Here is a 50,631-nt window from a genome sequence, read left to right on the forward strand (position 1 = left end):
CCGCGCCTCCCGTCCGTCCGTCCGCGCTCACAGGGCGCGCCGCGCGTGCGGGGGTCCGGCGGTTTCCCGCACGCACCCCCAACCCGGGTCACATTCCGGTGAATCGTCACAGCCCGGCAACGTCATCCCGCTACGATCCGAGAACGCCGACATTCTCGGCAAATTCACATGATCTGGGCGATGAGCCCGGACCGAATCCCTGGGGGATCCCGTGCACCGCAGCACCTCCACCGTCCGTCGCGCCTGCGCCGTCGGCACCACCGTCGCCCTGGTCGGCCTGACCACCGGCCTCGGCATCATGACCGCGACGGCCGCCAACGCCGAGACGCTCGACACCACGCAGCCGATCGTGGCCGCCGAGACGCCCGCTCCGGTCGTCTCCGACGAGACGCCGACGCCGACGGACCCGCCCGTCGAGACCGCGCCCGAGACCCCGGCTCCGGTCGAGGAAGCCCCGGCGCCCACCCCCGAGGCCACCGAGCCCGCCGCGCCGGAGACCACCGCGCCGGCCGCCACCGAGGCTCCGAAGCCGACCGAGACCTCGAAGCCGGACGTCACGGCCAAGGCCGCCGACGCCACCGTCACCATCGAGGGCACGGCCAAGGTCGGCACCCGACTCGTCGCCGTCGTCACCGGCTTCGACGACGAGGCGGGGTACAAGTACTCCTGGACCGACCAGGACGGCAACGTCCTGTCGAAGGCCGCGAGCTACGTCGTCGACCCGACCGACGTCCGCAAGACCATCACGGTCGCCGTGACGGGCACGCTGCCCGGCGCGACCGAGACCTCCACGGTCGAGTCCGAGGCCACCGCCGCCGTGACGCAGACCCCGGCGTTCCTCGGTGAGGACGGCCAGCCCACCAAGGCCGGTGCCACGCAGGACAGCCCGCTCGAGCTGAGCACCGCCGCCGGTGACGCCTTCTCGCACACCTTCCGTGCGCAGGGCTTCCCGGAGCCGAAGTACAGCCTCGCCTGGTTCGACGACGAGGAGCTCGAGGACACCACGTACTTCGACGAGAACGGCGACGAGTACATCCCCGAGCCTGACGAGCAGCTGCCCTACGGCGTCTCCTTCGACGCCTCGACCGGTGAACTCAGCGGCGTCGCCACCGACGCGTGGGAGTACACCTTCGCTGTCACCGCGACGAGCGGCACCGAGTCGGTCACCCAGTACGTGTCGCTGAACGTCGAGGCCGGCGCACCGCTCGGGGTGCAGGTCTACACGATCGACCGCGCACAGCTGACCGCTGACAAGCAGCGCACGTGGATCATCGCGCCCGACGGCTCGGTCTACACGGTCGACTCCGAGTCCACCGACGACTCCTTCTCGGTCGAGCTCACCGAGGGTGGCCGTCCGACGGTCAAGCAGGGCGGCACGCTCGTCGTCCAGGGCGGGCTCGTCGACCGGTTCGGCAACGACGTCCTGGCCGACGAGGACGAGGTGGTGCTGCCGACCGTCACGTCGGACATCGCCAGCGACGTGATCGCTCCGGACCCCGAGCTCGGTGACTTCGGCGTCGTCGGCGTCACCTTCCCGCACGCCTCGGTGCACAACCTGTCCGTCGCGTTCGGCTCGTTCAGCACGTCCTTCGCCGTCGAGGTCCAGCCCACCGTCACCGGCATCGTCGCGCCCGTCCCGGCCCCGCCGGTAGCAGCAGCCCCGGTCGCCCCGGTCAACACCGGCGGCCAGCTCGCCTACACCGGTTCGGACACCACCGACGCACTGCCGTGGGCCCTGGGCCTGCTCGTCGCCGGTGCCGGCCTCATCGGCGCCCGCTTCGCGCGTCGTCGTCGCGCCCAGCGCTGACACCCTGAGACGTCTCCCGTCCGTCGCGTGCCCGCGCGGTGGACGGGAGGCCCGTGACGGCCCCGCCTGCTCCTCCACCGGAGCAGGCGGGGCCGTTTCGCATCCGCGCCCGGCCGGGTCCGCGCCGGTAGCGTTGGCGACATGCCCACGCTGCTGCACATCGACTCCTCGGCCGACCTGTCCCACTCCCGCTCGCGCGCACTGACCGCGGCCTTCGCCGACGCCTGGCGCGCCCGCGGCCCGGAGTACACGGTCGTCCGGCGGGACCTGCACGTCGACCAGCTCCCCCACCTGGAGAGCTCGGCGCTGCACTGGGCGGCCGCCGACCGCACCGCCGAGGAGACCGTCGCACCCGAGGCCGAGGCCCTGCGTCAAGCGGTCATCGACGAGCTCCTGGCCGCCGACGTCGTCGTGGTGGGTGCGCCGCTGTACAACTACACGGTGCCGTCGACCCTGAAGGCCTGGATCGACCGCATCCACGTGCCCGGCATCCTGACCGGCGGCGTGCAGCCCCTGGCCGGACGCCCCGTCGTGACCGTGGTGAGCCGCGGCGCGACCTACGACGCCGGCACCCCGACCGAGGGTTGGGACCACGGCTCCCCCGTCCTGCACATCGTGCTCGGCACCGCGCTCGGCATGAAGCTGTACCCGATCACCGTCAGCGCGACCCTGGCCGACCGGCTGCCGGACCTCGCACCGCTGGCCGACCACGCCGCCGCGGAGTTCGCCGACGCGAAGACGACGATCGAGCGCCTGGCGACGACGCTCGGCTGACCCCTGCGGCCGCGGCGTTCGTCAGGCGGGCCGCACCTCGTCGGCCCGCCCGAGCAGCTCCGCGTGGAAGGCCGTCTGCGTCAGGGCGCTCGCGAGCAGGAACCCGGTCATCGACTCGATCCCGCCACTGAAGGGCACCCGGGCGGCGACCTCGAACAGCGTCGGACGGTCCAGTACGTCGAGGGCCGCGGCGACGTGACGCGAGCGTTCCTCCCGGTGCCGAGCCAGGGTCTGCGCGCGGGTGACGACGTCGCGGAACCGGTACTCGTGCCCCGGGCAGACCTCGAGGTCGGCGTACGGGTCGAGCCGCGCGAGGGACGCGAGGTAGTCGCCGAGCGGGTTCGTCCCGGTCCGGCCGCCGAGCCCGATGCCGGAGTTGATCCGCGGCAGCACGTGGTCGCCGGAGAACAGCAGCCCGTCGGCCTCGTCGAGGAAGCACACGTGCCCGCTCGTGTGCCCCGGGGTCCACAGCGTGCGGATCGTCCGACCGGAGATCGGCAGCAGGTCGCCGTCCTCGAGCAGCACGTCGGCGTACGGCGACTCGATCCGGCCCATCCCGATCCGGCGTCCGCTGCCCCAGGCCTCGACGACCCCGGCCCGCAGGTGTTCCGGCAGCCCCCACGTCGCGATGTCCGCGTCGTTCCGCTCGGCGTCGACGCGTTCCCGGTCGAGCGCGCGGACCTCGAGGCCGTGCATCGCCACACGCGCTCCCGTCGCCCGCCGGATGGCCGCCGCGGCACCCAGGTGGTCGGCATGCAGGTGCGTCACGGCCACGAGCGACACGTCGTCCAGGTTCCGTCCGATCCTGGCGAGCCCGTCCCGCAGCTCGGCGAGCCCGCCGTCGGCAGACCACCCGGGGTCGATCACCGCGAGCGAGCCGTCCGCCGCCTCGACGACGTACACGAGGGTCGCGTCGGGCACCCCGAACCGGAACGGCACCGCGAGGGTCCAGATGCCCGGCCGGACCTGCTCGACGGGTGGCAGGACGCCGTCGCGGAGCGCGGCGGCCTGGACGGGGCTGATCGGTTCCGGGGTCGGCGCTGCCGGTGGGGGCACGGTCGTCACGCCGGCCACCCTACCGACGCTGGCCGACCTGCCCGGGGTGATCCGGGCCTCCCGGCCGCGCATCGTGAGCAGAAGATGTCGGGTCGTCGAGCCGGACCCGACCATTCCTGCTCACGAAGTGCGCAGCCCCGCCACCGCGCGCGAGTAGACAGGACCCATGGAGATCGCACCGATGCTCGCCAAGGCCGTCGCCACCGTCCCCGACCCGGACAGCACGAAGGGCGGGCTGCGGTACGAACCGAAGTGGGACGGCTTCCGGGGCATCGTGACCATCGACGGTGACGACGTCGAGATCGGGAGCCGCGGCGCCAAGCCGCTCACCCGGTACTTCCCCGAGCTCGTCGAGGCCTTCCGCGCCCAGTTCGGCGGCCGCGACCACCCGGTCGTCCTGGACGGCGAGGTGATCCTGCGTTCCGGTGAGCCCGGTGCCGAGCGCCTCGACTGGGAGGCCCTGTCACAGCGCATCCACCCGGCGGCCTCGCGGATCGCCAAGCTCAGCGTCGAGACGCCGGCGCAGTTCGTGGCCTTCGACCTGCTGGCGGTGGACGGCGAGGAGCTGGTGGACCGCCCCTTCGACGAGCGCCGCGAGCGCCTGGAGCAGCTCGGCGACGCGATGACCGACCCGCTCTTCGTCACCCGCACCACCCTCGACGTCGAGCAGGCGCGCGAGTGGCTCACCACCTTCGAGGGCGCCGGGCTCGACGGCGTCGTCGCGAAGCCGCGAGCGCGGCCGTACGAACCGAACAAGCGCTCGATGCTCAAGATCAAGCACCACCGCACCGCCGACGTCGTCGCGATCGGCTACCGCGTGCACAAGAGCGGCTCCGGCGTCGGGTCCCTGCTGGTCGGCCTGTACGACGCGGACGGCGAGCTCCGCCAGGTCGGCGGCGTCTCCGCTTTCTCGGACAAGCGCCGGGCCGCGTTGATCGACGAGCTCGAGCCCGTCGTGCTCCGCGATGCGGACGGGAGGCCCGTCACCGGTGACGGAGAACGGTCGCGGTTCTCGTCGGGTCGCGACACGTCGTTCGTCCGGCTGGCGCCGGAGCTGGTGCTCGAGGTCCGGTACGACCAGATGGAGGGCGACCGGTTCCGGCACACGGTGCAGTTCGAGCGGTGGCGGCCCGACCGTGACGCGACGTCGTGCGGGTTCGAGCAGCTCGAGGTGCCGAGTGCGTACGACCTGAACGACGTGCTGTCCTGACGACGGAACGCACTGCGGTGTCCGTTTGTCGCTGTTCTGTCACGTTCGGGGAAAAGTAGTTAGCCGAACTAGCGAAGCCGTGCCAGGATGATCTCAGCAGCACGAGGCGTCCAGTTCGGACGCCCGGATCGGAGCGGATCGACATGAGCACCAGCACGCTTGTCCGCCACCCTCGGCGGAGCCCCTTCACAGAAGTCCGAGAGGCACGGCGCCAGCGCGTCCTGCAGCTCAGCGCGGTCATCAGCGCCATTGCCGGCGTGACCGCCACGGCGCTCGCACTCGTCACGGTCGGACTCGGCTCGTGATCGTGGACGGCATCACCGACGTGCACCGCGGCACCTGGTCGCGGCTCACCCGCCTGCACACCGCCAGCATCGGGCTGCCGACGCACACCACGCGCGTCGAGGACCCGGACCGTCAGCGGGACGTCTCCTCCGCAGCCTGACGCTCTGCCGCTGGGCCTCAGCTCGGCTTCTTCGCTCGTGAGGGCTGCACGCGCGGCGGCTCCCCCGGCATCTTCGGGAAGTCCGGCGGGAACGGCAGCTCACCCTCTCCGTTCGCGAGGTCCCGCTCCCACCACTCGAGCAGCGGCGCGATGCTGCCCGGCTGCGCCCCCATCGACTCCCACGGGTCGCCGGTGGTGCGCAGCCGCTCCGGCACCGTGCGGATCGTGAAGGTCGTCGGGTCCGCGGTGCGCAGTTCCTCCCACGCGATCGGCGTCGACACCGAGGCGTGCGCCAGGGCCCGGGGGCTGTAAGCACCGGCCATCGTGCGGTCGCGGTTCGCCTGGTTGAAGTCGACGAAGATCCGCTGCCCCCGCTCCTCCTTCCACCACGCCGTCGTGACCCGGTCGGGCATCCGTCGTTCGAGTTCGCGCGCCGCAGCGATCACTGCATGCCGCACCTCGAGGAACTCGTGCTCGGGGCGGATCGGTGCGAACACGTGGAGGCCGCGGTTGCCGCTCGTCTTGATCCAGGTGGTGAGACCGACCTCGTCGAGGACCTTCCGCAGTTCCTCGGCCACCGGCACCGTGTCGCCGAAGTCGGTGCCGGGCTGCGGGTCGAGGTCGATGCGGAGCTGGTCCGGGTGGTCGCTGTCCTCGGCACGAGAAGCCCACGGGTGGAACACCACCGTGTTCATCTGTGCGGCCCACACCGCCACGGCCGGCTCGTCGATCACGAGCTGCGGGTGCGACCGCGCACTCGGGTAGGTCACCGTCACCGAGCGGACGTAGTCGGGCGCCCCCTTCGGCGGGTTCTTCGAGAAGAACTGCTCGCCGTCGACGCCGCCGGGGAACCGCTGCAGGGAGATCGGCCGGTCGCCGTTCGCCCGGACGAAGGCGTCGCCCACCGTGACGAGGTACTCCGCCAGGTCGAGCTTCGTGATGCCCGCCTCGGGCCAGAGCACCCGCGAGGGGCTGCTGATCCGGACCTCGCGGTCACCGTCGGGCCCGGGCACCCGCACCGTCGTCGCTTCGCTCGCCATGCAGCGGACCGTACACGCGTGCCGGCCGCCCGCCCGCAGCCGGGACCGCTCTTGTTCCCGCAAGACACCGGTGTTCCCTGGTCGAACACGCGCACGCCGGTGTTCAGCCCGCGGACACCGGTGTCTTGCGGCCAGGGTCGGCAGGATGGGCGGGTGAACGCGTACCTCGGCATCGACCTGGCGTGGGGGCTCGGCTCCGAGCGGAAGGCCGCGAACGAGACCGGGCTGGTGGCGATGGGCCACGACGGCACGATCACCGACGCCGGGTGGGCCCGCGGGGTCGACGCCGTCACGGACTGGATCGCCGAGCACCTCGGGCCACGATCCCTGATCGCCGTGGACGCCTCGCTCGTCGTGACGAACCCGACGGGCATCCGCGAGTCCGAGCGGCAGGTCGGGCAGCGGTACGGCCGGTGGAAGGTCGCGGCGAACCCGACGAACCAGGCATCTGCGGCGAGCGCCGGCTCAGCGCTGCTCGACCGGCTGACCGCACTCGGCGTCGGGTACGTCTCCGACACGGACGCCATGCGGGCACGCACCGGTCCGGCGATGTTCGAGTGCTACCCGTACACGACGCTGGTCGGCGTGGAGGAGCTCGGCTACGACGAGGAACGACCCCGGTACAAGCGGCTCGACCTCCGGATCCCCGCCGCCGAGGCACGTGCCCGTCGTGCCGAGGCCTTCGACGAGCTGGTCCGGCGGCTGCGCGAGACCCCGCTCGACCCGCCGCTGCTGCTCGACTCCCACCCGCTGACGCAGCGGCTCGCCGACCCGTCGGTGCTGCACGGTCCGACGCACAAGCACCGCGAGGACCTGCTCGACGGGGCGCTGTGCGCGTGGACGGCGGCGTTCTGGGAGCGACACGGCGACCAGCGCGTGCAGATCCTGGGAGGTGATCCGGCCCTCCTGTGCGACCCGCTGGACGAGGCGGGCCGCCGGCCCGTCGTGGTGGCACCCGCACGCCCGTCGCAGCGGAGGCCGCGCGGCTAGGGTTGAGCGGTGAGCGCGACGACCGAACCCCTGCACATCGGGCTGGTGTCGCTGCACACCTCCCCCGGAGACGAACCCGGTTCGGGCGAGGTCGGCGGCATGAACGTCGTCGTCCGGCACCAGGCCGAGGCACTGGCCGACCTGGGCCACCACGTGGACATCATCACGCGCCGGTCAGCCCCGACGCAGCCGGACTCGGTGTCGCTCGTGCCGGGCGTGTGCCTGCGGTTCCTGTCCGCGGGGCCGGCCGAGCCGGTGCCGAAGGGCGAGCACGACGCGTTCATCGAACCGTTCCGCCACGAGCTGGAGCAGCTCGGGCCGTTCGACGTCCTGCACTCGCACCACTGGTTCTCCGGCGCCGCCGCGCTGCCCGTCGCCCGCGAGCGCGGCATCCCCCACGTGCAGTCGTTCCACTCCATCGCCGCCGACCCGGCCACGCCGCTGTCCGAGGGCGAACGTCCCGAGTCCGCCGGCCGCATCGGCGGCGAGGAACTGCTCGCCCGCGAGTCGGACGCCGTCGTCGTGGTGTCCGAGGCCGAAGCGTCGACCGTGCGCATTCGGCTCGGCGGTGACGACGCCCGCATCTGGATCGTGCCGCCGGGGGTCGACGGGTCCGTCTTCCGCCCCGCCGCCGTCGGTGCGCGCCGCGCCGCCACCCCCTACGTGGTGGCAGCGGCGCGCGTGCAGCCACTCAAGGGCCTGGACCTGGCGATCGAGGCGATCGCGGACATCAGCCTGGAGGCCCGCCCTACCCTGGTCATCGCCGGCGACGTCTCGAGTGAGGCGGGCGACTACGTGGACGAACTGCGTCGGCTCGCCGACGAGCGGGGCATCGCCGACCACGTCACCTTCATCGGGCCGCAGTCGCGTGCCGACCTGGCGTTCCTGTTCCGCGGCGCGGCAGCCGTGCTCGTGCCGTCACACTCCGAGACGTACGGGCTCGTCGCGCTCGAGGGTTCCGCTTCCGGGGTGCCGGTCGTGGCCGCCGCTGCCGGGGGCCTGCGTGAGGCCGTGGTCGACGGGGAGACGGGCGTCGTGCTCGAGTCCCGTGACCCGCAGGAGTGGGCGGCCGAGATCGAGCGGATCCTGACGGATGCGCCGTACGCCGCCGGGCTCGCCGCTGCGGGCCGGGAGCACGCGGAGCGCCTCAGCTGGGAGCGGTCGGCCGCGGGACTCGAGGACGTCTACCGCCGGGTGCTCGGGCGCTCGTGAGCGGGACGGGTGGCCGGTTCGCCGCGTTCTGGGCGGCGCTCGACGCCGTGCCCGTCGAGTCGGACGCCGAGACGCTCTACGACGTCGGATCGCCCGAGGGACGACTCCGGCGAGCGAACCTGACGCGGTACCTGGAGCAGTCCGGGCCGGGCGCCGACACGTTGCTCGTGGCCGAGGCACCGGGGTGGCGCGGCATGACGAACACGGGTGTGCCGTTCACGAGCATGCGCGAGCTCGGACCCGAATACGGCGTCCCGCCGGAGCCGACGGCACCGTGGGAGGCCTCGTCGCGCGTCGTGCACGCTGCGCTGGAGGGCTGGCGCGGTGCCCTCCCCGTCGCGTGGGCGATCTTCCCGCACCACCCCTTCGTGGCACCGGACCGGCTGACGAACCGGACGCCCAGACCCGCGGAGGTCCACTCGGGAGCGCCCGTCGCCCTCGCGCTGCTGGAGGCCCTCGGCGGCGTGGACCGGGTCCGGGTGGTCGCCGTCGGTCGGAAGGCGCAGGGAGCACTCGCCCTGGCCGGCATCGAGGCGACCGCAGTGCGGCACCCGGCGCAGGGCGGCGCGAAGCAGTTCACCGAACAGCTGCGGGCGCTGGACCGCTAGCCGTCCGTCCGCCCCGGTGCGTCCAGGTCGCGTCCCGGTCGCGTCCCGCTCAGGCGGAGCGGACCTCGACGCCCTTGGCCGCGAGCCGCTCGGCGACGTGGGCGGGCAGTGGTGCGGCGGCGTACACGGTGCGGAGCTCCGGCAGGTCGAGCAGGTCGTCCCAGTTCTGCGGGTCGAAGCGGTCGTCCGAGCCGTCCCAGCCGGGGTGGACGTCCTGCAGGACCTCGAGGTCGGAGTCCACGGTGATCTCGGTGACGAGCGACAGGTGCGACGGCAGCAGGTCGAGGTCGTCGTAGTACTCGCGCGCTCGGTCGTCCTGCCCGTCGACGTCGAGGTCCTCGTCGGTCTCGTCCTCCGCGTCCGAGTCGTAGGGGTCCAGGACGTCGAGGTCGTAGCAGAGGACGTCGAGCACCAGGAGCTTCGCGTTGAAGTCCGCGAACTCGATGGGCTCCTCGGTGGTGTTCGACTGCTGGTCCATGGCCGGAGCGTATCCGTCGCCGAGCGACCGTGTTGCGATCGCGAGAAACCTTCCTGTGGGACTGGACAGGAAGGCATCTCGCGCGCAAGGGTGACGCATGGCCACCACCAAGACGGACCGCCCACAGCAGGAGCAGCACGAGCTCCGCCGGGTCATCGGTCCCAAGCTCCTGCTGCTCTTCATCGTCGGCGACATCCTCGGCACGGGTGTCTACGCGCTCACCGGCCAGGTCGCGGCCGAGGTCGGCGGGGCAGCGTGGCTCCCCTTCCTCATCGCGTTCGCGGTCGCGCTGCTGACGGCGTTCTCGTACCTCGAACTCGTGACGAAGTACCCGCAGACCGCCGGTGCCGCGCTCTACGTGCACAAGGCGTTCGGCATCCACTTCGTCACCTTCATCGTGACGTTCATCGTGATGTGTTCCGGGATCACATCGGCGTCGACGGCATCGCGGGCGTTCGCAGCGAACCTCGGCGCCGGGTTCGGCATCGAGCTGCCGAACGGCGTGGTGATGCTCATCGCGATGGGCTTCATGCTCGCGGTGATGTTCATCAACTTCCGCGGGGTGAGCGAGAGCGTCAAGACGAACGTCGTGCTGACGCTCGTCGAGCTGTCCGGTCTCGTCATGGTGATCCTGATCGGGTTCTGGGCGATCGCGGGCGGCAACGCGGACTTCTCGCGGGTCGTGATGTTCGAGACGCCGGAGGACAAGTCCCTGCTGCTGTCGATCAGCACCGCGACGTCGCTGGCGTTCTTCGCGATGGTCGGGTTCGAGGACTCGGTCAACATGGCCGAGGAGACCAAGGACCCCTCGCGCATCTTCCCGAAGATCATGCTCACCGGCCTCGGCATCACCGCCGTGATCTACGTCCTCGTGTCGATCTGCGCCGTGGCCGTCGTACCGATCGGTGAACTGGCCGGCAACGAGACCCCGCTCGTCACCGTCGTGCAGACCGCCGCACCGGACTTCCCGATCGCCGACCTGCTGCCCTTCATCTCGATGTTCGCCGTCGCCAACACGGCCCTGATCAACATGATGATGGCGTCGCGCCTGCTCTACGGCATGAGCAAGCAGGGTGTCCTGCCGGGCTTCCTGTCCCGCATCTCCCCCGCCCGTCGCACCCCGTCGACCGCGATCGTCTTCACCACGCTCATCTCGCTGCTGCTGATCGGGTGGGTCTCGCTCGACCCGGACTCCCCCATCGTCGTCGTCCTCGGTGGCACCACCTCGCTGTTGCTGCTGACGGTGTTCGCCGTCGTGAACGTGACCGTCCTCGTGCTGCGCCGCGACAAGGTCGACCACAAGCACTTCCGCGCGGGCGTCATCATCCCGGTCATCGGCATCATCACGTGCCTCTGGCTCGTCCTGCCGTTCTCGTCCGGTCGTGACCCGCAGCAGTACCAGATCGCCGGCGCACTGCTGGCCCTGGGCGTGCTGCTCTGGATCCTGACCTGGTTCACCCACGGACGGAAGCAGGCCGAGAAGGCCCCGACCGGACTCGTGACGGAGCCGACGAAGGTGCAGCGCCCGCCGCACGACCACCGCGACGTCTGATGGACGCGACCAGTGTCATCTGGACCGTCGTCATCGCGGTGATCGCCGCGCTGTCGCTGTCCGCCGGAGGCTGGCGCCTGCGTCGGGGTCGGCAGGACGGTCGACGCAGGCGGTGACCGACGTGCACGAGTGACCCGTGACGGTTCTGGTTCGCGAAGCCCCCGCTTCGTGAACCAGAACCGTCACTCGTTGCCGGGGAGGCATCTTCCCCGCGGCGAGCAACCCGCGGCGAACCCCGAACGCCGAACGCTGAACGCCGAACCCCCGAACGGGCGATCACGGCGGGCCGCCGCAGGCTTCCCAGGAGGCGCCCGTACGCTCGTGCTGCTCTTCCCGCTCCGCCCGCCCAGCACCCGCCCAGCCCCTCGAGAGGTCCCGTCATGCGCCGTGTCGGCATCACCCTCGCCTCGGTGTTCGGCGCCGGGATCGTGGCGGTCGGCATCGGCGTGGTCGTCCTCGTGGTGATCGCGGTCAACTCGCTCGCCGGCATCGCGAAGTCGAGCGCCGCCACGCCGACTCCCGCGTGCCCGGCCGTCGCCTCGAAGACGATCGGCGGGATGGTCGTGCCGGCCGGACCCGTCGGCGGCTTCTGCCAGGACCGCCTGGTGAACGCCGCCCACGTGATCGAAGCCGCCCAGGCGCTCGGCATCGGCCCCCACACGCAGGCCGTCGGGGTGATGACCGCGATCGGCGAGTCGAGCCTGGTGAACCTGGACCACGGCGACGCCGCGGGCCCGGACAGCCGCGGCCTGTTCCAGCAGCGCGACAACGGCGCCTGGGGCACGTACGAGCAGCGGATGGACCCGTACACGGCCGCGACGATGTTCTACACGAAGCTCGTGAAGGTCCCCGGCTGGAAGACGATGAGCCCGACGCAGATGGCGCACGCGGTGCAGATCAACTCCGATCCGGACCACTACGCGAAGTCGTGGCCGCAGGCGAAGGCGATCGTCGAGGAGCTCACCGGCCAGGACGTGCCGGACGCCGCTCCCCAGGGCTGACCGCTCACGAGGCCACCGCCTGCGTCTCCTCGTCGAACTCGACGATCGCGGCTCCCCCGGAGTGCACGACGACCTGGGCGCGGAGCCGGACCGACTGCTCGTCGAGGGCGCAGGCACAGGCGTCGACCCACTCCCAGTCCACCGGGTAGAGCCGGTCGGCGTCGGGGCGTTCCCACACGAGCACGACGTCGACGGCCCCGAGCTGCGCCACGATGTCGGCGATCAGGGCCGCGAAGTCGTCGACGTGTTCGTCCGGGGAGTACGGCAGGTCGGCGATCGGCAACAGGAACGGGATCGACATCCCGCGGTCGTCGAGGAACAGCACCCAGCACTGCCGGCGCAGCGGTCGTTCGACGACGGCTTCGACGAGTCGGACGACGTCGTCGTCGGTGCGGACGGGTTCACGGATCAGGCGGTCGAGCATCTCGGTGTCAGGCATGGCTCCAGCGTGGCGAACCGGAAGCCCCCACCCGAGGCGCGATCCGGGTTCTGTGGAGAGCCGCTCCACGAACTCAGCCTGTGAGGGAAGAGTCCCTCAGATGCCGTGCGTGACCGAGCTGTCGACGAGCAGCAGCGAGGCGAAGAACACCGCGACGATCGCCGCCATGCCGACGAGCACCACCGGCCAGGTCAGCCGACGCCGCACGAGCCGCAGCACGCAGACGGCGATGGTGGCGACCAGCACCGCCGCCACGATGATCGGTCCCACGACGACGACCGAGTCCCCCAGCGTCTCGTTGCAGGTGTTCCCCGGCGCCGCGCACGACACGAACGCCAGCGACATGAGCCTGATCCCCCACCCCGCTGCCAACGCACCGACCGTGAGCACGACGAGCAGCGCGGTGGAGGCGACCACGTCCGCGACGCGAGCGCGTCCTGCCAGGGGGTGCCGGGCCTCCCGACCGAAGCGCGCCGGGCCGGACCCGAGCGGATCGGGACCCGACGCAGGACTCGCCCCAGGACCCGTCCCGGGGGCGGGGCCGGTCTGCCGCGCGGGCGCGCCCATCAGGAGCGCCGGCCGCGCGTCGACCAGAGGGCGAGCGCGATGAGGACGGGCTGACCGAACAGGCGGACGAAGCGCTTCTCGTCGCTGTCCAGGCCGAAGGCGTCGCGTCGGTTGACCCACTGCGACAGGTTGCCGGGGAAGATCACCGTGAAGAACAGGGCCGCGACCGAGCCGACGAAGCGGCGGGCCGGCTTCGGGGCGAGCACCAGGGCCGAGCCGAGCGTGATCTCCGCGACCCCCGATGCGAGCACCGTCGTGTCGTCGTCCAGCGGGACGAACTCGGGCACCTGCGCCGTGAACTCCTTGCGCGCGAAGGTGAGGTGGCTCGTGCCCGCGACGACGAGGGCCAGGCCGAGCAGGACGCGGAAGAAGGAACGCATGCCTCCATGGTGCCCGTTCCCGCGACCGGGTGCCCGCGCTGCGCGACTCGGACGTGTTCGAAGCGAGGTTCACTCGCTAACATGCGGTCCATGGGAGCAGTCGCTCGAGACCACGAACCGCCGGCAGCCCCGGCGACCTTCGCGGTGGTGCTCGGACCGGTCGCGTTCTACCTCGGCATCATCGTGCCCGCGCAGTCGACCGTGCAGCACGTGCTGCTCGGTGCGGTGTTCGGGCTGGTGTGCGTGCTCAGTGGCTGGCGGGCGATCCGGATCGCCGGTCGTCGCCGGGCCGTGCAGGTGTGGGCGTGGATCGGCATCGTGATCGGGACGGCTGGGCTCGTCATGCTCGTCTGGCAGGTGCTCGTGATCGTGACCGGGGGCGCGTTCCCGCCGCCGTTCTGGTCGCCGTACGCCAACCGCTGACGCGGTCCGGCCGGGAGGCCCGGGTCGCGTCCGCCCCGTCGCTCGCGAAACGGGTCGGCCCGGGTCAGGGCCGCCCCGCCTGACGACGCCGGGTCACCAGCCGAACGTGCCGGGCGCGCCCTTGAACGGCCCGACGATGTCCGCCGTGATCCAGCCGCCGTAGAAGTCGCCGTCCTGCGCCTGGACCCGTTCGCCGCCGACCTCGCACGAGTCCATCGCCGACGGATAGATCGCGACGCGCTCCCGCAGCGACTCGTAGCCGGGGACCGGTGTCGGGTAGTTCCAGGCGGCACGGCTCGCGACCGTCCCGTCACCACCGACGACGTCGAAGTAGCGCGCCAGGCCCTTGAACTCGCACATGCTCGAACCCGGTGCCTTGACCAGCGCACCCTCGGCCAGGTCGGCCATGGGCAGGTAGTAGACCGGCGGGTGCGAGGTCTCGAGCACGCGGACGGCGTCGGTCGTGTCGGCGACGACCGTGCCGCCGAGACGGACGACGACGCGTGCGGTGACCCGCTCGACGGCGGGTGGGCGGGGGTAGTCCCAGACGGACTCCTGGCCGGGGCCGGGCTCGGTCCTCTTCGGGTGGCGCATGCTCCAGGTCTACGCCCGGTGCCTGCGGTGCAGCCGCGTGCGCGCGCGGGGGGGGGGGGTCGGGCCGTTCTTTCGCGCTGAGCGACAGTTCACGGGCTCGGCGGCGCGAGAAGTGTCGCCCAGCGCGAAACCCCGCCCGTGCGCACGACCGACTCCGGGTGCACCATGGGCGGGTGACGACGACGACACGCACCCTGTTCCGACGGAAGCCCATCGACACGATCGATGACGAGGCCGGGGGTGAGGGCGGCCTGAAACGGCACCTCGGTCTGTGGCAGCTCACCGCGATCGGCATCGGCGGCATCATCGGCGCCGGCATCTTCACCCTCGCCGGCACCGTCGCGAACGGCGTCGCCGGGCCCGCGGTGCTGATCAGCTTCCTGGTCGCCGGGGTCGCGAGCGCCGCCGCCGCGTTGTCGTACGCCGAGTTCGCCGGGCTCATCCCGAAGGCCGGCAGCGCGTACACGTACGGCTACGCGGTGCTCGGCGAGATCGTCGGGTGGTTCATCGGCTGGGACCTGCTGCTCGAGTACACGGCGATCGTGGCGGTGGTCGCGATCGGCATCTCCGGCTACGTCGGGTTCCTGGTCGGCCAGTTCGGCATCGACCTGCCCGCCTGGATGCTCGGCGCCCCGGGCACCGGTGACGGCCACGTGATCGACGTCTTCGCGATCGCGCTGTGCCTGCTCACCGCGTTCGTCCTCACACGCGGCATCCGGAGCGCCGCCCGGTTCGAGTTCGTCGCTGTCGGCATCAAGGTGGCGCTCGTCGTGCTCATCGTCGTGCTCGGCGTGTTCCACATCAACAGCGCGAACTACTCCCCGTACTTCCCGTTCGGCTTCGGCGGCGTGATGACCGGTGCCGCGACCGTGTTCTTCGCCGTGTTCGGCTACGACGCCATGTCCACCGCCGCCGAGGAGTCCACCGATGCCCGCAAGCACATGCCGAAGGCGATCCTGCTGTCCCTGGGCATCTCGATGGTGCTGTACGTCCTGGCGACCCTCGTGCTCACCGGGATGCAGAAGTACACCGACATCGACCCGGCGTCGGGCTTCTCGTCGGCGTTCGCGTCCGTCGGGCTCGGCGGTGTCGCCAACGTCATCGCGATCGGTGCCATCGTCGGCATCGTCACGGTGCTCGTGACGTTCATGCTCGGTGCCTCGCGCGTCTGGTTCTCGATGAGCCGCGACGGCCTGATGCCGAAGTGGTTCGCGAAGACCGACCCGAAGCGGCACGTGCCGACCCGGGTGACCTGGATCCTCGGCATCGCGTCAGCGATCCTGGCCGGGCTGCTGCCGATCGGTGTGGTCGCCGAGCTCACGAACATCGGCATCCTGCTCGCGTTCGTCGTGGTGTGCTCCGCCGTGGTGGTCCTGCGCTACCGGCAGCCCGACCTGGACCGTCAGTTCCGGCTGCCGTTCATGCCCGTCATCCCGATCATCGGCGTCATCGCGTCGCTGTGGCTCGTCACGTTCCTGCAGTGGGAGACGTGGGTGCGGTTCGCGATCTGGTTCGCGATCGGGCTCGGCGTGTACTTCGGGTACTCGCGGAAGCACAGCAAGCTGGCCGAGCCGGCGAAGCGCTGAGCACAGCAGCCGACGCCGACAGCGCCCGCGCCCCTCAGCGCCGCAACGTCTCCCGCGGGTACTCCCCGAACCGGGCCGCGTACACCGACGCGAACCGCCCCATGTGCGCGAAGCCCCACCGCCGGGCGACGTCCGCCACCGAGGTCGCCTGCGGGTCGAGGATCCGCAGTTCCTCGTGCACCCGTCCGAGCCGCACTTCGCGCAGGTACGTCATCGGCGAGCGCTCGAACGCCCGCTGGAACGACTCCTGGATCCCACGGATGCTCAGCCCGGCCGCCTGCGCGATGTCGGCGACGGTGAGCGGTTGGTGGGCGTGCGCCTGGATGAACTCGACCGCGGCCCGGAGTCGTCCGTCACTGCGGGTGCCGTAGCCCGCGGGGAACCGTTCGGCCTGCAGCGGGTACATCCGGAACAGGGCCCGGGCGACGTCACGCTGCGCCTCGTGCCAGGCAAGGGACTCGTCGCCCTCCTCGCGCAGCGCACGGAGCGCGCCGGACACGGCGGTCCGCCACTGGCCCAGCGCTGCGGAGTCAGGCGTCGTCGTGGTGTCGAACGCCATGGTGCCGTCGACCAGGTGGTCCTCGGCGGCGACGTCGAGCACCAGGTCACGGCGCAGGTGCACCAGGCGCTGGTCCCAGTCCTGGTACTCCATCTCGAACCGGCGCTCGACAGGGAACAGCGTCGGGACACCGGGCTGCATGCGGACCTCGTCGCGGCCGACGTCGACGCGGGCCTCGCCGCGTTCGAGCCACTGGACGACGACCTCGCCCTCGGTGGCGACATCGCCGCGCAGGTACCCGTGCATCTGGGAACGGCGGACACTCAGTCGTTCGTCACCGACACCGACGTACTTGAACCAGTACTCCTGGTCGAGGGCCCGGGAGTACCAGGCCTTGCCGGCGTACATGCCGGCGAGTGAGCTGATGGCTTCGTCGGTGTCCTGACCGGCCACGGCGACGAGCGAACGCGGCGAAGCGGGGCGTGCAGCAGGATCGGAACCCGGAGCGGGCGCCTGCGACTCGGTCGTGTCGGTCATGGGAACACCTCTCTCTCCTGGAGCAGAGCGGTGTGGTCACCTCCGGGTGGTCCCCGGCCTGCCCTCTCACGCTAGGGAGCAGCGGGTGGACGTACAACCGGGTTGCGTTCCGCGGCCTAACGGCCGGTCCAGCGCACCCAGCCGTGCACCTGAGCCGCCGCGCTCTCGAAGGACGAGTGCCCGCCGGTCAACGAGTGGTCCGGGGAATCGACGGTGTACGTGTCGGTCCGGGTGATGTCACACACGACCTCGGCGTCGATCCACCCGTTCCAGTGGTCGGCTGAATCGCGTACCCACCGCAGTCGGTCCGGCATGCGTTTCCAATCGGTTCCGTGGACCGCAGTCGTCGCGCTCCGAGTTGGACGGTAGTCCTGTCAGATGTCCGTCGCACAGGGTGGCGGCCCGGATCGTCGGTGGCGACTGGCACGATGGTTCCGTGCCTGCTGCCCCGATGATCGACGCCGTCGACGTCATCCGCTTCGTCGGGCCGCAGACCTTCGGTCGCGCACGCGACGTCGTCCGCGCCGGCCTGGTCGACGACGCCACCTGGCACGACGACGACGGCACGGTCACCGCGATCGTGTCCGGCACCGCCGACGACCCGTACGAACTCCGCGTCGACACCACCCCGGCGCGCGGCGATTTCGTCCGCCCGGTCCGCAGCACCTGCAGTTGCCCGCTCGGCGGCGACTGCAAGCACGTCGCGGCCGCGCTCCTCACCATCAACGCCCGCGCCCTCGCCGCGAACGCCGGCCCACGCCCGGAGACGCCGGCTCCGCCGCCCTCGGACTGGAGGCACGACCTCGCCCGCCTCGCCGGTGACGACGAGCGGGCGCCCACCCCGCAGGGCACCCGGATGGGTCTGCAGTTCGAGTTGCGTGACGCGGTCCCCGCCAAGCTCGCCTCGCGCGCCCGTGCCGCCGGCCGCGCCCTGCCGGCGCCGTCCCGCGGCGTGCGGCTCGGCGTCCGGCCGGTGACCCGCAGCGACGCCGGCAACTGGGTGCGCGGGCAGCTGACGTGGGGCACGCTCCCCTACTCGCAGAACCGGCTCGGCGTCGGTGCCGAGCAGCACGCCTGGTTCCTGCAGCTCGCCGCCCTGCACCGCGCCGGGCAACTCGCGGGCCTGCCGGGTGAGAGCGACTGGCTGCACCTCGACGACTTCCGGAGCCCCCTGCTCTGGCCGCTCCTGCAGCAGGCTGCGGCGCTCGACATCGCGTTCGTCACCGGCAAGCGCGAGGGCGGTGCGGTGCTCGGCACGCAGGCGCAGGTGCTGCTCGACGTCGCCCGGCACGACGATGCCGTGGTGATCGGTGCGAGTGCCGTGCTCGACGGCCGGCCCGTGGTGCCAGGAGCAGCGCGGATGATCGGCGACCACGGCGTCTACGTGTTCCGCGAGAGCCCCGAGTTCACGGTCGCCGTCGCACCGACCCCGGCGCCGGTGCCCGAGGACCAGCGCCGGATGCTCGTCGAGGGCACCCGGATCACCGTGCCGACCGCCGAGGTCGACGAGTTCCTGGCCGACTGGTCGCCCCGGTTGCGCGGTGCCCTCGGGCTGGTCAGCTCCGACGGCTCGGTGGAGCTGCCGGAGCGCACCCCGCCGGAGCTCGTGCTCACCGCGACCTTCGAGCCGGCCCGCGCCCCGCGCACCGACGACCGCGTGCACCTGCACTGGCGTTGGCACGTCGACGGCCGGAAGGACCCGGTGTCCCTGCACGGCCCGCTCCCCGACCTGTCCGGGCTCCGTGCCGCCGACGATCCGGCCGGCACCGACGACACTCCCGTCGCGGACCCGGCCGTGGCGGTGGAGCCGACCACGTCGACGACGCGGGCCGACGACGCGACGCAGGCCGGGCCTCCCGTCCGCACTGCCGGACCCGGTGGCGGGCTGGACTGGTTCCAGGACGGCACGATCGACGGGGCCGACGTCGCGGTGTTCGCGAACGAGTTCCTGCCCGAGCTGCCGTCGCTCGGCGTCCGCACGGTCGTGCAGGGCGAGCGACTCGACTACGAGCGGTTGAGCGGGCGGCCGCACATCCGGGTCACGACGATGCCGTCGGACAAGCACGACTGGTTCGACCTCGGCATCATCGTCAGCGTCAACGGCAAGCAGATCCCCTTCACGCCGCTGCTCACCGCGCTCGCGGGTCGGCAGCGACGGCTCAAGCTCGTCGACAACTCGTACCTGTCGCTGGCCGACCCCGCGTTCGACCGGCTCAAGGAGCTCATCGACGAGGCGCGCGACCTGGACGAGTGGGAGCCCGACCAGCCGATCGCCGTCACGCCGCTGCACGCCGGGCTGTGGTCGGAGTTCGACCTGCTGGCCGACGAGACCTCGCACGACGAGCGGTGGCAGGCGATCGCCTCGGGGCTGCTCGGGGCGACTCCCCCGGGTGACGTCCCCGTGCCGGACACCGTGCACGCCGACCTGCGGCCGTACCAGCACGCCGGGTACGCGTGGCTGTCGTTCCTGGTGACGCACGGCATCGGCGGGGTGCTCGCCGACGACATGGGCCTCGGCAAGACGCTGCAGGTGCTCGCGATGGTCGCCGCCCGTCGCGCCGCGGAGCCCGACGCGCCCCCGTTCCTGGTCGTCGCACCGACCTCGGTCGTCGGCAACTGGGCGGCCGAGGCGGCCAAGTTCGTGCCGTCGTTGCGGGTCTCGACGGTGACCTCGACGTCGTTGAAGGACCCCGGGCTCGTCGCCCGCACCGCTGCCGCGTCGGACATCGTCGTCACCTCGTACGCGCTGCTCCGGCTCGACGCCCGCGCCTGGACCGACCTGCCGTGGTCGGCGCTGGTGCTCGACGAGGCCCAGTTCGTGAAGAACCCGCAGTCCCAGACCCACCGTGTGGCCTCGGAGCTGCAGGCACCGGTGAAGTTCGCGATCACCGGCACCCCGCTCGAGAACGGCCTGACGGACCTGTGGGCGCTGTTCCACATCGTCGCGCCGGGGCTGCTGTCCACCTGGACCCGGTTCGGCGACGACTACGTGAAGCCCCTCGCCTCGCCCGAGCTCCGCGGCGAGGCCCGGCAAGAGCTCACCGGGCGGCTGCGCCGACGGATCCGGCCGCTCATGCTCCGCCGCACCAAGGAAGCCGTCGCGGCCGACCTGCCGCCGAAGCAGGAACAAGTGGTCCGGGTCACGCTCGACCCCGCGCACCGGGAGCTGTACGAGCGCACCCTGAACCGGGAGCGGCTGAAGGTCCTCGACCTGATCGACGACCTGTCGAAGAACCGGATGATCGTGTTCCGGTCGCTGACGCTGCTGCGGATGCTCGCGCTGTCGCCGGCGCTGGTGTCGGCGGGGTCGGATTCGCCTGTGCCACCGGCGACGCCGATCCCCTCCGCCAAGCTCGACCTGCTGCTCGACGAACTCGAACAGCTCGCGGCAGAGGGCCGTCGCGCCCTGGTGTTCAGCCAGTTCACCTCCTTCCTGCGGATGGTGTCGGACGCCCTCGACGCCCGCGGCATCGGCTACGAGTACCTCGACGGCTCCACCCGCAAGCGCCCGGAGGTCATCGAGCGCTTCCGGCAGGGCACCGCTCCGGCGTTCCTCATCTCGTTGAAGGCCGGCGGGTTCGGGCTCACCCTGACCGAGGCGGACACCGTGTTCGTGCTCGACCCGTGGTGGAACCCCGCCGCCGAGTCCCAGGCCGTCGACCGTACGCACCGCATCGGGCAGACCCGGTCGGTCAGCGTCCAACGGTTCATCGCCGAGGACACCATCGAGGAGAAGGTCCTCGCCCTCGCCGCCCGCAAGGCCGAGCTGTTCGCCACGATGATCGACGACGACGCCCTGTTCGCCGACGACCTGACCGCCGACGACATCCGTTCGCTGCTGACCTGACCCGCCGCCCGCGCCCCGTTCGACCCGCACCACGTTCCGCCCCGCACCACCTGGAGTCCCACCGCATGACGTCCCGCCGACGCCGCAGCCGCATCACCCTGACCTCCGTCCTCGTCGTCCTGGCCCTCGCCGTCGGTGGCTACGCCCTCGACGCCACCGGTGTCCTCGGACCGGACGCCGACGCGGCGGGCACGACCGCTGCGGGCGGCCCCACTGCCGGGGAGACGACCACCATCGGACCGCAGCAGGCGTCGTCGGGGGCGAGCCCCGCCTCCAGTCCGACCGTCAGCCGCGGAACCGACGCCGACGCGGTCCGCGCGCGCACCCAGCTCGCCGACCTGCCCGTCAAGGGCAAGGCCGCCGGCACCGGCTACGACCGCACCGGTGACTTCGGCAGCGCCTGGCTGGACGTCGACCACAACGGGTGCGACACCCGGAACGACGTCCTCGCCCGCGACCTCGCCGACATCACCCGCGAGGGCCGCTGCAAGGTGCTCACCGGCACCCTCGTCTCGCCGTACACCGGTGCGACGGTGGACTTCGTGCGCGGCAACACGACCTCGACCCTCGTGCAGATCGACCACGTCGTCGCGCTCGAGAACGCCTGGCGCACCGGAGCGCAGCGACTCACCGAGAGCGAGCGGCAGGCGCTGGCGAACGACCCGGTGAACCTGTTCGCCGTCGACGGGCGGTCCAACTCGCAGAAGGGCTCCGGCGACGCGGCGACCTGGCTCCCCGCGAACAAGGCGTTCCGCTGCACCTACATCGAGCACCAGGTCACGGTGAAGGCGAAGTACCGCCTGTGGGTGGCTCCGGCGGAGCGGGACGCGATGGTGCGGGTGCTGGACGCCTGCTGACTCCACCGTTAAACGACAGGTGTAGTCTAGGTATCTCGATGCGGATGCATCGATCGGACTCGCTGCCCCACCGCGGACCCCGAGCCCTTCACCGTCGAAGACCTCAGGAGGCCTCCCACCATGCCCGAAACCCCCACCGGCGCCACCCGCTTCGCCGACCGTGTCGTCCTCATCACCGGCGGCGGCTCCGGCCTCGGCCGCGCGACCGCCGTCCGCCTGGCAGCCGAGGGCGCTGCGCTCTCCCTCGTCGACGTCTCCGAGCAGGGACTCGAGGCGACGAAGGCCGCCGTGCTCGAGGCCACCCCCGACGCGCAGGTCCTGACGACCGTCGCCGACGTGTCCGACGAAGCCCAGGTCGACGCCTACGTCACCGCCACGACCGAGCGCTTCGGCCGCATCGACGGCTTCTTCAACAACGCCGGCATCGAGGGCAAGCAGAACCCCACGGAGTCCTTCACCGCCGCCGAGTTCGACCGCGTCGTGTCGATCAACCTGCGAGGCGTCTTCCTCGGCCTCGAGAAGGTGCTCAAGGTCATGCGCGAGCAGGGCTCCGGCATGGTCGTGAACACCGCGAGCGTCGGCGGCATCCGTGGCATCGGCAACCAGTCCGGGTACGCGGCAGCCAAGCACGGCGTCGTCGGCCTCACCCGCAACTCGGCCGTCGAGTACGGCCGCTACGGCATCCGCATCAACGCCATCGCCCCCGGTGCCATCTGGACGCCCATGGTCGAGAACTCGATGAAGCAGCTCGATGCGGAGAACCCGCGCAAGGCCGCCGAGGAGTTCATCCAGGTCAACCCGACGAAGCGCTACGGCGAGGCTCCCGAGATCGCCGCCGTCGTCGCCTTCCTGCTGTCCGACGACGCGTCCTACGTCAACGCGACGGTCGTCCCGATCGACGGCGGGCAGTCGGCCGCGTACTGAGTCCGTCACCTCCGACGCCCGGCGCACGTCCGCGTGCGCCGGGCGTCGGCCTGGAGGCGCGGCTCGGCCCCGCCGTGTCCGCCGACCGTGACAGCATGGCTGGTGTGAGTACCGATCAGACCAACGGATCAGCCTTCGGCCGAGGCGTCGACAAGGCCCCGCCTACGGCGGCCGCCGAACTCCGCCGCCGAATGGCCGCCTCGCCCGCGGGCTTCCTGCGCAGCGCGGCGTGGGTCCCCTGGAAGCCGGCGGGCGCTCCGGAGGCCGGCAGCGTCGCCCACGTCATGATCCGGGACAAGCCGTTCGTGCCCGTCTTCACCGACCCGGCCGAACTCGCCGCCGGTCTGCCCGACGCCGAGGGGCGTCCGGTGCCGATGTCCGAGCTCGTGTCCGCGCTCCCCGAGGAGTTCGGCATCGTGGTCGACCCCACGAGTGCGGCCGAAGCGAACTTCCTGCACGCCGATGTCCTCGCCCAGATGCGGGCGCAGATGCAGAGCGGCGTCCCGACCAGCGATGACTGACCCGCTCCGTCTCACCGTCCGCTCCGGGCGAGTGCGGGGCGTTTTCCGCTGGGTGACGGTTCTGGTTCACGATCCCCGGGGTTCGTGAACCAGAACCGTCACGCAGCGCTGGCTCACCCAGCGTGCTCCGCGACGACCACACAGGTCACGGACACCACGATCGCCATGACGGTCACGATGCCCGCAGCGACCGCCCAACCCTGCGACCTCGTCCGCCGAATGGCCTGCCCGAGGCCGAGGAGCATCCGGTGCCGATGTCCGCCTGATCGTAGCGGTCTGCCACCTGCACTCCTGGCCAGCCCATCAACCCAGTTCTGGGGATCGCTCACGTCGGCGTCGCCGATCAAGATGGGTCCGTCGTACTGAGCGGATGGGGGAACGACGATGCCGTTGGGCGGGCCAGGACCACGAGATTGGTCCCCTCCGGAGTACTCGTCAGGACCCTCGCGAAGCGGTGCTCGCCGGCTGCCGACACTCCACGCACCCTCACCGCTGCTGAATGCGAAGCCACGCCGGCGCACGAGGCCCTGGGCGTTCGCGACGCTGGCGATGCTGCTCGGCTTCGGCAGCGTGGTCATCGCACTCGTCGAGCCGCAACAGTCCGGGATCCAGACGGGCTTCATCGCCTCGACGATCGGCATCTCGGCGATCGTCTTCGGCGTGCAGGCGATCAAAACAGCACGATGGGGCTCGGCCACTGCGCGGGCGTTCGGTCGCGGAGGTGCGATCCTCGGCAGCGTCGGGACGGCGCTCATGGCGTACGCGGTCATCGGGTCTGCTCTGGCGGGTTCCGGTGTCCACCTGCCAGCACTCTCGCTCCCCCTCGATGGCCGGAGCGCTGCAGTCGGACCGGTTGCGGTCCCGCAACGCCCGGCCGTCGCTGTTCCGGTGGAGTCTGCTGTTCCGGCAGCGACGCCGGAACCTGCCGCGCCGCCAGCTCCGGCGACTGTCGAGACCGAGCGGTCGGCCGTCGTACAGAGCGCCAGCACGCTCGCCTTCGTCCTGGAGCAGAGGTTCGGCACCGGTCCGTACCCGTCGACTCTGTCCGTCGGGCTGACCGCGCCGGAGCGGATCCTCCTGCCCGACGGCACCGGGCTCGCTGCCGTGCCTGATGGCGCTCGCGTCCTCTACTCCGTCGCACCGGACGGCTCCTCGTGGTCAATCACGATCATCGGAGCACAGTTCGGGGCGGTGGCGACCTACAGCTCGACCATCGGCACCGTCGAATCGGGCTGACTTCCTGCTGGTCAGCAGCGGGGGTGGACGAGCTCGATGAAGCGGGACAGCAGGGACAGGCCCGCGATCGACGGGGGCAACCCGGTGGTCAGCGCCGGCGAGTGCACGAGGTAGGCCGCCCACTTCGCCCGCGAGATCGCCACGTTCAACCGGTTCGGCATGAGCAGGAAGTCGAGGCCGCGTGGGATGTCCGCCGCACTCGACGCTGCCAGGGACACGATGGACACGACGGCCTCGCGGCCCTGGAACAGGTCGACCGTGCCGACCTGGGTGCCGGTGAAGCCAGCGCGGTCGAGCTCCTGCCGGATCAGTGCCCCCTGCGCGTTGTACGGCGCCACCACGATGACGTCCTCGTCGGTCAGCGCACGGGTTTCGGAACCGTCGGTCCAGGTGCGGCCGACGACGTCGCCGACGAGCGCGACGACCCGGGCGGCCTCTTCAGCAGAGGACGTCGTGTTGCCCGCGTGGACGACCGGCACGGGGTGCACACCCGCGTCGATGCCGTCGAGGTGCCGCCCGGAGACCATCGAGGCGAGCTGCCCGTCGTAGGACAGAGCGGAGACGGACTCGGTCAGCGCGGGCTCCATGCGGCGGGTCCGGGCCAGGAAGTACCCGAACTCCGGCGGCAGGACGTGCTGGCCGTCGGCGAGCCAGCCGAGCGCGGACTCGTCGACGGGCTCCGGGTGCGAGCCCTGCGACACCTGGGGCAGCTGCTGGGGATCCCCGAGCAGTAGCAACCGCGTGGCGGCGACGGACGACGCGATGGTCGGGGCGAGGGAGAACTGCCCGGCCTCGTCGACCACGAGCAGGTCGAGGGAACGGCGCTCGATCGTCGACTCGTTCGCGAACGTCCAGGCCGTGCCACCGGCGACACCGCCGGTGCCCGAGGACTCACACGAAGACAGGAACGCGGCGACCGCGGCACCGTTCTTCACGGGGGTCCAGGCTGCGGAATCGAGCTCGTCCTCGGTCGCGCCGGACTTCGGCACCTTCACGACGCGGTCCGCGGGGACGCCGGCCTTGACCACGGAGGCAAGGAAGTTCTCCGACGTCGCGTGTGACTGGCCGACGACCCCCACGCGCCAGCCGTACTCGCGGACGAGCCGGGCGACGACGTTCGAGCCGACGTAGGTCTTGCCCGTGCCGGGAGGGCCCTGGATCGCCAGGTAGGACCGGTCGAGGTCGAGCAGGGTCGACACCACCGCCGACACCGTGTCGTCACCCTGCACCGGGACGATCGGGCCACGCGGGGGCACCCGGCGCAGCAGGTCGAGCGCGGGGTCGGGCAGCATCGCCGGCAGCTCGTCGAGCACGGCCTGGCCCCACCAGGCGATCGCCTCCGGCTGGGGCTTCGCTCGGGGCGGTGCCGACGGGGCGAGGGCCACCGGGAACTCGTGGTGCGGTTCGCCACCGACGGGCAGGCCCTCTTTCACGAGCACCTCGACGGCGTCGCCGTTGTCCCACCCGTCCACGATCACGGCGCGCGACGACGCGCCCTTCGATCCGGGGCCCGGAGAGGCGACCGACGGCGGGAGTGGGTCGTCGTAGACCAGGTGGGGCGTGCCTCCAGGCCGGAGCCGCGAGCCGGGCGCGAGCGTCCCCGACAACCGGAGTTCCCGCGACTGCGAGCGGGCACGCGGCAGCGTGTCCCAGTCGCGCTCGACGGACGCACGCTCCACGACCAGGACGTCACGCGTGTCGGCCCAGTCGTCGACAGGGTTCCGCAGGCGGTCGAAGTGGTCCTGCCAGAAGGTCTTGGCCTCGCGGCGGTGGTAGTCGATCGCGGCTGCGGCGAGCGCCAACGCGGTCTGGTCAGGGGTGCGGTCGAGGGCGTCGACGTCCTCGAGTTGCGCGGCGAGCGCGACGTACACCGGATTGGGCTCGCGCTCGACGGGGATCGGCGGGACCTCGAGCTCGAGCGCGCGGTCGGCCGCATCGGGGTCGTCGGTGCGCAGCGAGCGGAGCCAGTCGCGCAGGCGCAGGGTCGAGCGGCAGTCGTAGGCGTTGTAGTCGGCGACCTGGTCGAGCATCCGCTGTCCCTCGGCGGCCTCGCCGTTCCGGAGCTCCTCGATCGCGTCGACGTAAGCGGTGATGCTGTCCGCGGCGTTCGTGACGTCGCTCTCGCGCAGGTCCGAGCCCATGTACAGCGGTTCGAGCTTCTTGATGGAGTAGCTGTGACTGCCGACGACCAGGGCCTTGCGGACGATCGGGTACAGGTCGACCAGGACCCCGGCGCGCAGCAGGTCGTCGACGGCATCCTCGCCCACACCGTGCCGGGCGGCGAGCGACAGCAGGTGCGTCCGCTCGTAGGCCGCGTAGTGGTAGATGTGCATGCCCGGGTACTGCTGCCGCCGGGCCTCGATGAACGCGAGGAACTGCTCCAGCGCGACTCGTTCGTCGCGGATGGTGTGCGCCCAGAACGCGGTGAACTCGGCGCGGTCGTCGACCAGGCCGAACAGGTAGTCGAGGCCCCAGTGCACGCCGTCCTCGGTGTGCAGCGGGTCGCCCTCGAAGTCGAAGAACACGTCGCCCGGGTCGGGTGCCGGGATCGCGTCGAGCGCACGGGCGTCGAGGACCTCGAAGCGCGGCTTGACGGGTTGGCCCGGCCCGTCGGCGCCCGTCCGTCGGGCGTCTTCCGATTCGATCTGGAGGCTCGCCTGATGTACCAGCCGATCCTGCGTCGCGCGGGACAAGCCCGGTACTGCCCGGGTGCGGACCGCCAGGTCGTCGATCGTCAGCACCTCGTGCTTGATCAGCTTCGCTCGTTGGTCGAGGCGCATGCCGGCGACGAGGACGAGGTCGCGGTGCTCAGCGACCTGTGTCGAGCAGACCTCGCATCGGCCACAGCTCGAGTAGCGCGGGTCGCCCCACCGCAGCGGTTCGTCTGCCGCGATGCGCTCGGCGATGACCCGCTGCAGTTCGGCGCGCTGCGTGCGGTACACCGGCGCGATGTCGGCGAGGTCGTGCGTGGTGGTCGTCCGGTCGCCGAGCACCAGGTGCACCTGCTGCCCGGTCGGGATGCCGTGCGCCTGCATCTGCTCGGCGTACGCGGCGAGCTGCAGCAGGGCGCTGATCTTGGCGTGGCGGGCGAGCTTGGTGTCGTAGACCTCGTACTCGCCGCGGTCGTTGCGGATGATGAAGTCCGCGAAGCCGATGAACCCGGGGGCGTCGGCCGTCGGCGCTGTGTGGAACGTCGGCTGGTACAGCACGTCGGCACCGTCGGCGAAGGCCTGTCGTGCTTCGGCTGCGGCGCGTGCGTAGTCCGGTGGGGCGGGTCGGTCGAACTCGACGACGTCGCGGGTCTGCTTGAGGATGTCGAGGTAGTCGAGCTCGTGCTGGTCCCCCAGCCGAGCCGTGCGCTCGAGCATGTCGTCGTGCACGTCGGGCAGGGCTTCCCCGCGACCGAGCTTGGCGTCGAGGCGGCGCAGGAACGCCCACTCGCAGGCCGACCACGTGCTCAGGTCACTCGGGCTGAGCAGCACGTGCCCGTCGACGCCGATCTGCATGCGCTCCCCCTTGCTCTCCGGTGCGCTGAAAGCCTAGGGGCGAGCGCCGACACCGACCCCGTCGGGTCGCCGGGCGGTCAGCCGATCGGCACGAACCGCGGCCCGTCATACCCGTCGCGCGTGACGTGCGCGGTGAAGTCGGCGAGCGAGCGGACCCAGTGCCCGCGTTCGCCGTAGAGCGCCTGGTACACGACCACGGGCTCCTCGGTCTCCACATCACGGGCGACCAGCACCACCTCGTAGTCGTTCCCCTTGAAGTGGCGGTACCGGCCCGGAGTCACGTCGTCGCTCACACCCCGACACTAAGCGCTCCTACACTCACCCCATGACGGAGCACGCACGCACCGAGCACGCCCGCACGGACCGCGGACTCGACCGCCTGGTGAACTTCTCCGACGCCACCGTCGCGATCGCCATCACGCTGCTGATCCTGCCGCTGGTCGACATCGCCAGCGAGATGTCCTCGGGCGAGAGCGCCGGCGACCTGCTCCGCCAGCACTGGCCCGCGCTGCTCGAGTTCCTCATCACCTTCTGGTTGATCTCACGCTTCTGGATCCTCCACCACCAGGTGTTCGAGCACGTCCGGTCCTACAACCCGCGGATCATGCAGCTGAACTTCGTGTGGCTCATCAGCATCGTGTTCCTGCCGTTCGCCGCCAACCTGCTCAACAGCGGCGAGAACGACGACCGTGTGGCCCACGCGCTCTACCTCGGCAGCATGGTCGTGACGAGCCTCGCACTCACCGCCATCGAACTCGTGCTCCGACGGAACCCCGAGTTGCTCGCCACGCCGCTGGGTGACTCAGCGCGGGGGCTCATCGCCGCCGGACTGCTGTCGGCCGCGCTGGTCTTGTCGGTGGTGTTCCCGAGCATCGGCCTGCTCTGGGCGCTGCTGTTGCTGTTGCAGGGCTCCGTCGCCCGGCTGCTCCGACGCGTCTGAGCTCGGTGCGTTCCGGTTCGCCTGTGTGCGACCGCGCTGCGGCACCCCGATCGGTGGCACGTCGCTGGAAAAGTATGCCTATTCAAGCGAAGTAGAGGTCGGTCCAGCGACAGCCGGCGAGACCCGACACGTGCCCCCTCCCCCGTCACGTTCGGTCACGTTCGCCCCGAACACCGCCGAACCACGTACCGTCACGGCATGACCGTCATCGTGGCCGTCGCCGTGCTCGTGGGAGTCCTCGCACTCGCCACGCTGATCGGCCTGCTCCTGCGCGCAAAGACCGGCCGCGCACGGACCACGACGGCACCGGGCGACGCCGGGACGGTCGCCGACCTTGCCCCCGCCGAGGCGTTCGGCACGCGTGCCACCCTCGTCCAGTTCTCCACTCCGACCTGCGCCCGGTGCCCCGCGACCGCCCGGCACCTGGACTCCGTCGCAGCCCAACACGACGGCGTCACCCGACTGGAGATCGACCTCGCCGAGCACCCCTCACTGGCGAGCCGCTTCAACGTCCTGCAGACCCCCACGGTCTTGCTCGTCGACGGTTCCCGGACCGTTCGCACCCGCTTCGGAGGCCCACCCCGCCCACCCGAGCTCGCCGCAGCCCTCGACACCGTCCTGACCGCAGGAACCGCAGGCACCGCAGACACGACCGGCACCCAGGAGTCCCGATGACCACCACGAACGACACCGACCGCGGCATCGACCCGCGCTCCCCACGCTTCGGCGCCGCCATCACCACGGTGCTCCTCGCCGCGACGATCGTCCTCACGCTGATCCCCGAGACGTGGATCGCCGGCATCGTGCTGCTCGCGGTCATCGTCGTGCTGTTCGCCGTCGGAGGCATCGCCGGCATCCGCCGCCACCCCTACGGCGCACTCTTCCGACGGGTCGTCCGCCCACGCCTCGCCCCGCCCACCGAGCTCGAGGCTCCGGAACCCCCGACCTTCGCCCAGCAGGTCGGCCTGTTCGTGACCGCGGTCGCCCTGCTCCTCGCGCTGCTCGGCGTGCCGTACGCCGCTCCGATCGGTGCCGCGGTCGCCCTGGTCGCCGCGTTCCTCAACGCCGTCTTCGACGTCTGCATCGGCTGCCTGCTCTACGTGTGGCTGGTCCGGGCGGGCGTCTTCCGTCCGCGGCGCGGCGTCGCCTGACGGCGTCCGGCCTGGAGGCCCGCCTCGCCTCGACCGCACCGCCAGCGGCCGACGGGTGCTCGGCTCCAGAACACGGCTCTGCCCCGCCCCGTAGGGTGAGCGGGTGGGGGAAGACGAACGAATCATCCGGCGCGCGTGGCGTCGTACCGCCCTGGTCGTGGCGATCGCCGCGGTCGCGGGAGCAGTGGCAGGTTGGGCAACCTCGCGGGACGAGGACGGCTGGACCGTCGCCCTGGCGATCTGTACGTGCGTCGCCGTGCTCGTCGGCTTGGCCGGGATGCTCTCGTTGCTCCCCGCCACGGCACGCGCGTCGTCGATCATCACGCAGGCGACCGAGGACCTGACGAGAGACCGTCGCAAGATCATCAAGGGAGCCATCCGCTCGGGCGTTCCGCTCGCGGACGACGCAGGCCCGGAGCTGCAGCACCGCGCGCTCACCCTCGCCCGCAGGACCGCCGCGTTCAACGGGCTGATCCTCGTCCAGAACCTCCTGCTCTTCGCAACGGTCGCTGCTCCTCACTTCGCACGTGTCCTCAGCGGCGGCGGCGATGTGGTCTTCAGCCGAATCTTCCTCGCGCTCTTCGTCATCGAGATGGTGTTCGTCGCGCCGTTGCTGGTCGTCCGAGGCCGCCGAGCTCAGCGCTACGCGGATGCCGCCACTGCCGAGAACGAACGCCGCACCGACACTCCGGTCTCCGTCGTATGACCACCGCGACGGAGGCACCAGAGACACCCGAGGCGATCGCCCGCCGAGCCTGGCGCAGGACGGCTTGGATCATCCTGGCCGGCGGAATCGTCGGCCTGATGGTGGGCGTCGTGGTCGTCATCCTGCTCGGAGACGCGCGCCGAGGCCCGGGATGGCCCATCGTGGTGATCGGGTGCACGGTGGCGGTCGGAGGACTCGCGGGGGCGTTCTCGCTCGTCGCCACCACACTCCGGCTGACTCCGCAGATGCAGGCGCCCATCGAAGGGCTCTCGCGCTTCGGCCGGAAGACGCTCGCGCAGGCGATCGCGAGCGGGACCCCGATCGAACCAGCCGATTCTTACCTCGCACGACGGGCGGTCGACCTCGCCCGTCTCCGCGCCGCCTACCAGCCGATCGCCCTCGGCCAGTTCCTGCTGCTCTGCCTCGGCGTCGTTGGTCCGCAGCTCCCGAACCTCGTCGGCGACGACCCCTTCTCTGCCGTCTTCAGTCGGATCCTCTGCGGCGCGCTCCTCGTTGCGGCGATCGTCTTCACGCCACTCTTCCTCCACCAGTCCCGAAGCTGCCGGCGCTACGTGCAGGCGGCCACCGAAGCAGCCGCCCGCCAGCGCTGACTCAGGAGGCCTGCCGCACCTCGTAGTCCTGAGGTGATTCTCCACCCTGTACGGTGAAACACCAGTACGAGGTTTCAAGGGGGCGCAGTGGGCATACAGATTGACGAACTCACCTTCGGGTACCGGCGGGATCACACGGTGCTCTCCGGGTTGTCGACGGTGTTCCCGACCGGAGCGAGCGTCCTGCTCGGGCCGAACGGCGCTGGCAAGTCGACCCTGCTCGGGCTCGTCGCCGACACGCTCCGCCCCCGCGCCGGGACGATCAGCATCGAGGGACTGGGGGAACCGGGGACGCGCGGAAACCGCCGACGGTACCGCCGCGGCGTCGCATGGCTTCCGCAGCGGAGCGGCGCCTTCCCCGGCCTGACCGCTCGAGAGCACGTCGCCTACTGCGGCTGGTTGAAGGGCTTGTCGCGCGCCGACGCCTGGGATCGCTCGACGGCCGCCCTGACCGCCGTCGATCTCGCCGCCCGAGCCGACGCACGAGCGTCCTCGTTGTCGGGCGGCCAGATCCGGCGGCTCGGCGTTGCTGGCGCGCTGGTGTCCGGCGCACAGTGGATCCTGCTCGACGAACCGACGGCCGGACTCGATCCGGCACAGCGCGCGCGGTTCGCTGGGGTGATCCAGAACCTGCCGACGGAAGTGTCCGTCGTCGTCTCGACGCACCAGACCGAGGACGTCGCCGCAACCTACGACCACGTGACCGTCCTCGTCGACGGCCGGGTGCCGTTCGCTGGTTCAGTCGGGGCGTTCACCGAGCCGTTCGCTGGCTTCTCGCCCACCGAGGCGATCACCGCTTCGTACGCGCGGTTCACGAGTGAGGACGACTGATGCGCCCGATCATCCCGTGGCGCAGCCGAGCCGCAGTGTGGCTCCTCGCTCCAGGGCTGCTCGGCGTCGTCGCGTACAGCGTGCAGTTCGCAGATGAGACGACCGTCGCCGGCTACTGGCCCGCGGCGATGGCCGGCTCCGCGATCTACCTGGTGTTCTCGTGCGGCGTCGCGGCCACCGCCGGCGCCTGGGAAGGGAAGCGCTTCCGAGCTGCGGCGCCCGCAATCGAGACCAGCAGCCGATCCAGCGCAGCAGTCATCGCCGATCACCTGTGGACACCACTTACCGGCGGCCTGTTGCTCCAGGTCGTCGCGGTCGCACTCATGAGTCGGGACACCTGGGGTGCTCCCGGTGGCCCATCGCCGCTCGTCGGCCTGGCCTTCGCGGGGATCCTGTTCTTCCACAGCTGCATCGGATTCGCACTGGGGCGGTGGCTCCCGCCGGTGGCATCCATCCCACTGAGCCTGCTCGTCTCGTACAGCTGGCTCGGCTTCACCTGGTCCGTGGACTACTTCCCGCTCCGGTACCTCGCCGGACTCGTGATGGCGGACTGCTGCTCGGTCGAGACCGCGGTCGACATCCGGGCTCCGGTCATCGCGACGGCGTTCAGTCTGCTCGCGGGGTGCAGTCTGCTCGTCATCGCGGTCGCTCGACGCTCGAGTGGTGACCGTGCGCGCCGGTTCGGACTCCAGATCGGCGCGAGCTCGTTCGTCGTGATCACCCTCGTCGCGCTGACCGCCGGCTCCGGCCTCGGCGCGGCACCGATCATCGACCGCCCGCAAGCGCAGGCGATCTGCAGCGGCGCGGCGCCGACGATCTGCCTCTTCCCGGAGCAACGCGACAGCGGCAACTCAGAATCCGTCATCCGCAAAGCTGCGGAGAACCTCGGCCGCTCGGGCGTCACGGTGCCGTCGACCATCCGCGCGAGCAACGCGCCGTCGACGCTCGACGTCCTGAACATGATCCTCCAGGTTCGGATGACCGACGCCGACGTGCTCCACAGCATCACCACCTCCTTGCTCGGCGACGCCGAGGTAACGTACTGCGGCACCGAGGAGGACGATGCCGAACGCCTCAACGATGCCGCCGTCGCCAACCGATGGCTCATCGACGTCGCCGCCGAGGGCATCGTGAACGCCGACCACGTGGAACCCGCCCTCGAGCTGGACGACCCCGACGTTCTGCGAGCCCTCCGTCGTGCTCCGGTCCCCGCTCAGGCCGCGTGGGTCACCGCGACGGTCGACCGGCTGACGGATTGCTCGGTCGGCCACATCGCGGTGCCGTCCTCGTGATCTGGTGGCTGCGCGTCCACCGCACCCTGCCGTTGCTCGGACTCACGACCGCCCTGACGGTGCTCTCGATCGCGCTCGGCCCGATCGGCATGCTCTTCCCCTCGTTCGGCGGCGGCGCACCGTTCGCGCTGATCCCCGTCGCGGCCGTGCTCCCGCTGGTGATCGCCATCGCGACGAGCGCTTCGGTCACCCGCGCACCGTTCCCCGCGCCCACTCGGCGGACGGACCTGCTCGAGCTGGCCACCGTCATCGCGGTGGTCGCGCTGGTGACAGCCACCGCGAGCATCGGCCTCGCGGTCGGCGCCGAACCCGAGGCCGCGGTCACAACCGCCCGGAACACGATCGCGTTCTGCGCACTCGCACTGGTCAGCCGAGCGGTACTCGGCGACCGGTACCAGTCCGTGCCGGGCGTGCTCTACCTGTTCGTCGCAGCGCTGTTCGGTCGCGGGACCCCGGACCAACCAGCCGGATGGGCCGGAGCCGTGTCGACGAACACCGACCCTGCGTCGTGGGCGTTCGTCCTCCCCCTGGTGATCGCCGCCATCGTCAGTCCGCTGGCACACAGGCCGGCACAACGACGTAACACGCAATTTACTTTCAGCACTGGCGCTCACCTGCGAAAGACGCTTTCATGGCGGGATGACGATCACCGAGCGGCCCGAGCGATCCGAGCGATCCGAGCGCGCCGATGCCTTCGCCCTCGTCCGTACCCAGTCGGCGAGCATGCCGTCGAGCATGCGTGCCATCGCCGACGCCGTCCTCGACAACCCAGCAGCCGCGGCCACCACGAACGCCACCGACCTCGCCGGCCGAGCCGGGGTCTCCCCCGCCACGGTCTCCCGCTTCGCCCAACACCTGGGCTTCGCCAACTTCGCCGCCCTGCAGCGCAGCATGACCCGGGCCGTCGAACGCGGGATCCACGAACGTGAGTCCACCGAGATCCACGCCGGTGTCGCGGTCGACGACGACGTCGCCACCGTCATCGCGAAGGTCACGGAGGACGTCCGCGCGGTGATGGCCGACACCCGCGCCGCACTCGACGCGCACGCGCTCGACGAATCAGCACGAAAACTAGCCAACGCCCGCCGCGTCGTCCTGTACGGCGTCGGCGCGAGCGGCATCGTCGCCCGAGACCTGCACCTCAAGCTCGAACGCATCGGCATCGTGAGCTCGATCGCCGACGACCCGCACAATGCCCTGACCCTGGCGAGCGTCATCGGCGAGCACGACGTCCTGGTGCTGGTCAGCCACTCGGGGTCCACCGTCGAGACCCTCGAGGTCGCCCACGCCGCCCGAGCCCAGCACGCCACGATCGTCGCGATCACCGGCCACGCCTCCGCCCCGCTCGCCACCACCGCCGACCACGTCCTGCTCGGTGTCGCCGGTGCCGAGAGCGCCCTGCGCCCCGCAGCCATGGGCAGCCGGATGAGCCAGCTCGCCATCGTCGACACCCTGTTCATCGTCGTCGCGCAACGCACCGACGAGCGCTCCCAGCCGCTCCTCGCCCGCAGCCGCGACGCCGTCCGCACCCACCACCGGAACTGAGCATCACCATGACCACAAGGCACGAGACCCACGACGCCCTCCGCGACGAACTCGCGGCCCTCACCACCGAGGCGACCGACCACTCGCTGGACGACATCGACACGATCTCCACGCTGGAAGCTGCCCAGCGCATGAACGCCGGAGACCGCAGCGTGCCTGCGGCACTGGAGCCGTGCCTCCCGGCCATCGCCCTGGCGGCAGACTCGATCGCCGCAGCGTTCGCGCGCGGCGGCCGGCTCGTCTACGTCGGCGCCGGCACGCCGGGCCGGCTCGGCGTCCTCGACGCCAGCGAGTGCCCGCCCACCTTCGGTACCGACCCCTCGCAGGTGGTGGGGCTCATCGCCGGCGGCGAGGTCGCCCTGACCACCGCCGTCGAGGGCGCGGAGGACGACGAAGCAGCGGCTGTCCGCGACCTCGACGCGCTCGGCCTGACGGCCGATGACGTGGTCGTCGGGATCAGCGCGTCGGGCAGGACGCCCTACGTCATCGCAGCCATCCTGGAGGCCCGGCGCCGGTCCGCCCTGTCGGTCTCCGTCGCGTGCAACCCCGACTCGGCCGCGGGGCGGGAGGCGGACATCGCCATCGACGTCGTCGTCGGCCCCGAGTTCATCGCCGGGTCGACCCGCCTGAAGGCGGGCACCGCGCAGAAGCTCGTGCTCAACATGCTCACCACGCTCGCGATGGTGCGCAGTCACAAGACCTACGGCAACCGCATGGTCGACGTGCGGGCCACGAACGCGAAGCTCGTCGCGCGGGCGTTCTCGCTCGTGCAGGACGTCACCGGCGCTTCCCCCGCCGAGGTCCAGGCGGCGCTCGACGCCTCGGACGGCGAGGTGAAGACCGCCATCGCCGTGATCCTCACCGGAGCCTCGGCCGCTTCGGCCCGTGAGCGCCTCGATGCTGCTGCCGGCTCGTTGCGCGCCGTGCTGTAGACCCCGTTCACCTTTCCGTTTCGTTTCGCTCGATTCCTTCCCCCGAGGAGCACAGCAATGCCCGATGCACAGCAACTCGCCCAGCAGATCCTCGACTCCGTCGGTGGCTCCGCGAACATCGCCGATGTCGAGAACTGCATGACCCGGCTCCGGGTCGAGGTTTCGTCTCCCGCGTCGGTCGACCTGCCGGCCCTCCAGGCGACCGACGGCGTCATGGCCGCCATCGCGGCCGGCTCGAACCTGCAGATCGTGCTCGGCCCGGGTCTCGTCGACCGCGTGGCCGACGACCTGGAGGCCCTGCGCGCGGCCGCCCCGTCGGTTGCGGCTGGTGGGTCTGGTGCGTCGCCCGAGGAGCTCGCCGCTCGCGGCGCGTCGATCAAGGCCTCGGCGCGCTCCCGCTCCGACGGCCGCACCATGCGCGCGATCCGGAAGATCTCGGCGATCTTCATCCCGCTCATCCCCGCGCTGATCGCCTGCGGGCTGATCGCCGGGATCAACGGCATCCTGACGAACCTCGGGTGGGTGCCCGGAGTGACGCCGTTCCTCGGCGTGCTCTCGTCCGGCTTCCTGTCGCTGCTCGCCGTTTTCGTCGGGATGAACGCCGCGAAGGAGTTCGGCGGCACGCCCATCCTCGGCGGTGCAGTCGGCGGCATCATCGTCGCGGCCGGTGTCGCGAACGTGACCGTGTTCGGCGAGACGCTGGCTCCCGGGCAGGGCGGTGTGCTTGGTGCTCTGGCGGGTGGCATTCTCGCCGCCTACGTCGAGCGCTTCATGCGGCGCGTGACTCCCGACGTGATCGCGCTCATCGTCGTGCCGACCGTGACCGTCCTCGTCGCGGGGTCGATCACACTCGGGATCCTGATGTCCGTCGCCGGAGTCGTCTCCGTCGTGATCGGGACCGCCGCGACCTGGCTCCTCGCGAACGGTGGAGCCTTCGCCGGCTTCGTGCTCGGAGGCCTCTTCCTGCCGCTCGTCATGACCGGCATGCACCAGGGGCTCATCCCGATCCACACCACCCTGATCGACCAGACCGGGTGGACCGTGCTGCTGCCCGTGCTGGCGATGGGCGGTGCCGGGCAGATCGGTGCGTGCATCGCGCTGTGGGTGCGGTTCCGGTCGAACGCGTCGCTGGTGCGGACCATCCGGGGTGCGCTTCCGGCCGGCTTCCTCGGTGTCGGCGAGCCCCTCATCTACGGTGTGACGCTCCCCCTCGGGCGGCCGTTCATCACCGCGTGCATCGGTGGAGCCTTCGGCGGCGGTGTCGTCGGGCTGTTCGACCAGCTCGGGCACTCCGTCGGGGCGATCGCCATCGGGGCCTCGGACCTGTCGCTCATCCCGCTGCTGAACGGCTCGTCCGGGTACGGGTGGGCGCTGCTCGGGTACGGGTCGGGGCTCGTGGTGGCGTACGTCGTGGGGTTCGTGGCGACGCTCCTCTTCGGGGTGTCAGACTCGGTGCGGGCTGACCTCGAGGCGGGATCCGGTACCTGGGCTGGTGATCTCGCCGGTCCGAAGACGCCGCTAGGGTTGCGGGCCGTGTCGAGTGCCGTTTCGCGGAAATGACCTGCGACGACGCCTGGCAGATGTCTCGGATGAAGCTCGCACTCACGATCGTCGCTTGACCACGGGTGCCGATGTTGGGAGAACGGACGCCGTTGCGGGTGAGTAAGGCGCAGGAGGCCTGAGTCAACAGCGCTGGAGACTCCGCAGCACCTGGGACTGCTGCAGAGTGTGGTGACAGTTGTAGTCATGCCGCGAGTGCGACGTTGGTCTTCATGTTTCCAGCTCGACGGGCGTCAATCGGCCGAGGCGGGCTTGGCGACGTCGCCGATGGTAGGTCCGCCCGATGGGGATCCCGTCCGCAGCGAGCACGCTGCCGAGCGGGTAGAGCCTTTTCCCGGCAGCTTCGCCTGCGACAGGTATGCCCCGCCCGCCGGAGCACCTCGGCTTCCTGCTCGAGGAGCCGGTTCCGACGCCGAAGCTCACGGACCTCGTCGGACACGGCGCGCGGTGTTTCGGCTCGGCCCCTGTCATCCACAGCCGCGCGACGCAACCACTCCGTCAACGTCATCGGCTGGACACCGAAGTCTGACGCGACCTGCTCGATCGCCACTCCCGGCCCACGGTTCCGAGCAGCAGGCACAGCGACGTTGCGAAACTCCTGCACGGCTACATCCATCCAGGCCCGCCCCGCGGGACATGCCAGACCAGATGGCACCTATTCATGCAACACCCAAGCTTGAGCGGTGGCGGATCGGATGGCTACCACCTGGCCCAGCCTCGGCGAAGCTGCCGGTCGCTTGTGCGCGGGATTGGCCGGGACGAGCTGCTCGGGTGCCCGTACTTCGGGCTCTCGCTCTGCGTGGCGCGCAGGTCACCGGGCGCTTTAGATGGGAGACTCGCAGGGCACCGACCTTGCGGACAACCCGGAGCCTGCCAATAGGATGGTAGGGCTGTCGGAATTCGGATCCTGCGGTGGGAAAATAACGAGTGCGCATCGCGGACGAATAATTTCTGCGCCTGCAGAATTGAGGAACAGCATTGCGTGGGATTGATATCAGCGAGGAGGTACTCGCGCGCAACTCCCTCGGACTTCTTGAAACTCTACTCGTGGATAGGGCGACATCGGGCCATATCGTCTGGGCGACCGATCACTACGCCTATCTAGGGGACGAGTACGCGCCCGAGCGAGAAATCACGATTGCGTCGATCACCGGTAAAAACGAGCGGTTGATCCAGCCGAGAGTTGCCAAGGCCGCCGACGTCCGATGGGAACGCACCAAGGACAAGGCTGAGGTCTTCACGCCGTCGTGGCTGTGCAACGAGCAGAACAATCGCGTCGACGATGCGTGGTTTGGTCATCCAGGGGCCTTCAATAGATCTACGGAGGCGACCTGGGTCCTAACTGAGGCTAAGCTCCCTTTCACGTCGAGTGGCGCAAAGACCTGGAAACGCTATGTGGACGAGCGTCGACTCGAAATCGCGTGCGGCGAGGGCCCGTACCTCGCCAGCCGCTATGACACGACTACTGGCGAAATGATCGCATTAGAACGCCGCATTGGGGTCCTCGATAGGAAGCTACGCGCCGTAAAAGAGAATGCCTCTGACGACGACGAGTGGCGCATTTGGGCGCGCCGGTCCGTCGAGAGCGTCTACGGGTACGAGTACCACGGCGACAGCCTGCTTCTCGCCCGCGAGAACATTCTGGCTACGTATGCGGACTACGCGATCGACGCGCTGGGCACGGAGCCGTCTACTTCCGAGCTCGAGGCCATCGCGACCGTGATCTCGTGGAACCTCTGGCAGATGGACGGCTTGACCAACGCGCCGCCTTTTCAATACGGCTTGCAGGGCGCGCCGGATGAGCTCGACATCTTCGGCGATCTCGGAGCGAGGGAACGAACCCGGTGCGTGCTCCGGGACTGGCGCGCGAAGCGCACGCACGACTATCTGAAGCTGCTGAGAGACGGACCAGGGACGAAATGACGGCGAACGAGGAACTCATCGAGCGGCTGATCGTTGGCCGCGTGCGACCGCGCATCTACGCGTTCAGCACGAACACCGTCCCGAATTACCTCAAGGTTGGTGACACCTACCGCCCCATCGCCACTCGCTTGAACGAATGGCGGCACCACTATCCGAATCTCGAGCAGCACTTCGAGGGTTCGGCTTCAGTTTCCGAGGATGTCTACTTCCGAGACCACTCGGTGCACCGCTACCTCGAGGATGACCTTGGGCGGATGCGCCTGCTGCCCGAAGAGATTTCGATTGGGGAGTATTACAGCCGTGAGTTCTTCGGCGGCGCGACCGCAGCCGATGTCGAAGCGGCAATCGAGGACATTCGAAACGACCATGCCGAGAACCTTGGGCGCTACGCCTACTTCGACGCAGCGGACCGGCTTCCTGCTGTCCGCCACTACGCCCGTGGTGAGGAATGGGAGCTTAGGCCGAACCAGCGGGAGGCCGTGGATGCTTTCGAAGCGGCGGTGACCGCTGGGCGCAGCAACCTCTTGATGTATGCCGTCATGCGTTTCGGCAAGACGTTCACCTCGCTCATGTGCGCCAAGAGGCTGGCGGCGCGGACAGTGCTGGTCGTCTCAGCGAAGGCAGACGTCAAAGGCGAGTGGAAGCAGACGGCCGAGTCTGCCGGCAATTTCGCGGGGTATGTGTTCCTCGACGCTGAAGCTTTGATGCTGGACCCGGAGGCGGTGACGGAAGCGCGCGCTAACAGCGATTGCGTGGTCATTTTCCTGACGCTCCAGGACCTCCAGGGGCCCGACCTCAAAGAGAAGCACGCCGATGTCTTCAACAAGACGATTGACCTGCTGATCATCGACGAGACCCACTTCGGTGCTCGAGCCGGAAGCTACGGGCAGGTGCTGCGGGACGCGAGGCAGCCCGTCGATAGCGAAGAAGCCGCCCTGTCGGCCGAGCAGGAAGATTTCGCGGATGCCGAGAAACAGCTCAAAGTCCTTCAGGCCCGGATCAGGCTTCACCTGTCGGGATCGCCATACCGAATCCTGATGGGTGGTGAGTTCGGCACCGAGGACATAATCGCCTTCGTCCAGTTCGCCGACATCGTCCGGGAACAGGAGCAATGGAATGTCGACCACCCTGACGCGAACGAATGGGAAAATCCGTATTTCGGATTCCCACAGATGGTCAGGTTTGCGTTTCATCCGAACGAATCGGCGCTCCACAAACTCTCGATGCTGAAGAAGAGCGGTTACAGCTACGCATTCACAGCACTGTTGAAACCGAGGCAACTCACTCGCGACCGTCGGGACGGGCTCCACAAGGAGTTTGAGCACGAAGCCGAGATCCTTGACCTTTTGCGCGTGATCGACGGATCGCAGCAGGACCAGAACGTGCTCGGGATCCTCGACAACGACCGAATTCGGCAAGGGCAGCTTTGCCGCCACATGGTGATGGTCCTGCCCTACAAAGCGTCATGCGATGCGATGCAAACCCTGATAGAGCGGAACGCCGAGAAATTCAAGAACCTCAAGGACTACGAGATCATCAACATCTCAGGAGTCGACGACATTCGCAGGTTCCCGACGCCAGATCGCGTGAAAGCGGCAATTTCTGATGCCGAGGCGGAAGGGCGTAAGACGCTGACCCTCACCGTCAACCGAATGCTCACGGGGACTACTGTGCAGCAGTGGGACACGATGCTGTACCTGAAGGACACAGCATCGCCTCAGGAGTACGATCAGGCGACTTTCCGCCTACAGAGCCAGCATGTCCGGACGCTCGGCAGCGAGAAGAGCGCGGAGATCATTAAGGAGAACCTCAAGCCGCAGACGCTTCTGGTCGACTTCGACCCCGTGCGACTGTTCCGCCTGCAGGAGCTGCGCTCGCTGTTGTCGAGCGAAAATGGGACGGATGCTCCCGTCGATTCCGATCTCGGGACCCGCCTCCGCGAGGACCTACGGATCTCGCCGGTCATCACCATGAACGCCGATCGCCTCAGCGAGGTCACGCCGACCGACGTGCTGCACGCGATCAGTGAGTACAACATGAACCGCAGCGTCGCGGACGAGGTGCGCGACGTGCCGGTTGACCTCAACGTGCTCGCGATCGAGGAGATCCGACGCGTCATCGCGCAGCAGGCCTCGCTTGGCAGCAAAGAGGGGCTGACGCTCGCCGCCGTCGAAGGCGAGGAACACGACTTGGACACAGGAGGCGACGATGGCGAGCCCGCCGGGCCGGGCGGCGACGATCCGGGCTCGTCCCTTGCCGATCCGCACACCGAGCGGGACGACGCGGACTGGGAGGCCAAGCTCCAGACGTACTACCAACGGATCCTGTTCTTCGCGATGCTGACGTCCGATTCGGTTACCTCTCTCCGAGACGTTGTCGATGTGATTGACATGAGCGAGAATGCCCGCATCGCGCGCAACCTCGGGCTTGAGCCTGTGATTCTGCGTGCGCTCCTCGGAGCGTTCGACCGGATCAAGCTAAAAAGCCTGGACTACAAGATCCTCAACATCTCTCGGCTGACTCGGGAGGAATCACTCACTCCGGTCGAGCGCGCGACCGGAGCGCTCGCGAAATTCACGCGGGTGTCCGAGTCGGAAGTGCGCACCCCGCTCTGGCTGTGCCGCGAGATCGTCGGGCGCATCCCGGGGGCCGAGCTACGTGCACTGGTGGAACGAGGCGAGAAGGTACTCGACCTCGCAAGCAAGTTTGGCGAATTCGCGGTCGCGATCTACCAGAGGCTCGTCGACGAGCTCGGAGTAAACAAGGCAGTGGCGAGCGCGGCAGTCTATTCGCTGCCGACGTCGAGCATCGCTTATGAGTTTACCCGACGGTTCTACGAGATCCTGGGGCTCGACACAGACAACATCGCCAACGGGCCTACCGCGTACGACCTGCTCAAAGAGCGCGGTTTACGCAGTATTGAAAGAATATTCGACGAAGGGAGTAGCTCAGTGAAGTTTGGGGCAGTCGTGGGCAACCCGCCGTACCAGGTAAGCGACGGTGGTGCGCAGCAGAGCGCACGGCCGATATATCCCGAGTTCATCGCGGCGGCGGCCGCGCTCGAGCCGAAGTACATGAGCTTCGTCATACCGAGCCGGTGGTACGCCGGCGGGAAACAGCTGGGCGACTTCAGGAACCACATGCTCGCCGACACATGCATCCGTGAGTTGCACGATTTCCCGACGCCTGAGACCGTGTTTCCGGAGACCAACAACCGGGGCGGGGTCTGCTACTTCCTACGTGATTCAAGCTACGACGCTGCGGAGGCTGGAGGCACGCTCGTCCTGACCCGCGATGGACAGGACGTAGAGTTCGAGGCAACCCGGCCGCTGAACACCTTTGGGCTGGGTATCTTCCTTCGCGACTCGAAGGGCGTGGAAATTGTGCAGAAGGTAACGAACCACGAGAGCTTCGCCTCTTTCGAGGACCAAGTCTCAGCACGTCGTCCGTTCGGTTTGGAGGGCAGTATTGTCAATTCGCCGGAGTTCCACGACACACCCGCAGGGCTTACAGAGCCGGTCCTCTGTTATGGGAAGTCGCGGAAGGTCGGATATTTGAGTGATGCCCTCATTCGAACCCGTCTCGACTGGATTGGTCGATGGAAGGCCATGACCCCGTACGCCAATAACATCGGCACCGAGCTCAACGACGACAACCAGAACGCTTTCGTCGCAGCACCGGGATCTGTGTGCTCGGAGACGTTCATCGTCATGGGCGCCGACCTGGACCTCACGGAAGAGTCCGCCCACAACCTCGTTGCATACGTGAAGACGAAGTTCGCCCGGTTCTTGCACGGTAAGGCCAAAGTGAGCCAGCACGGAACCAAGAGCACCTATCGCTTCGTGCCGCAGGTCGACCTGTCGGCGGAATCTGCCATCGACTGGTCCGTTTCGTCAGAGCAGATCGACGAGCAGCTCTTCGACCTATACGAGCTATCCGAGGAGGAGCGTGAATATATTCGCAGCAGCATTAAGACCATGCGTGCCTGACGAACGGGTCAGTCTCACCTCTCCTTCACTATCGAGGCGGGACTCGACGAATCTTCGAGTCCTGCCTCGGTCTTGCGTTGAATGGCCTGCATCAACTGAAACCGAAGTTTGACCCGAGAAGGCAGTTGACATTCCGAGCTCCACCTTCTCTAGTCACTTAGTAGTCGGATCGGCGAGCCCAAGCCCGGAGAAATCCCCGCAACCAGTGTGTTTTTGAGGAAACCGCGGGGGTTCACGCTGGCGTTACCTGTGGGTTTTGAACCCAAGGGATCTCCGTCAGGTGAGGAGATGAGGTTTGGAGGAGCGAGTCATGCACGCCGCAGCAAGCGCGGCTGTGACGGCGGCAAGAGCGGCGACTGCCCTGGACGTAGAGAGTTCAAATGTTGACGTGTCGAGGTCAATTGCCAGCCGTCGCACGGAGGGCCCCTGGACCACTCGGACCGAAGGCGACTCGGCTCCTCCAGCCGCGTACACGACCCACCCCTCCCCCAACCCGAACCTCCGGCAGTACGCCGCCATCTGGTACAAGTCGGCGTTCGGGTACTGCCCGTGCTTCTCCACCTTGTACTTCACATCGATGCACGCCCGTACCTCTCCGTCGACGAGCCACAGGAGGTCAGGCGCGATCTTCACCGTGCCCTCGACGTCGAGCGTCGACTGGTACTGCGACACCAGCACTCCCCCGTACGGCCTGAACGCCTCTCGTAGTGCAGCCGAGACAAAGTCCTCGAACACCGACCACATGTCGACGAGGAATCCCGACGCGACGACTGACCCGGCGCGTTGCTCGACCGACGACCCTGACAACACGAGGGACGACAGAGCCAACGCGGATGAGTACCGCGCGTTCCGTCGATCCTGTCGGACCTCGGGCACCGGCGCCCCGACGGGGAACACCGACACTTCGTCGAGCACCCGCACGATCCGCCGCAGCGCCCCGAGCACATCGGCCGGCACACCTGGCAGTCGCAACAACCGCGTCGCTGCGGCCAGCAGTACCTGATTCTCGGCGATGTCCTCGACGTAGTCGTCGAACGACACCTCGACCGGCAGCGGCTGCCCACCCCGCCGTGTCAGCTGGTCTCCGATCCGCCACCGACCACGCACGAGCGGCAGCGCATCCTCGCGCGTGACGTACCCGCGAAGCGGCCCTCCGGCCAACGCCCGCGAGGCCTGCCGCACGAACGCTTGCGCCAACGCCGGCACGAGGTCATCGTCCTCCTCGAACCCGAAGTCGTCCTCCGTCCAGATCGCACTCCCGGCGCGGGCGTACCCGAGCATCGCGAACAGCCGCCGCACCGGCGTCTTCGGCTTGAGCCACACCGTGTGCCCGGCGATCCGCACGACGCCGACCTTCCGCACACCACTCACGCGGTACTCGTCGGCGCCGAGCGTCGGCGCGACCGTCGCGATGTTCGCTGACGCAAGACCGACCGCCACCGCGCGCGGCAGCTGGTGCACCACCGGCTGGTCTGCTTCCCGCAGCTCAATCGTCGACGGAAGCACCTTCGGCCCCGTCCGCAGCGTCGCGCGTCGCCTGACGACGCAGCGTTACCAGGCCATACCGCGCCTCCAGGTCGACGCCTTCGCCGTAGTGGTGCTCCGCCAGGAGCGGCAGGATCTCGTACCGCCACACGTCCTGCAGACCGGTCCCGGCGAGATCGCGCATCAGGAACGATGGCCCCACCTTGGCATCGTGGTCCTGGATCTGCGCGTTGAGTCGCGTCAGCAGCGCGGCACGGTCGTCCTGGAGGCCCTTGGTCGCAGCCCAGCGCGACAACACGTTCTGCACGGGCGCGCGTTCCGGGTGCAGTTCGACGAATGCGAATCGGCGACGCATTGCGGCGTCCAGCATCGCGATCGAGCGATCGGCCGTGTTCATCGTGCCGATGACGAAGATGTTGCTCGAGAGGGTGAAGGGCTCGTCGCTGTAGAGCAGGGAGATCTCGCTGTCGCGGTACTCGAGCAGGAAGTACAGCTCGCCGAACACCTTCGCGATGTTGCCGCGGTTGATCTCGTCGATGACGAGGAAGTAGTTCGCCTCGGGGTTGGCGGCGGCGCTGTCGGCGAGGCGTCGGAGCGGCCCCTTCCGGAGGCTGAAGGCGAGGTTGCCGCTGTCGTCGTTCGCGACGGGGCGGAAGCCCTCGAAGAAGTCCTCGTACGAGTACGTCGGGTGGAACTGCACGATGGTCGTCTCGCCGTCGGTGCCGTCGGTCACGTGCTTCGACAACGTTTGGGCGAGGAACGTCTTACCGGTTCCCGGAGGGCCGTAGAGGATGACCTGCTTGCGGCGCTCGATGAGATCGAGGGTGTCCTGCAGCCAAGGTTCGGGCATGTGAAGCTCGGCCGCGAGCTCATCGTTCACGCGGGTGAACGGCACGCGGACATTGAGCTTCGGGTCGGGGATGACGGGACCGGGACCCGGGACCGTGAAAGGCACCGGCTTCGGCGGCGTCGAGATCTTGTGCCGCCATCGCGGCGCCAGCGGTTCCTTGTAGAACAGCGCCGGCCCCTTCGCCTTCTGTTGGAGCGCGATCGTGATCCGCTGGAAAGCCTCGTCCGGGTCATCCTCCATCTGTCCCTCGACCTCGCCGGCGAATGCGCTGCGGATCGCCTCGCGGTCGTCACTGGAGACGACCTCCCCGAAGAACCCGGGGTGCACGAGCAGGAGCAGCTCATTGCGCTGGATGGGCAGGGGTGTTCCTGGCAGCGCCGAGACGACATCTCGCCACGCCGTGGGGTCGTCGAGCGCGTGGTCGCGCTCTTCCTCACCGAGCCGGAGCCACGCGTCGACGCACTCGATGAGGATGGACGTCGCTGCGAACATGTGCCCGGAAATGCCCTGCCCGGGATTGAAGGACCACGAGCGGAATGCCTCGTCGATCTCGGCCGGGATGGTGACGGGGTGCTCCATCCGGTCGAGCAGGAACGTCACGCGCTCCCGCTTCTTCCGCTCCCCGGGTTGTTCGAGTGGCAGGACCTGCCAGCACAGGAGTTCCGCCATGAGGAGCTTCGCGTCGTCGCTCGCGCCGTCGAACTGGGTCGTGAGCTTCTCGAGGAAGACAGCGCCGTCGACCTCCGGCCGTCCGATGAACCGCTCGCGGAGTTCCGCGACGACGTTGCTGCGCCAGACGCCACGGCCAGGAGCGAAGACCGAGTCGAGCTGGCGGAGCCCTCGGTCGACGAAGATGGCGCTCGTCGAACGGATTGTCTCGGCTCGCCAGTCAGGCGGGACGATCTCCGTGGCGAGCCGGAGCTGAAGGTCCTCCTTGCGCTGCCGGTCGAAGTCACGCTGGCGCGTGTTGAGGACCGCGCCGAATTCCTCGATCGGAACGTCGGACGCACTGTGCTGCCGACCGAGGTCGGTCACGCGCCATTCACCGCGGCGTGGCTTCTCCATGAAGCCCGCGTTCACCATCGTTGACGATCCCCAGAAGAAGTCGGAGTCACCGACCGGCTTGCCCTTCGTGTTCGGCGCCAGCTCTTCGTCTTCGAGGGGGATGCGCTCGAGGACGGCGTTCCACACATCCAGGCGTCGGGCTTCTCCACCGTTGCTGTCGAGGTAGCGGAGTGCTTCCTGAAGTCGTCGGAGTCGGTTCTCTGCTCGAGACACTGCTGTTCCCCTCATCGTCACGGCTGCGGTGCCGCTCGCACGCCATTCTGCCGGTCGCACTCGACACGACGGCGTTTCGAGAGCATTCATCACCCCTTATGATCAGCTCACCCGACCCGCGACGAACACGGAGCACACATGACCGACGAGATCGACGTGGTGCGCGACGAAGACGGCGTGACGTTCTTCGGCTCAAACACGGCCATCGAGCGCTTCCTCTCCGCGAACGACCTGCCCTCGCGCCAGTTCGATCTGCCCCGCCTGAGTCAGACGCTCAGCGGTGCGTCCGGCGCAGCCAACGCTGCCGCACAGGTGGCGGCGGGGTCTGGCCGATGGGTCAAGCTGACGAAGGAGTCCGCGAAAGCGCTCGACAAGTTCTCCGCCATGAAGGGGTCGAGTGCAGGCGTGAGCCGCGCCATCGTCACCGAGAACGGGAAGATCAAGAACATCCTCGAGTTCACCAAGGTGAGCTCCATGCTCACCAGTCCCGCGATGCTCACCGGGGTCGCCGGCATCATGGCGCAGCTCGCCATGCAGCAGGCGATGGACGAGATCACCGACTATCTCGCGAAGATCGACGCGAAGCTCGACGACGTGCTCCGGGCGCAAAAGGACGCCGCCGTCGCCGACCTCATCGGAGTAGAGCTGATCATCAACGATGCCTTGCGCGTCCGCGACCGTGTCGGTCACGTGAACGCGGTGACGTGGTCGAAGGTGAACGGGACGGAGTTCACCATCGCTCGCGCGCAGTCGTACGCGCTCCTGCAACTCGACGCCCTGGCTGAGAAGCTCGAACGCACTTCCAAGGTCGGAGAACTTGCCGACGTGACGGAGAGCGCCGAGCGAACCGTGCACGAGTGGCTGGCAGTCCTGGCGCAGTCCTTCAAGCTTCAGGAAGGCGTCGCGATCCTCGAGCTCGATCACGTGCAGCTGACCGCTCCGGGGGACCTCGATCACCACCGGGAGTCACTCCGCGACACCCGCCTGTCACGCCGCGCCTCCATCACGCAGCGCACGGAGACGCTCCTGGGTCGGATCGACGCGGCAGCACGTGTGGGAGACGTTTCGGTGGTGATGCACCCTCTCGACTCCCGCACAGTCGTTCGTTCGACGAACGCTGTCGCCGGCCAGGTGATGGCGTTCCACGGCGGGATGGGTATCGAGGGTTCACGTACAGAGCTCGAGTCGAAGCGGTGGCGCGCTGCCTTCGGAGATGCGGCCGAAGATGCACGGGACCGGATCGTCGAAGGTGGCACCGACGGGGTCGAGGTGGCGCGCAAGCTCGGAGGCAGCGCGCTGGAGCAGGCGAGCACCACTGCAGAGGCCGTGTCCGCTCGTCTCGGCGTCTGGGCGAACAAGCTGCGTCGACGACCCGATGACGGAGACGCCGGCGACGCTCGCTGAAGTCGGACAGAGGGCCCTTCCGGCGCCGCTGCGCCGAGGCGGTTGCAGTGACAGGAGGGCCCGCGCCGCGCGCGCTTCACCGAACAGCGATGTGGCTCGCGGTTCGATGGAAGAGCTGGTGGTAGTTCCGCGCTCGTGCACTCACTTGCCCGGCGAGCAGCGCGTGGCCGTCCTTCCGTCGGTACAGCTCTCGAGCATTGATGGAGTCCGCGATCTCACGGCTCGTCATCGGCGCGCCGTTCTCACGGAGTACCTCGATCATGGCTTCGTGCAGGGTCACATGGCCATCATCGCGCGTTGAACACCCAAGGCCAACGGAAGGCACGGCACCAACCCGCACCGCGCCTCCCGTCCATCACACCAGCGTCAACTCACCAAGTGAGCACGAACCGCCCCCGCGTCCCCCCGGCCTCCAATCGCTCATGCGCTTCCACAGCCCGCGCAGCCGGCAGCACCTCGGCGACCCGCGGCGTCAACGTCCCGCTCTCGACGGCATGCCGCAGCTGCTCGAGCTTGTCGAATGACCGGTACTCCGAGAACACCATGATCTGCACGAACTCGATCCCCCGAGCCCCGTTGCCCTGCCACCCCCGCACGTCGAAGAAGACTCCCCCGTCGCGAACGGCGTCGACGACCTCGTCGCGCTGCACAGCAGCATCGGCGAGCGCATCGACCCCGTCCGGCACGAGCTCACGGACAGCGGAGGCGAAGGAAGCACCCCGTGGCACCACGTGGTCCGGCCCGAGCGACCGGACCAGAGCCTCGTCCGCCGGAGCAGCATCCGCGATCACCGTCAGCCCGGCGGCCTTCGCCAGCTGCACCACGTAGTTCCCGAGCAGCCCGGCAGCCCCGGTCACGGCGAGCGTCTGCCCCGGCGCGAGCGAGGCGTGCGACAGGATCTGCAACGCCGTCAGCCCGTTCATGGGCACCGTGGAGGCGAGCGGAAGAGACGTCCCGCGAGGGATCCGCGTGAACGACCCCACCGGAGCGACGAGCTCCTGCACGTAGGCGCCACCGTGGGCGCTGAGCGGCAACGCCATCGCCATGACCTCGTCGCCGACCTCCCATCCGGTGACGTCGGGCCCGACCTCGTCGATGACGCCGGCGGCGTCCATCCCCGGCACGTACGGCGGCGAGGCCTGCGAGCTGTCCCGCTGCCCGGCACGCACCCCCGTGTCGGTCGGGTTCACGGCGAACGCCTGCACCCGGATCCGCACGGATCCCGCACCGGCGTGCGGCTCCGGCGCCTCGTGGACGGCGAGGGCCTCGGGCCCTCCGAACTGTTCGACTCCGACGACCTGCATCCTCCCGGTCTACGCGCACGTTGCTTGACGCAACCTGACGCGACCACCCCACGGCCTGGAGGCCCGGCACCACCCCGCCCCGCGCCTCCCGCCCGTCAGGGGGTGCGGTCCACGGCACGTGGTGCGCCATGCTGGCACCGTGCGTTTCGACGAACTCCTCACCCGGTCCGACGGTCCCGTGATCGCCGAGGAGCTCGCGGCCCTCCGCCGACCCGCCCGGTACGTCCTCGAGGGCATCCACCAGGAGTCGCGGCAGAAGTTCTGGCAGTTCCGTGTCGACATCGACGAGGCCGCGCAGACCTGGACCCTCGATCGGTCCGACGGTGAACACTCCAGCTTCCGCGAAGGGGTTCTGCACGACGACGTCTACCCCGGCGGCTCGATCGACGCCTCGTTCGACCGCAGCACCACGGACGCACCCGTCGTCCGGATGGCCGTGCCCGACCTGATGCTCCGATGGGGACGAGGCTCCGAGAGCTTCCACCCGATCCTGGTCCAGCACATCGGCGAGCACTCGATCCTGGTGACCTTCGAGCACCGCGGGGACCCGGCGACCCGCGGGACACTCGTGATCGACGAACGCGACGGCCTCTCCCGCCGCTTGTCGGAGTACGGCGAGGACACGATCATCACGAACGTGCGGACCGCCGAGCCGGACGAGGTCCTGCCCCGCGCCCGCTTCGTGCAACCGACGGACTGGATCCGCCCGCAGTACTGAAGTCGTGACGGTTCTGGTTCGCG

The 50,631-nt window shown here is 69.4% G+C and carries 45 protein-coding genes and 1 pseudogene; 31 read left to right on the plus strand and 15 right to left on the minus strand.

The window, feature by feature from the left end; all coding sequences use genetic code 11:
* The first annotated feature begins 211 nt into the window (after positions 1 to 211).
* Together BIU91_RS03240 and BIU91_RS03245 are read left to right on the plus strand one after the other, a co-directional pair.
* Positions 212 to 1,807 (plus strand): putative Ig domain-containing protein, encoded by a 1,596-nt coding sequence (locus tag BIU91_RS03240; protein WP_071404187.1) that lies wholly within the window; start codon positions 212 to 214, stop codon positions 1,805 to 1,807.
* Between the two features lie 141 nt (positions 1,808 to 1,948).
* On the plus strand, positions 1,949 to 2,581 hold the full coding sequence (locus BIU91_RS03245; protein WP_071404188.1) for an NAD(P)H-dependent oxidoreductase: 633 nt from the start codon (positions 1,949 to 1,951) through the stop codon (positions 2,579 to 2,581).
* Positions 2,582 to 2,602: 21 nt separating this feature from the next.
* Here the strand turns inward: BIU91_RS03245 and BIU91_RS03250 are convergent, their stop codons facing one another.
* On the minus strand, positions 2,603 to 3,646 hold the full coding sequence (locus BIU91_RS03250; protein WP_171907765.1) for an MBL fold metallo-hydrolase: 1,044 nt from the start codon (positions 3,644 to 3,646) through the stop codon (positions 2,603 to 2,605).
* Between the two features lie 157 nt (positions 3,647 to 3,803).
* Here BIU91_RS03250 and BIU91_RS03255 point away from each other — a divergent pair, with 157 nt between their 5' ends.
* The 3 genes from BIU91_RS03255 (at position 3,804) to BIU91_RS18790 (ending at position 5,292) form a co-directional block, all read left to right on the plus strand.
* On the plus strand, positions 3,804 to 4,847 hold the full coding sequence (locus tag BIU91_RS03255; RefSeq protein WP_071404190.1) for an ATP-dependent DNA ligase: 1,044 nt from the start codon (positions 3,804 to 3,806) through the stop codon (positions 4,845 to 4,847).
* A 143-nt stretch (positions 4,848 to 4,990) separates the two neighbouring features.
* Positions 4,991 to 5,152 (plus strand): hypothetical protein, encoded by a 162-nt coding sequence (locus BIU91_RS18785; protein WP_163343780.1) that lies wholly within the window; start codon positions 4,991 to 4,993, stop codon positions 5,150 to 5,152.
* Positions 5,153 to 5,154: 2 nt separating this feature from the next.
* Entirely contained in the window at positions 5,155 to 5,292 is a 138-nt protein-coding gene (locus BIU91_RS18790; protein WP_171907766.1) for a hypothetical protein, read from the plus strand.
* 17 nt (positions 5,293 to 5,309) lie between these two features.
* On the opposite strand, the gene ligD is transcribed toward BIU91_RS18790, so the two are convergent.
* Complete coding sequence (gene ligD, locus BIU91_RS03260; RefSeq protein WP_071404191.1) at positions 5,310 to 6,332, minus strand: non-homologous end-joining DNA ligase; 1,023 nt, start codon at positions 6,330 to 6,332, stop codon at positions 5,310 to 5,312.
* A gap of 153 nt (positions 6,333 to 6,485) precedes the next feature.
* On the opposite strand from ligD, the gene BIU91_RS03265 reads away from it, so the two are divergent.
* From BIU91_RS03265 to BIU91_RS03275, 3 genes are read left to right on the plus strand one after another with little or no spacing between them, the layout of a single operon-like run.
* Positions 6,486 to 7,322, plus strand: coding sequence for a DUF429 domain-containing protein (locus BIU91_RS03265; RefSeq protein ID WP_071404192.1), 837 nt, complete (start codon positions 6,486 to 6,488; stop codon positions 7,320 to 7,322).
* A gap of 9 nt (positions 7,323 to 7,331) precedes the next feature.
* Positions 7,332 to 8,534 carry a glycosyltransferase gene (locus tag BIU91_RS03270; protein ID WP_071404193.1) on the plus strand — a complete coding sequence of 401 codons (1,203 nt, stop codon included), beginning with the start codon at positions 7,332 to 7,334 and terminating at the stop codon, positions 8,532 to 8,534.
* Positions 8,531 to 9,142, plus strand: a complete 612-nt coding sequence (locus BIU91_RS03275) for a uracil-DNA glycosylase (protein WP_071404194.1) — start codon at positions 8,531 to 8,533, stop codon at positions 9,140 to 9,142. The genes BIU91_RS03270 and BIU91_RS03275 overlap by 4 nt, the downstream gene beginning before the upstream one ends.
* A 49-nt stretch (positions 9,143 to 9,191) precedes the next feature.
* On the opposite strand, the gene BIU91_RS03280 is transcribed toward BIU91_RS03275, so the two are convergent.
* Positions 9,192 to 9,620, minus strand: coding sequence for a hypothetical protein (locus BIU91_RS03280; RefSeq protein ID WP_071404195.1), 429 nt, complete (start codon positions 9,618 to 9,620; stop codon positions 9,192 to 9,194).
* A 97-nt stretch (positions 9,621 to 9,717) separates the two neighbouring features.
* On the opposite strand from BIU91_RS03280, the gene BIU91_RS03285 reads away from it, so the two are divergent.
* Together BIU91_RS03285 and BIU91_RS03290 are read left to right on the plus strand one after the other, a co-directional pair.
* The gene (locus BIU91_RS03285; protein WP_071404196.1) at positions 9,718 to 11,172 is read left to right on the plus strand and encodes an APC family permease; all 1,455 of its coding nucleotides are present in this window, start codon (positions 9,718 to 9,720) and stop codon (positions 11,170 to 11,172) included.
* Positions 11,173 to 11,552: 380 nt separating this feature from the next.
* Positions 11,553 to 12,173: a hypothetical protein gene (locus BIU91_RS03290; RefSeq protein ID WP_071404197.1), complete on the plus strand. Its 621-nt coding sequence runs from the start codon at positions 11,553 to 11,555 to the stop codon at positions 12,171 to 12,173.
* Between the two features lie 4 nt (positions 12,174 to 12,177).
* Here BIU91_RS03290 and BIU91_RS03295 read toward each other — a convergent pair whose 3' ends face one another.
* The 3 genes and pseudogenes from BIU91_RS03295 to BIU91_RS03305 all read right to left on the minus strand — a co-directional run bounded on the left by BIU91_RS03295 (position 12,178) and on the right by BIU91_RS03305 (position 13,559).
* Positions 12,178 to 12,612, minus strand: a complete 435-nt coding sequence (locus tag BIU91_RS03295; protein ID WP_071404198.1) for a hypothetical protein — start codon at positions 12,610 to 12,612, stop codon at positions 12,178 to 12,180.
* A 96-nt stretch (positions 12,613 to 12,708) separates the two neighbouring features.
* Positions 12,709 to 13,212, minus strand: a pseudogene (locus BIU91_RS19305) (DUF6264 family protein); the annotation flags it as partial.
* On the minus strand, positions 13,179 to 13,559 hold the full coding sequence (locus BIU91_RS03305) for a hypothetical protein (RefSeq protein WP_071404200.1): 381 nt from the start codon (positions 13,557 to 13,559) through the stop codon (positions 13,179 to 13,181). The gene BIU91_RS03305 and the pseudogene BIU91_RS19305, both read right to left, overlap by 34 nt.
* A 90-nt stretch (positions 13,560 to 13,649) precedes the next feature.
* Between BIU91_RS03305 and BIU91_RS03310 the strand changes: the two genes are divergently transcribed.
* Positions 13,650 to 13,982, plus strand: a complete 333-nt coding sequence (locus BIU91_RS03310) for a hypothetical protein (protein WP_139196540.1) — start codon at positions 13,650 to 13,652, stop codon at positions 13,980 to 13,982.
* Between the two features lie 93 nt (positions 13,983 to 14,075).
* Here the strand turns inward: BIU91_RS03310 and BIU91_RS03315 are convergent, their stop codons facing one another.
* Positions 14,076 to 14,576, minus strand: coding sequence for a DUF427 domain-containing protein (locus tag BIU91_RS03315; protein WP_071404202.1), 501 nt, complete (start codon positions 14,574 to 14,576; stop codon positions 14,076 to 14,078).
* Between the two features lie 173 nt (positions 14,577 to 14,749).
* Between BIU91_RS03315 and BIU91_RS03320 the strand changes: the two genes are divergently transcribed.
* Complete coding sequence (locus tag BIU91_RS03320; protein WP_071404203.1) at positions 14,750 to 16,162, plus strand: amino acid permease; 1,413 nt, start codon at positions 14,750 to 14,752, stop codon at positions 16,160 to 16,162.
* Positions 16,163 to 16,196: 34 nt separating this feature from the next.
* On the opposite strand, the gene BIU91_RS03325 is transcribed toward BIU91_RS03320, so the two are convergent.
* Positions 16,197 to 17,198: an AraC family transcriptional regulator gene (locus tag BIU91_RS03325; RefSeq protein WP_071404204.1), complete on the minus strand. Its 1,002-nt coding sequence runs from the start codon at positions 17,196 to 17,198 to the stop codon at positions 16,197 to 16,199.
* A 436-nt stretch (positions 17,199 to 17,634) separates the two neighbouring features.
* Between BIU91_RS03325 and BIU91_RS03335 the strand changes: the two genes are divergently transcribed.
* The 5 genes from BIU91_RS03335 (at position 17,635) to BIU91_RS03355 (ending at position 24,583) form a co-directional block, all read left to right on the plus strand.
* On the plus strand, positions 17,635 to 21,045 hold the full coding sequence (locus BIU91_RS03335; protein ID WP_139196541.1) for a DEAD/DEAH box helicase: 3,411 nt from the start codon (positions 17,635 to 17,637) through the stop codon (positions 21,043 to 21,045).
* A 65-nt stretch (positions 21,046 to 21,110) separates the two neighbouring features.
* Positions 21,111 to 21,902, plus strand: a complete 792-nt coding sequence (locus BIU91_RS03340) for an HNH endonuclease family protein (RefSeq protein ID WP_071404206.1) — start codon at positions 21,111 to 21,113, stop codon at positions 21,900 to 21,902.
* Positions 21,903 to 22,022: 120 nt separating this feature from the next.
* The gene (locus BIU91_RS03345; protein ID WP_071404207.1) at positions 22,023 to 22,826 is read left to right on the plus strand and encodes an SDR family oxidoreductase; all 804 of its coding nucleotides are present in this window, start codon (positions 22,023 to 22,025) and stop codon (positions 22,824 to 22,826) included.
* Positions 22,827 to 22,921: 95 nt separating this feature from the next.
* Entirely contained in the window at positions 22,922 to 23,347 is a 426-nt protein-coding gene (locus BIU91_RS03350) for an SseB family protein (RefSeq protein ID WP_139196542.1), read from the plus strand.
* Positions 23,348 to 23,896: 549 nt separating this feature from the next.
* A complete protein-coding gene (locus BIU91_RS03355) occupies positions 23,897 to 24,583 on the plus strand; it encodes a hypothetical protein (RefSeq protein WP_071404209.1) in 687 nt (228 codons plus the stop codon).
* Positions 24,584 to 24,594: 11 nt separating this feature from the next.
* On the opposite strand, the gene BIU91_RS03360 is transcribed toward BIU91_RS03355, so the two are convergent.
* Together BIU91_RS03360 and BIU91_RS03365 are read right to left on the minus strand one after the other, a co-directional pair.
* Positions 24,595 to 28,089 (minus strand): TM0106 family RecB-like putative nuclease, encoded by a 3,495-nt coding sequence (locus BIU91_RS03360; protein WP_071404210.1) that lies wholly within the window; start codon positions 28,087 to 28,089, stop codon positions 24,595 to 24,597.
* A gap of 77 nt (positions 28,090 to 28,166) precedes the next feature.
* Entirely contained in the window at positions 28,167 to 28,382 is a 216-nt protein-coding gene (locus tag BIU91_RS03365; protein ID WP_253183674.1) for a DUF1653 domain-containing protein, read from the minus strand.
* Between the two features lie 32 nt (positions 28,383 to 28,414).
* Here BIU91_RS03365 and BIU91_RS03370 point away from each other — a divergent pair, with 32 nt between their 5' ends.
* The 10 genes from BIU91_RS03370 (at position 28,415) to BIU91_RS03415 (ending at position 37,657) form a co-directional block, all read left to right on the plus strand.
* A complete protein-coding gene (locus tag BIU91_RS03370; RefSeq protein ID WP_071404211.1) occupies positions 28,415 to 29,029 on the plus strand; it encodes a TMEM175 family protein in 615 nt (204 codons plus the stop codon).
* 198 nt (positions 29,030 to 29,227) lie between these two features.
* Positions 29,228 to 29,704, plus strand: coding sequence for a thioredoxin family protein (locus tag BIU91_RS03375; RefSeq protein WP_071404212.1), 477 nt, complete (start codon positions 29,228 to 29,230; stop codon positions 29,702 to 29,704).
* Positions 29,701 to 30,180, plus strand: coding sequence for a DUF4395 domain-containing protein (locus tag BIU91_RS03380; RefSeq protein WP_071404213.1), 480 nt, complete (start codon positions 29,701 to 29,703; stop codon positions 30,178 to 30,180). The genes BIU91_RS03375 and BIU91_RS03380 overlap by 4 nt, the downstream gene beginning before the upstream one ends.
* A gap of 103 nt (positions 30,181 to 30,283) precedes the next feature.
* Positions 30,284 to 30,886 (plus strand): hypothetical protein, encoded by a 603-nt coding sequence (locus BIU91_RS03385; RefSeq protein ID WP_139196543.1) that lies wholly within the window; start codon positions 30,284 to 30,286, stop codon positions 30,884 to 30,886.
* Positions 30,883 to 31,497 carry a hypothetical protein gene (locus BIU91_RS18795; protein ID WP_071404215.1) on the plus strand — a complete coding sequence of 205 codons (615 nt, stop codon included), beginning with the start codon at positions 30,883 to 30,885 and terminating at the stop codon, positions 31,495 to 31,497. The genes BIU91_RS03385 and BIU91_RS18795 overlap by 4 nt, the downstream gene beginning before the upstream one ends.
* An 87-nt stretch (positions 31,498 to 31,584) precedes the next feature.
* Positions 31,585 to 32,328, plus strand: a complete 744-nt coding sequence (locus BIU91_RS03395) for an ATP-binding cassette domain-containing protein (RefSeq protein ID WP_071404216.1) — start codon at positions 31,585 to 31,587, stop codon at positions 32,326 to 32,328.
* Positions 32,328 to 33,620 (plus strand): hypothetical protein, encoded by a 1,293-nt coding sequence (locus tag BIU91_RS03400; protein ID WP_071404217.1) that lies wholly within the window; start codon positions 32,328 to 32,330, stop codon positions 33,618 to 33,620. Before BIU91_RS03395 ends, BIU91_RS03400 begins: the two co-directional genes overlap by 1 nt.
* A gap of 639 nt (positions 33,621 to 34,259) precedes the next feature.
* Entirely contained in the window at positions 34,260 to 35,165 is a 906-nt protein-coding gene (locus tag BIU91_RS03405; RefSeq protein WP_084740486.1) for a MurR/RpiR family transcriptional regulator, read from the plus strand.
* An 8-nt stretch (positions 35,166 to 35,173) separates the two neighbouring features.
* Positions 35,174 to 36,097 (plus strand): N-acetylmuramic acid 6-phosphate etherase, encoded by a 924-nt coding sequence (gene murQ, locus BIU91_RS03410; RefSeq protein ID WP_071404218.1) that lies wholly within the window; start codon positions 35,174 to 35,176, stop codon positions 36,095 to 36,097.
* Positions 36,098 to 36,154: 57 nt separating this feature from the next.
* Positions 36,155 to 37,657 carry a PTS transporter subunit EIIC gene (locus tag BIU91_RS03415; RefSeq protein ID WP_071404219.1) on the plus strand — a complete coding sequence of 501 codons (1,503 nt, stop codon included), beginning with the start codon at positions 36,155 to 36,157 and terminating at the stop codon, positions 37,655 to 37,657.
* A gap of 184 nt (positions 37,658 to 37,841) precedes the next feature.
* On the opposite strand, the gene BIU91_RS19500 is transcribed toward BIU91_RS03415, so the two are convergent.
* The gene (locus BIU91_RS19500) at positions 37,842 to 38,273 is read right to left on the minus strand and encodes a transposase (RefSeq protein WP_366556893.1); all 432 of its coding nucleotides are present in this window, start codon (positions 38,271 to 38,273) and stop codon (positions 37,842 to 37,844) included.
* Positions 38,274 to 38,704: 431 nt separating this feature from the next.
* On the opposite strand from BIU91_RS19500, the gene BIU91_RS03420 reads away from it, so the two are divergent.
* Together BIU91_RS03420 and BIU91_RS03425 are read left to right on the plus strand one after the other, a co-directional pair.
* On the plus strand, positions 38,705 to 39,580 hold the full coding sequence (locus tag BIU91_RS03420; protein ID WP_216099637.1) for a hypothetical protein: 876 nt from the start codon (positions 38,705 to 38,707) through the stop codon (positions 39,578 to 39,580).
* Positions 39,577 to 43,569, plus strand: coding sequence for an Eco57I restriction-modification methylase domain-containing protein (locus BIU91_RS03425; RefSeq protein ID WP_071404221.1), 3,993 nt, complete (start codon positions 39,577 to 39,579; stop codon positions 43,567 to 43,569). The genes BIU91_RS03420 and BIU91_RS03425 overlap by 4 nt, the downstream gene beginning before the upstream one ends.
* Positions 43,570 to 43,845: 276 nt before the next feature.
* Here BIU91_RS03425 and BIU91_RS03430 read toward each other — a convergent pair whose 3' ends face one another.
* Positions 43,846 to 45,033, minus strand: a complete 1,188-nt coding sequence (locus BIU91_RS03430; RefSeq protein ID WP_139196545.1) for an McrC family protein — start codon at positions 45,031 to 45,033, stop codon at positions 43,846 to 43,848.
* Between the two features lie 22 nt (positions 45,034 to 45,055).
* Positions 45,056 to 47,182: an AAA family ATPase gene (locus BIU91_RS03435; protein ID WP_171907767.1), complete on the minus strand. Its 2,127-nt coding sequence runs from the start codon at positions 47,180 to 47,182 to the stop codon at positions 45,056 to 45,058.
* Positions 47,183 to 47,320: 138 nt separating this feature from the next.
* On the opposite strand from BIU91_RS03435, the gene BIU91_RS03440 reads away from it, so the two are divergent.
* The gene (locus tag BIU91_RS03440) at positions 47,321 to 48,586 is read left to right on the plus strand and encodes a hypothetical protein (protein WP_071404223.1); all 1,266 of its coding nucleotides are present in this window, start codon (positions 47,321 to 47,323) and stop codon (positions 48,584 to 48,586) included.
* 76 nt (positions 48,587 to 48,662) lie between these two features.
* On the opposite strand, the gene BIU91_RS18065 is transcribed toward BIU91_RS03440, so the two are convergent.
* A complete protein-coding gene (locus BIU91_RS18065) occupies positions 48,663 to 48,866 on the minus strand; it encodes an HTH domain-containing protein (RefSeq protein WP_084740495.1) in 204 nt (67 codons plus the stop codon).
* 91 nt (positions 48,867 to 48,957) lie between these two features.
* A complete protein-coding gene (locus BIU91_RS03450; protein ID WP_071404225.1) occupies positions 48,958 to 49,890 on the minus strand; it encodes an NADP-dependent oxidoreductase in 933 nt (310 codons plus the stop codon).
* A gap of 139 nt (positions 49,891 to 50,029) precedes the next feature.
* On the opposite strand from BIU91_RS03450, the gene BIU91_RS03455 reads away from it, so the two are divergent.
* The gene (locus BIU91_RS03455) at positions 50,030 to 50,608 is read left to right on the plus strand and encodes a hypothetical protein (protein WP_071404226.1); all 579 of its coding nucleotides are present in this window, start codon (positions 50,030 to 50,032) and stop codon (positions 50,606 to 50,608) included.
* Positions 50,609 to 50,631 lie beyond the last annotated feature (23 nt).

This window comes from Curtobacterium sp. MMLR14_002 (genome assembly GCF_001864975.1).
Taxonomy (GTDB): domain Bacteria; phylum Actinomycetota; class Actinomycetes; order Actinomycetales; family Microbacteriaceae; genus Curtobacterium; species Curtobacterium flaccumfaciens.

Excerpts from the sequence above, each read along its gene's own strand:
- BIU91_RS03295 (WP_071404198.1), bottom strand. The coding sequence starts at position 12,612 with ATGCCTGACACCGAGATGCTCGACCGCCTGATCCGTGAACCCGTCCGC.
- BIU91_RS03345 (WP_071404207.1), top strand. The coding sequence starts at position 22,023 with ATGCCCGAAACCCCCACCGGCGCCACCCGCTTCGCCGACCGTGTCGTC.
- BIU91_RS03450 (WP_071404225.1), bottom strand. The coding sequence starts at position 49,890 with ATGCAGGTCGTCGGAGTCGAACAGTTCGGAGGGCCCGAGGCCCTCGCC.
- BIU91_RS03400 (WP_071404217.1), top strand. The coding sequence starts at position 32,328 with ATGCGCCCGATCATCCCGTGGCGCAGCCGAGCCGCAGTGTGGCTCCTC.
- BIU91_RS18795 (WP_071404215.1), top strand. The coding sequence starts at position 30,883 with ATGACCACCGCGACGGAGGCACCAGAGACACCCGAGGCGATCGCCCGC.
- ligD (WP_071404191.1), bottom strand. The coding sequence starts at position 6,332 with ATGGCGAGCGAAGCGACGACGGTGCGGGTGCCCGGGCCCGACGGTGAC.
- BIU91_RS18785 (WP_163343780.1), top strand. The coding sequence starts at position 4,991 with ATGAGCACCAGCACGCTTGTCCGCCACCCTCGGCGGAGCCCCTTCACA.
- BIU91_RS03355 (WP_071404209.1), top strand. The coding sequence starts at position 23,897 with ATGCTGCTCGGCTTCGGCAGCGTGGTCATCGCACTCGTCGAGCCGCAA.
- BIU91_RS03360 (WP_071404210.1), bottom strand. The coding sequence starts at position 28,089 with ATGCAGATCGGCGTCGACGGGCACGTGCTGCTCAGCCCGAGTGACCTG.
- BIU91_RS03340 (WP_071404206.1), top strand. The coding sequence starts at position 21,111 with ATGACGTCCCGCCGACGCCGCAGCCGCATCACCCTGACCTCCGTCCTC.
- BIU91_RS03310 (WP_139196540.1), top strand. The coding sequence starts at position 13,650 with ATGGGAGCAGTCGCTCGAGACCACGAACCGCCGGCAGCCCCGGCGACC.
- BIU91_RS19500 (WP_366556893.1), bottom strand. The coding sequence starts at position 38,273 with ATGGATGTAGCCGTGCAGGAGTTTCGCAACGTCGCTGTGCCTGCTGCT.
- BIU91_RS03290 (WP_071404197.1), top strand. The coding sequence starts at position 11,553 with ATGCGCCGTGTCGGCATCACCCTCGCCTCGGTGTTCGGCGCCGGGATC.
- BIU91_RS03350 (WP_139196542.1), top strand. The coding sequence starts at position 22,922 with ATGGCTGGTGTGAGTACCGATCAGACCAACGGATCAGCCTTCGGCCGA.
- BIU91_RS03425 (WP_071404221.1), top strand. The coding sequence starts at position 39,577 with ATGACGGCGAACGAGGAACTCATCGAGCGGCTGATCGTTGGCCGCGTG.
- murQ (WP_071404218.1), top strand. The coding sequence starts at position 35,174 with ATGACCACAAGGCACGAGACCCACGACGCCCTCCGCGACGAACTCGCG.
- BIU91_RS03285 (WP_071404196.1), top strand. The coding sequence starts at position 9,718 with ATGGCCACCACCAAGACGGACCGCCCACAGCAGGAGCAGCACGAGCTC.
- BIU91_RS03370 (WP_071404211.1), top strand. The coding sequence starts at position 28,415 with ATGACGGAGCACGCACGCACCGAGCACGCCCGCACGGACCGCGGACTC.
- BIU91_RS03245 (WP_071404188.1), top strand. The coding sequence starts at position 1,949 with ATGCCCACGCTGCTGCACATCGACTCCTCGGCCGACCTGTCCCACTCC.
- BIU91_RS03440 (WP_071404223.1), top strand. The coding sequence starts at position 47,321 with ATGACCGACGAGATCGACGTGGTGCGCGACGAAGACGGCGTGACGTTC.
- BIU91_RS03375 (WP_071404212.1), top strand. The coding sequence starts at position 29,228 with ATGACCGTCATCGTGGCCGTCGCCGTGCTCGTGGGAGTCCTCGCACTC.
- BIU91_RS03405 (WP_084740486.1), top strand. The coding sequence starts at position 34,260 with ATGACGATCACCGAGCGGCCCGAGCGATCCGAGCGATCCGAGCGCGCC.
- BIU91_RS03280 (WP_071404195.1), bottom strand. The coding sequence starts at position 9,620 with ATGGACCAGCAGTCGAACACCACCGAGGAGCCCATCGAGTTCGCGGAC.
- BIU91_RS03325 (WP_071404204.1), bottom strand. The coding sequence starts at position 17,198 with ATGACCGACACGACCGAGTCGCAGGCGCCCGCTCCGGGTTCCGATCCT.
- BIU91_RS03255 (WP_071404190.1), top strand. The coding sequence starts at position 3,804 with ATGGAGATCGCACCGATGCTCGCCAAGGCCGTCGCCACCGTCCCCGAC.
- BIU91_RS03315 (WP_071404202.1), bottom strand. The coding sequence starts at position 14,576 with ATGCGCCACCCGAAGAGGACCGAGCCCGGCCCCGGCCAGGAGTCCGTC.
- BIU91_RS03380 (WP_071404213.1), top strand. The coding sequence starts at position 29,701 with ATGACCACCACGAACGACACCGACCGCGGCATCGACCCGCGCTCCCCA.
- BIU91_RS03305 (WP_071404200.1), bottom strand. The coding sequence starts at position 13,559 with ATGCGTTCCTTCTTCCGCGTCCTGCTCGGCCTGGCCCTCGTCGTCGCG.
- BIU91_RS03415 (WP_071404219.1), top strand. The coding sequence starts at position 36,155 with ATGCCCGATGCACAGCAACTCGCCCAGCAGATCCTCGACTCCGTCGGT.